Origin of the sequence: Streptomyces sp. NPDC059740 (assembly GCF_042733155.1) — a bacterium.
Taxonomy (GTDB): domain Bacteria; phylum Actinomycetota; class Actinomycetes; order Streptomycetales; family Streptomycetaceae; genus Streptomyces.
On sequence record NZ_JBHWGP010000013.1, the window covers coordinates 1 to 41,314 of the forward strand.

The following is a 41,314-nucleotide window of genomic DNA, read 5'->3' on the forward strand; positions in this document are numbered from 1 at the left end:
GGTCGCCGCGGAACTGGTCGCCCCCGAGAAGAAGGCCGGCGCCATCGCGATGATGTTCACCGGCCTGACCGTCGCCAACGTCGTCGGCGTCCCGCTGGGCACCTGGGTGGGCCAGAGCGCGGGCTGGCGCGTCACCTTCCTGCTGGTCGCCGCCCTCGGCGTCCTCGGCTTCGCCGGGGTGGCCCGCCTCGTCCCCGACGTGCCCAAACCCGAGGGGGTGCGGCTTCGCCACGAGCTCGCCGCCTTCCGCAACGCACAGGTCCTGCTGGCCATGGCCATGACCGTGCTCGGCTTCGGCGGCGTCTTCGCCGCGGTCACCTACATCGCCCCGATGATGACCGAGGTCGCCGGCTACGCGGACTCCTCCGTCACCTGGCTCATGGTGCTCTTCGGGGCCGGCATGGTGACCGGCAACCTCGTCGGCGGCCGGTTCGCCGACCGGGCGCTGATGCCGATGCTCTGCACGGCGCTCGGCACACTCGCCGTCGTCCTCGCGGTGTTCACCGTGACCGCCCACGACCGGGCTGCCGCCGCCGTCACGGTCTTCCTGATCGGCGCGCTCGGCTTCGCGACCGTCCCGCCGCTCCAGAAGCGGGTCCTCGACCAGGCGTCCGGCGCACCGACGCTCGCCTCCGCGGTGAACATCGGCGCCTTCAACCTGGGCAACGCCCTCTCGGCCTGGCTCGGCGGCGTGGTCATCGCCGCGGGGCTCGGCTACACCGCCCCGAACTGGGTCGGCGCGGTGCTCGCGGCCTCCGCACTGGTCCTGGCGCTGGTCTCCGGCGCCCTGGACCGACGCGGCACCGGCACCTCCGGGCGGGTCGTGGCCTCCCACACCCCCGCCCCCGGCCGCGACCTCGCCTCCGACCCCCGCTGAACCCGCCCGGTGGCGCCGCCCCGCGGTGCCCCGGGCCCGCAACCCCCCGACGAAAGAAACCGATCATGAGCACCGTCCCGCACGTCACCCTCAACAACGGCGTCACCATGCCCCAGCTGGGCTTCGGCGTCTTCCAGGTACCCGACGAGGAGACCACCGCCGCGGTCACCCACGCCCTGGAGAGCGGCTACCGCTCCATCGACACCGCCGCGATCTACGGCAACGAGTCCGGCGTCGGCCGGGCCCTGGCCGCCTCGGGCCTGCCCCGGCAGGACCTCTTCGTCACCACCAAGCTGTGGAACGAGGACCAGGGGTACGACACCACCCTCAGCGCCTTCGACACCAGCCTGGCCCGGCTGGGCCTGGAGTACGTCGACCTCTACCTGATCCACTGGCCGACCCCGGCCCGCGACCGCTACCTGGAGACCTGGCGGGCGCTGGAGCGGATCCTGGCCGACGGCCGGGCCCGCGCCATCGGCGTCTCCAACTTCCAGCCGCACCACCTCCAGCGCCTGCTGGACCACAGCGGGGTGGTGCCGGCCGTCAACCAGGTCGAGGCCCACCCCGGCCTCCAGCAGCGGGAGCTGCGGGAGTTCCACACCCGGCACGGCGTGGTCACCGAGGCCTGGAGCCCGCTCGCCCAGGGCGCGGTGCTCAGCTACGAGGCGGTCACCGACATCGCCGCCCGGCACGGCCAGACCCCCGCCCAGGTGGTGCTGCGCTGGCATCTCCAGCTCGGCAACGTGGTGATCCCCAAGTCGGTCACGCCGGCCCGCATCCGCGAGAACCTCGACGTGTTCGGCTTCACCCTCGACGAGTCGGAGATGGCGGCGCTGGCCGCACTCGACCGCGGTCTGCGCACCGGCCCGGACCCGGACACCCTCAACTGAGGGACGACCCGCCCGGCCTCTCCCGCCCCTCGTCCACCGGACGGGGGGCGGGGCGTCCGTCCCCCGTCCGGTGACAGCCGCGCCCCCGGCCCACGCCGCACGTGCCGGGAGCGGCTCTCACCGGGCCGGCCCGTTCTGGCGGCGCCGGTGTACGGCGGCGCGCCGCCGCGCCTGGCGCACGCACTGCCAGCAGCGCCAGTCCGCGGGGACCGGGGCGACCGTGGCGTTGCTGCAGCCTGACTCCGCGCACCTGGTCCGCTCCCGGGGCCCGTCGAAGACCGTGAGGTCGTCGGCGGGGGCCGGGGGCAGGTCGTAGCCCTGCGGACGGTCGGTGACGATGTGCTCGGAGTGGCGCAGCGGGTGGAACTCGACCCACTCACGCGGGCACTGGTCCGGGGAGCCCGCCACGTCGTCGTGGCTGGTGCAGCGCTGCTTCCACCAGCGGCTGACGGTGGTGAAGCCGGCGGCCCGAAGCGACCACACCCACATGGTGCCGCCGGTGCGCGAGAGGATGGTCTGCCCCTCGCGTCCGGGCGCGTACGGCACGTCGACGCGTTCCCAGGCGCCCTCCTCCACGGCGAAGATCGGCTCCGGGCAGCGCTCGCCGTCCTCCAGGGCGGCGACGCAGCGGACGTCCTCGATCCGGCAGGGCGCGAGGAGGAGGACGGTGGAGTAGTGCAGGGTGTGCCGGACCCGGTCGGCAGCCGCCGCGCCCGCGTCCCCGCTGCGCGCAGCGGCGGGTTGGGCCGGGGGTTGCTGCTCGGGCGGGGGCTGCGGGGTGAACTCGCCCCTGGCCACCCGGGCCCGCATCCGCACGGCGAGCCGGCGCACCACGTCGACGAGTTCCTCGGGCAGGTCGGTGTGGTCCAGGGCGGGACAGACCGTGGGGTGCGGCAGCCGGCAGTGGCCGCCGGCGCGCGCGTCCTCGCCCGGGTAGGCGATGCCCTTGTCGACGTGCCAGCGGAACCGGACGGGGACGTGGCGGCTGGGGACCTCCACGGTCAGCGGGATGCGCTGGGTGTCGTAGCGGTCGAACCACTCCACGGGAGTGCCGCAGTAGGCGCAGTGGTCGGCCCCGGTGCGGCGCAGCAGCGTGGAGGCGTTGGCCTGGTGCAGCCGCATGCTCATCGGGGTCTTCCTCCTGTGCCGGGCGCCGCCGGTGTCCGTCCCGCCACCGGGACGGGCGGGCCCGGGACCGTCGCGGCCGGGCGGGCCGTCGCCGGCGCGGGCTGCGGGTGCGGTGCCGTCCCCGGGGCGCGGAGGCCGATTCTACCGTCGGCTGCGGGCCCCGCCGTGGAGTCGGACCTGGGCGGCCCGCCGCAGCACCGGCCTCGCCGCCGGGCCGCCGCACGCGGTGGCGGGGAGCGGCCCGGGGGTCCTCCCCGCCTCCGGCTCACCAGATCTGGTCGGCCCACTCCGGGTGGTCGACGAACGGGTTGCGGTTGTGCTGGTACTGCTCGTAGATCACGTCGTTGCGGTGTTCCTCGAAGGCGTCCGGCGGGTCCTGGTCGTTCCACTTCAGCAGGACGGAGAGCCGGCCGATGTTCGGCGCCGAACCGTTGTCCACCTTGTCGTCGGGTTCCAGGTCGGGGAACCCGTCGCCGCCGTCGTAGCGGACGGCCATGTAGAGGATCATGCGGGCCACGTCGCCCTTGACGGCGTCGCGCGGCTCGAAGGAGTCGGAGTCGGAGTAGTTGCCGGGGGCCCCGGAGACGGCGCTGCCGCCCTCGTCGAAGTCCTTGTTGCCGCGCACGTCGTTGACGGTGACGTCGGCGGGGCGCAGGTGGTGGAGGTCGGTACCGGGGCCGGTCGCGGTGCCGAAGTCGCCGTGGGACTTGGCCCAGACGTGCTCGCGGTTCCAGTCCCCGACGTCGCCGCCGTGCTCGGCCTTGCTCTGGGACCGGCCGGTGTACAGCAGGATGACGTTGCCGGGGTGGGCCGGGTCCTCGTCGGTGTCCTGGAGGGCGGCCCAGACCTGGTCGTAGGTGACCGTGTCCTGATGGCTGATGATCGTGTGGAGGGCGTTCTCCAGGGCGGTGCCGGTCTTCCCCTCGGCGTCCTGGTAGTAGGTGTCGTCGTACGCGGTGACCGCGGCGTGGCTGCCGGTGGGGGCGGCGTCCGGGGCGGCGGTGGCGGGTGCCGCGGTCGCCGCGAGGGCGGTGGCGGCGGCGAGCGCCACCAGTGCCCGGCGGGCGCGCGGGTGTCGGGTGCTGTCCACGAAGGGTGTCCTCTCCCCGTGAAGGCGCACCGGCTCGCGGTGGGGCGCGTGCCGGTGTCGTCGAACGACGTTCGACTCAGGGAGCGTGACAGCAGGGGGAGTTGACGGCAACAGGGTGTCCGGAAGACGGCTGCTTCTGCGGTTTTCCCGGTGTCGTGGGGTGTGCGGCGTATCGGTGGTGGCGCGGGGCCCGGGACGGGTGGTGCCCGCCCCGGGCCCCGCGGCCGGCCGGAGGGCGTCTCAGCCGATGGGCGCACCGGTGTACTGGGCGGCGAACTCCGCCTCGGCGTGCGGGGAGGCCGCGATGCGGTCCAGGCGCGCGGTCTGGAGCCGGGTGGTGAAGGGGTCCTGCTCCGGGTCGGCGTGGAGGGTGCTGGTCATGGAGTACGAGAAGTGCTCGGCGCGCCAGACCCGGCGCAGGCAGGTGTCGGAGTAGGCGTCCAGGAGCTCGGCGGAGCCGGTCTGCTGCCGGTGGGCGAGCGCCCGGGCCAGCACCACGACGTCGGCGACCGCCAGGTTGAGGCCCTTGGCGCCGGTGGGCGGCACGATGTGGGCGGCGTCGCCGGCCAGGAAGACCCTGCCGTGGCGCATGGGCTCGGTGACGAAGCTGCGCATGGGCAGCACCGACTTGGCGGTGAGGGGCCCGCGTTCCAGCAGACGGCCGCCGTCGACGGCGACGCGGGCGTCCAGCTCGTCCCAGATGCGTCCGTCGGGCCAGTCGGCCGGGTCGGTGCCGGGCGGGACCTGGAGGTAGAGGCGGCTGACGGTGGGTGAGCGCATGCTGAGGAGGGCGAAGCCGCGGGGCGAGTGGGCGTAGACCAGTTCCTCCTGCGAGGGCGCGACGTCGGCCAGCACACCGAGCCAGGCGTAGGGGTACTCGCGCGCGTAGGTGGTGAGGGCGCCGGGCGGCAGCGCCTGCCGGGTGACGCCGTGGAAGCCGTCGCAGCCCACGAGGTAGTCGCAGGTGACGGTCTCCTCCTGCGCGCCGCGGACCAGGTGGACCGCCGGCCGGTCGGTCTCGACGCCGCTCACCGCCCGGACCCGGGTCCCGAAGTGGAGCGGCGGCCCGTCCTGGAGCTGCAGGGCTATCAGGTCCTTGACGACCTCGGTCTGGGCGTAGACCCAGACCCGGCGGCCACCGGTGAGGGCGGGGAAGTCGACCCGGTGGCCGCGGCCGGACCAGCGCAGTTCGACGCCGTCGTGGACCAGACCCTCCCGGTCCAGCCGCCGGCCGGCGCCGCTCTCGCGCAGCACGTCGACGGTGCTCTGCTCCAGGATGCCGGCGCGCTGGCGGGCCTCGACGTAGCCGCGCTCGCGGCTCTCCCACACCTCGCAGTCGACGCCCGCGCGGTGCAGCAGCCGGGCGAGCAGGAGGCCGGCTGGGCCGCCTCCGACGATGCCGACGGACGTGTGCCTCATCGTGCCTCCTCCTCGATCACCCGGTCGGCGACGGCGAACGCCGAGTTGGCTGCGGGGACGCCGCAGTAGACGGCGGTCTGCAGCAGGACCTCCCTGATCTCGTGGGCCGTCATTCCGCCGTGCAGGGCGGCCCGGACGTGCATCCGCAGTTCGTCGGTGTGGCCGCGGGCGACGAGTGCGGCGAGGGTGATGCAGCGGCGGGTGGTGTGGGACAGGCCGGGCCGGGTCCAGATCTCCCCCCAGGCGTACCGGGTGATGAAGTCCTGGAAGGGGGCGGTGAACTCGCTGGTGGCGGCCGTGGCGCGGTCGACGTGGGCGTCGCCGAGCACGGCGCGCCGCACCTGGGTCCCCGCGGCGCGCCGGGCCGTGTCGTCCTCGGGCGCCGCGCCGGCCGGGGTGGCCGGGGAGTCCGCGGCCAGGTGGCTGCGGAGGGCCGCCAGTACCGGCGCCGGGGCCTCCACCGCGGCCAGGTGGGCGGCGCCGGGGACCTCCACGAGGGTGGCGTCGGGGACGGCGTCGGCGATCTCGCGGGCGTGGGCGGGCGGCGTGACCGGGTCCTGGCGGCCCACGAGCACGAGCGTGGGGAGGGTGACGTCCGCGAGGTCGGCGCGGACGTCGAAGGTGGCCAGTGCCTCGCAGCAGGCGGCGTAGCCCTCGGGGTCGGCGGCGAGGAGGTCGGCGGCGAGTGCCTGCGCCTGCGGGGTGTCGCGGTGGGCGGGGGTGAACCAGCGTTCCCGGCTGATGTCGGCCAGGTGGGCGGTGCCCTGGGCCCGGACCCGGGCGGCGCGCTCCCGCCAGTCGGGGGCCTCGCCGAAGTGGGCGGAGGAGCAGAGCACGGCGAGGGAGGTCAGCCGCCGGGGGTGGTGGAGGGCGAGCCAGCTGCCGACCGCGCCGCCCAGGGAGACGCCCGCGTAGGCGAAGCGTTCCAGGCCGAGGGAGTCGGCGAGGTCGAGGACGAGGCGGCCGAGGTCGGCGACGCTCGCCTGCGGCGCCAGCAGACCGGCCGGGCTGCCGCCGTGACCGGGCAGGTCCCACCGCACGACACGGTGGCTGCGGGCGAGGTCGGGGAGCTGTGCGTCCCACACCCGCAGCGAGGTGCCCAGCGAGGGGCCGAGTACCAGGGCGGGGGCGTCGGCCGGACCGTCGACGCGGTGGTGGAGGCCCGGGGAGGCCGGTGGGGCGGCGGTGGGGCCGGGGCGGGCGGTCACGGCTGTGGTGCTCCTTCGGGGGGCGGGGCTCGGACGGTGGATGCCGCGGGCTGCGGGGCCCGGTCAGCGGCGGGCCAGCGCGCGGTCGACCAGTGCGGCGGCCGAGCCGGTGTAGTGGGCGGGGGAGGTGAGGTCGCGCAGTTCCCCGGGGCTGAAGGCCGCCGCGGCCTCGTCCCGGCTCGCCAGGGCGGTCGCGAGGTCGGCGCCCTCACGGGCCACCTGGCGTGAGACGTCGTCCAGGACCTCTCTGGCCTTCTCCCGGCCGATGCGGCCGGCCAGGACGGCGGCCAGGCGTTCGGAGACGACCAGTCCGCCGGTCGCGGCGAGGTTGCGTGCCATCCGGTCGGGCGCGGTGCGCAGCTCCTCAGTGAGTTCGGCGACGGCGTGGGCGGCGCCGCCGGTGCAGCGCAGCGCCTCGCGCAGCGGCTGCCACTCGGCGTGCCAGGCCCCGGCGGGGCGTTCGTCCTCGGCGACCAGGGAGCCGTGGAGGATCGCGGCGAGCGCGGGCACCTGCCGGGCCGCGGCGGCGGCGAGCGTCGCCCGGACCGGGTTGGCCTTGTGGGGCATGGCGGAGGACCCTCCGCCGCTGCCTTCGGCGACCTCGCCGATCTCGGTGCGGTTCAGCACCAGCACGTCGGCGGCGATCTTGCCCAGGGCACCCGCGGTCAGCGCCAGCGCGCCCGCCAGGTCGGCCACCGGCGTGCGCAGGGTGTGCCAGGGCAGCAGCGGTTCTGCCAGGCCCGTCCGGCGGGCGTAGGCGGCCAGCAGGGCGGGCCCGAGGTCCGGCCGGGGCGGCTGCGCGTCCCCCTCGGCGAAGGCGTGGAAGGCGGCCAGGGTCCCGCCGGCGCCGCCGAGTTGGGCCGGCAGGGTGTCCCGGACGGCGGCGAGGCGGTCGCGGGCGTCCAGCACCAGGGACCGCCAGCCGGCCGCCTTGAGGCCGAAGGTGGTCGGTACGGCGTGCTGGGTCAGGGTCCGCCCGGGCATGGGCGTGTCGCGGTGTGCGGCGGCGAGGCGGGCGAGGGCCCCGGCGGCGCGGTCCAGGTCGGCCAGGACGTGGCCCAGGGCGCGGGAGGCGACCAGCATGGTGGCGGTGTCGAGCACGTCCTGGCTGGTGGCGCCGCGGTGGACGTAGGGCGCGGCGGCCGGGTCGTGTCCGGCCACGGCGGCGGTCAGGGCGCGGACCAGGGGGATGACGGGGTTGCCGCCCCAGCGGGCGGACAGGGCCAGTTCGCGCACGTCGAGGGTGCCGGCCGCCTCGGCCGCGGCGGTGGCGACGGTCCGCGCGGCGGCGGCGGGGGCGAGGCCCGTGTCGGCCTGGGCGTGGGCGAGTGCCGCCTCGGCGTCGAGCATGGCGCGCAGGTAGGCGGTGTCCGCGGTGGCCCGTTCGACGGCGCCGCCGGCCCGGACGGGGCTGAGCAGGCCGGTGTCGGCCGCCTCGTCCGGGTCCGGCAGGTCGGCGGGACCGTGGTCAGTCGAAGGCAAGGAAGACCGTCTCCTCGTGGGGGTTCTCGGCCTGGAGGCGGATGTCGAAGCGGTGGCGGCCGTGGTCCTCCGCGGACGCGAGCAGCGTGGCACGGCGCTGCGGTTCCAGGGCGGCGAGCAGCTCGTCCTCGGGCGCGTCGGCATCGGGCGTGCCGAGGTAGACGCGGGTGTGGAGGTGGTGCAGCAGGCCGCGGGCGAAGAGGACCACCGACAGGTAGGGGACGCCGCCGGGCGGCAGGGTCCGCAGCACGTAGTGGCCGGCCGCGTCGGTGGGGACCCGGCCGAAGCCGGTGAAGTCCACCCCGTTGCGGCCGAGGTGGCCGCCGTCGACCGGGTCGCGCCGCATCGAGCCGGGGGCTCCGGTGCGGGACCCGTCGGGCGCCGGCTGCCAGAACTCCAGGATCGCGTCGGGGACGGGCGCTCCGGCGCCGTCGCGGACGTAGCCGTGGAGGGTGAGGGTGTCGGGGTGGCCGGTGGGGGCGATGTCGCCGCCGCCGGGGAAGGGCAGGGCGTAGCCGTAGAAGGGGCCCACGGTCTGGGAGGGGGTGGGGTGGAGTGTCATGTCAGCGGCCCTCCTCGACCCAGGTGGCGGCGGGGCCGTCCAGGACGACGTCCCAGCGGAAGCCGAGCGACCACTCGGGGGTGGACAGATCGTGGTCGTAGGTGGCGACCAGGCGCTGCCGGGCGGCGTCGTCGGTCACCGACTGCAGGATGGGGTCGTAGGGGAAGAGGGGGTCGCCGGGGAAGTACATCTGGCTCACCAGCCGCTGGGTGAACGCCGTCCCGAAGAGCGAGAAGTGGATGTGTGCGGGGCGCCAGGCGTTGAGGTGGTTGCGCCAGGGGTAGGCGCCGGGCTTGATGGTGTGGAAGCGGTAGGTGCCGTCGTCGTCGGTGAGGCAGCGGCCGACGCCGGTGAAGTTGGGGTCCAGCGGGGCGGGGTGGTCGTCGCGCTGGTGGGCGTAGCGCCCGGAGGCGTTGGCCTGCCATATCTCGACGAGCTGGCCGCGTACCGGGCGCCCGTCGCGGTCCACGATGCGGCCGGTGACGGTGATGCGCTCCCCCAGCGGCTCGCCGCGGTGCTGCCGGGTGAGGTCGTGGTCGAGCGGGGTGACGTCGGTGGCGCCGAAGACCGGTCCGGACAGTTCGACCGCGTCGGGGTCGTGGACGGTGACGGGTGGGCGCAGCGGGTGGCGCAGCAGGCTGCTGCGGTAGGGGGCGTAGCCGCGGTCGGGGTGGTGGACGGCCGGGTCGCCGTCGGCGCGGCGCCGGACGTAGGCCTCGCGGGCCTCGCCGATCTCCCCGGTGATGACGTCCTGGGTGAGGGGGCCGGTGGTGGCCTGCGCGGTGGCGGGAGTGGTCATGTGGGTTCTCCTGGGGGCCGGACGGGAGGGTGGGCGCGGCCGGCGGGCGCGGGCCTCGTCCGGTGGTGCGGGCCGGCGGGTTTCCGGCGGGCCCGGCCGGCGCCACCGGCACGACGGTCGGCGGTGGCACCGGGCGGGGCCGGCGGTCGGGGTGGTCCGGGTCAGCGTTCGAGGACCAGCGCGAGGCCCTGTCCGACGCCGATGCAGGCGGTGGCGACGGCGGTGCCGGAGCCGGCCGCCGCCAGTTGGTGGGCCGCGGCGGCGGTGATGCGGGCCCCGGAGGCGCCGAGCGGGTGGCCCACGGCGATGGCGCCGCCGCGGGGGTTGACGAGGTCGGGGTCGAGGTCGGGCCACTGCGTCAGGCAGCCCAGGACCTGGGCGGCGAACGCCTCGTTGAGCTCGACGGTGGTGAGGTCGCCGAAGCCGCGGCCGGCCTTGCGCAGTGCCTTGGTGACGGCTTCGACGGGGCCGAGGCCGAAGTACTGCGGTTCGATGCCGGTCACGGCGCTCGCGCTGACGCGGGCCAGGGGTTCGCGGCCGGTGGCGGCCAGCCCCTCCTCGTCGGTGACCAGCAGGGCCGCGGCGCCGTCGTTGAGGGGGGAGGAGTTGCCGGCGGTGACCGTGCCGCCCTCCTTGCGGAAGACCGGCCGCAGCGCGCCGAGCGACTCCAGGGAGGTGTTGTCGCGGATGGTCTCGTCGCGGGCCAGGTCGACGCCGGGGACGGGTACGGTCTCGCCGTCGAGCAGGCCCTCGCTCCAGGCGCGGGCCGCCTTGCGGTGGCTGGCCAGGGCGTAGGCGTCCTGCTGTTCGCGGGTGATGCCGTACTTGTCGGCGATGAGTTCGGCGCCCTCGCCGAGCGCGACGGTCCACTCCGGGCGCATCCGGGGGTTGACCATGCGCCAGCCCAGGGTGGAGGAGAAGAGCTCCTGGTTGCCGGCGGGGAAGGCCCGCTCGGGCTTGGGCAGCACCCAGGGGGCGCGGCTCATGGACTCCACTCCCCCGGCCACCACGATCGAGGCGTCGCCGACGGCCACCGCGCGGGCTGCCTGCACGACGGCTTCGAGGCCCGAGGCGCACAGCCGGTTGACGGTGGCCCCGGGCACGCTGACCGGGAGTCCGGCCAGGAGCACGGCCATGCGGGCGACGTCGCGGTTCTCCTCGCCGGCGCCGTTGGCGTTGCCGAGGACGACGTCGTCGATGCGCGCGGGGTCGAGGTCGGGGGTGCGGTCCAGGAGGGCGCGCAGCGCGTGGGCGGCGAGGTCGTCGGGGCGGGTGCCGGCCAGCGCGCCGCCGTACTTGCCGACGGGGGTGCGGACGGCGTCGACGAGGTAGACCTCGCGCAGTCGAGCGGTCATGACAGGACGCTCCCGGTGTCGTGGCGGGCGGACTCGGCGAGGCCGGCGGGGGTGAGGGCGGATTCGGGGACGAGGACGGGGGCAGCCGTGGCGCGGCGCACGTCCTCGACGGTGACGCCGGGGGCGGTCTCCACCAGCCGCAGGCCGTCCTCCCTCACATCCAGGACGGCCAGGTCGGTGATGATGCGGTCGACGCAGCCGGCGCCGGTGAGCGGCAGTTCGCAGCTCTGAAGGATCTTGGGGGTGCCGTCCTTGGCGGTGTGGCGCATGAGGACCAGGACGCGCCGCGCGCCGTGGACGAGGTCCATCGCGCCGCCCATGCCCTTGATGGTCTTGCCGGGGACGGCCCAGTTGGCGAGGTCGCCGGTCGCGGAGACCTGCATGGCGCCCAGGACGGCGACGTCGATGTGGCCGCCGCGGATCATGCCGAAGGAGAGGGCGGAGTCGAAGAAGGCCGCGCCGGGCAGGACGGTGACGGTCTCCTTGCCGGCGTTGATGAGGTCCGGGTCGACCCCGTCCTCGTCCGGGTAGGGGCCGACGCCCAGCAGGCCGTTCTCCGACTCCAGGACCACGTGGACGCCTGCGGGCAGGTGGTTGGGGATGAGTGTGGGCAGCCCGATGCCGAGGTTGACGTAGGAGCCGTCGGTGAGTTCGGCGGCGGCGCGGGCGGCCATCTCGGTCTGGTTCCAGGGCATCAGGCGTGCACCGCCTTCTCGGTGGGGGGCTGGCTGACGGTGCGGCGCTCGACGGGCTTGTGCGCGGCCTGTTCGGGCGTGAGCGCGACCACCCGCTGGACGAAGACGCCGGGCAGGTGGACCTGGTCCGGCTCGATCTCGCCGGGTTCCACCAGTTCCTCGACCTCGGCGAGGGTGACCCGGCCCGCCATGGCCGCCAGCGGGTTGAAGTTGCGGGCGGACTTGTTGAAGACGAGGTTGCCGTGGCGGTCGCCGCGGGCGGCCCGCACCAGGGCGAAGTCGGTGGTCAGGCCGCGCTCCAGGACGTAGGAGCCGCCGTCGAACTCGCGGACCTCCTTGGGCGGCGAGGCGACGAGCACGCTGCCGTCGGGGCCGTGCCGCCAGGGCATGCCGCCCTCGGCGACCAGGGTGCCGACCCCGGCGGGGGTGTAGAAGGCGGGGATGCCGCAGCCGCCGGCCCGCAGCCGCTCGGCGAGGGTGCCCTGCGGGATGAGCTCCAGCTCGATCTCCCCGGCCAGGTACTGGCGGGCGAACTCCTCGTTGGCTCCGACGTAGGAGGCGGTGACGCGGGAGATGCGGTGCGCGTCGAGGAGTCTGGCCAGGCCCGTCCCCATGGCTCCGCAGTTGTTCGAGACGACGCCGAGGTCGGTGGCCCCGCTCTCGAACAGGGCGTCGATCAGGGTCGTCGGGACGCCGCTGAGGCCGAAGCCGCCGACGGCGAGCGACGCACCGTCGGGGATGTCGGCCACGGCCTGCGCCGCCGAGGTGACCGTCTTGTCCATACCGCTGCCTCTCCGGTGCGTCCGAGGGACCGTTCCTCGCCGGTTCGGCCCCCGGACTGGTAGAGTTGTTCGCAGAGTGAACTAGAGTTCATTTCTGCTCGGGGTGAGTCTCACCCGGGCCGACCGCCCTGTCAATGCCTTCCCGCCGCGTGGGCCGCACCGCCCGCACCCCCGTTGGAGCAGCCCATGCCCCCCGTCCCGGACGATGCCGCCGCCCCCGCCGCCCCGCGCGAGACCGTGGGCCCCCTGGTCCGCGGACTGGCCGTGCTGCGCGCCCTCACCGCGGCCGGCGGCCGGTCCACCCTGGGCGACCTGGCCCGCTCGACGGCGCTGGCGCGCTCCACCGTCGACCGGGTCGCCGGCACCCTGCACCGCGTCGGCCACGTCCACCTCTCGGGCCGGGAGGTCACCCTCGCGCCGCGTCTGATGGAACTGGGCAACGCCTACCTGGTCTCCAGCGGCCTGGCCGCACTCGGCGAGCTGACCGCCGAACTCGCCGACTCCCTCGACGAGTCGGTGTCGGTGGCGGTGCCCGACGGCGACGGCGTCCGCTTCGTGCGCCAGACCACCCGCCGCCGCGCGATGTCGCTCACCTTCCGCATCGGCGACCTGCTGCCGGCCGAACGCGGGGCTCCCGGCGCACTGTTCGCAGCCGACTGGACGGCGCAGGACTGGTCCCGCTGGCAGGCGCGGCACGAGGCGGACCCGAGGGACGACGCCTTCCCCGCCGTCCCCGCGGGGCGCGGTGACGCCGGGCAGACCTATCCCGACCGCGTCGCCGCCGCCCGCACGAGCGGGTACGCGTTGGACGACCAGCTCATCGAGCCGGGACTGGTGGCGGTGGCCGTCCCGGTGCACGACGCCGAGGGACGGGCGGTGTGCGCACTGAGCGCCGTCAGCCACACCCGCCGGCACAGCGCCCACTCCCTGCGGGACGCGGCGCTGCCCCGGCTCCGGGCGACCGCGGCGCGGATGGCGGAGGTGCTGCGGGCCCCCCGCCCGGACGCCGGGGCACCGGACGCCGGGGCACGCGCCCCGTGGGCGCGGAGCGTCAAGCAGGAACTCGGCCCCACCTTCCTGGAGTCGCTGGCCCGCGGCCTCTCGGTGCTCGCCGCCTTCGACGCGGACGCCGAGGCGCTGCCGCTCACGGCGGTGGCGGAGCGCACCGGGCTGGCCCGTGCGACGGCACGCCGGGCGCTGATCACCCTGGAACACCTCGGCTACGTCACCGCCGGGGACGGCCGGTTCCGCCCCACCCCCCGCGTGCTCGATCTGGGGTTCGCCCACCTGAGCGGGCTCACCCTGGCCGACATCGCCCAACCCCACCTGGCCGCGCTGGTGGAGCGCGTGCACGAGTCGGCCTCGGTGAGCGTCCTGCGCGGCGACCAGATCCAGTACGTGGCACGGGTGCCCACCGTGCGCATCATGAGCGTCAACATCACCGTGGGGACCCGCTTCCCGGCCTACGCGACGTCCATGGGGCGGGCACTCCTGGCCGGCCTGCCCGAGGAGGAGCGCACGGCCCACCTTCCCGCGGAGGGCCTGGCACCGCTCACCCCGTACACCGTGACCGATCCGGCGCGGCTGGCCGGGCTCCTGGCCGAGGTCCGGGCACAGGGGTACGCGATGGTCGACAACGAACTGGAGGAGGGCCTGCGTTCACTGGCCGTCCCGGTCCGCGACGCCTCCGGGCGACCGGTGGCGGCCGTCAACGTCTCCACCCACTCCAGCTCGTCCACGGCCGAGGGTTCACGGGAGAGGCTGCTGCCCCACCTGCGGGCGGCCGCCGAGGCCGTGGAGTCGGATCTGCGGGTGGCCGGCCGGTGCACCCGCGTCGCCACCGGATAGCCGGCGCCCCGGCTGCCCGGACCGCAGGAGAGCCCCGCCGAAGAGGACCACCGGCAACAATTGTCATGTACAGTCTTGGCCGATCGGTCGCCGCCCGGGGGCGGTGGCCGTCGTGCGTGGTCTCCCGGACCCGGCACGAGGACCGTCCCCGCAGCTCACGGCACTCCCCCACGCCGTCCCGAGCACCTCGTCGGGACCTCCACCACCGGAGGAAGCATGCTCGCTCGAAGAGCCCTCGCACCCGCCGCCCTCGCCCTGGCCTCGCTGGCGTTCCTGGCCCCGACCGCGGACGCGAGCGGCACGAAGATGTCCCAGTCCGCCGCGGCGAGCAAGCTGAGCGCCGCGGGCGTCACCCACAGCTCCAGCGGCAACTGCACGACGCGCTCGAACTCGACCTGCACCTCCTACGAGCAGATCAACTCCGGCACGGTCGACGCGATGATCACGCTGAAGCGGGCGAGCGGCTGCGCGATCAACATCACCGGCGGCACCGAGGTCGGTCACGCCTCCGGCACCTACAGCCACTACAACGGCTACAAGGTGGACACCTCGCACAACTCCTGCCTGGACGCCTACGTGAAGAACAGCTTCACCTACATCGGCTACCGGGGCGACGGGTACCCGCAGTGGAAGGCCGCCTCCGGCAACCTCTACTGCGACGAGGGCAACCACTGGGACATCACCGTCTACTGACCCCCGCAGGCGCAGAAACCCCCGGCGCGGGCCGGCCAGGAGCCGCCGTGACGGCCCGCGTCCATGACGAGAGCGCGTCCGCCGAGTCGCCCGTCCGGTGACGACCGCACCCGGGCCCGGACCCACCACCGCTCCGCCCCGGCACAGCGGGACGGAGCGGTGTTCAGGCGCTCGTGCCGGCCGGTGGGTTGCTGCCGAGCTGGCGGGCAGCCACCCCCAGGTGGTCCCCCACTCTGCTGACCAGCAGCGTCATTTCGTAGGCGACCTGCCCGACATCCGCCTCGGGGCCGGCCAGCACGCACAGGCAACTGCCGTTCCCCGCAGCCGTCACGAAGAGCAGTCCGGCGTCGTACTCGATCATCGTCTGCCGCACTCCGCCGGCACGGAAGTGCCGTCCGGCCCCCTTCGCCAGGCTGTGCAGCCCCGAGGCGACGGCGGCGAGGTGCTCGGCGTCCTCCCGCCGCAGCGCGTCACTCGCCCCCGTGACCAGGCCGTCGTTGGACAGGACCAGCGCGTGCCGCACCCGGTCCACCCGCTTGGTCAGATCGGCCAGCAACCAGTCGAGTGCGCTGTTGTCCGCCATGCCGGTCTCCTCCCCGTCTCCCCGTCAGTCACTTCACGGGCCGACCGGGTCGACCCGCCTGCCAGCCTTGCCCACCTTCCGCGCCGGGGCAAGCACCCCGACACGAGCGCGACGCCCCTCACACCCCTGACCGGCCGTCAGGACCGGGAAGGTGCACACACCACGTACTTGACCCGCATCGCGGAACGGGGTCTGCTGGGCCTCCGGCCCGGTGCACAACGGCAGCGGCTCGTCGCCCTGCCCCCCACCGCCCGGCCCCGGCCCGGCGGCGCTCGCAGGGCCGGCGGACCCTCACTTCGACCAGGAGGCAGCAGGTGCGCGCAGACTCGCAGGCCCCGGACGGCGGCGCCGGGCGGCCCGGCCAGGCCCGCACCCCGGCCGAGGTCCGGGCGTTCTTCGGCCCCCGAGCCGCCACCTGGGAGGACCGCTTCCCCGACGACGGCCCCGCCTACGCCGCCGCCGTCGCAGGCCTCGGGCTCCGCCCCGGCGACCGGGTCCTGGACGCCGGCTGCGGCACCGGACGCGCCCTGCCGCCCCTGCGGGAGGCCGTCGGCCCCACCGGCACGGTCCTCGGCATCGACGTCACCCCCGAGATGCTCGACGAGGTGGCCGCGCACGACCGGCACCACCTGGCCCTTCCGGTACTGGGCGATGTGACCCGGCTGCCGCTGCGCCCCGGCGTCCTCGACGCCGTCTTCGCCGCCGGGCTGCTCACCCATCTGCCGGACCCGCTCCGTCAGCTGACCGAGCTGGCCCGGGTGGTGCGGCCCGGCGGCATGCTGGCGCTGTTCCACCCGCTGGGCCGGGCCGCGCTGGCCGCCCGCAAGGGTTATCCGCTGACCGACGAGGACCTGCGGGCCGAGCCCCGCCTCACGGCCGCCCTGGCCGCGACCGGTTGGGACCTGCGGTCCTACGTCGACGAGGACGCCCGGTTCCTGGCCGTCGCGGTCCGCCGGCCCGACGCCGCCGACGGGCCCCGGCCCGCCCCGGAAGAGGCCTGAGCAGAGGGGCACCGCAGGGTGTCCGGTGCCGGGACGCCCGGCCCGGCGGGTCCCGGCACCGGGACGTGGGAGCGCCTCGTCCCCCGCCCCCACGGCAGGCGGTCCGGGGCGAGGCGGTCGGAACGCGGCGTCCGCAGCCCCGCCCAGACCCGGCAAAGGTGCGGGCCGCGGCCCACCGGCGCAGGCTGGGGGCGGCGGAACGCCCGGCCCGCGGCGGTCCGCAGCAGCGCCGAGCCCCCACGGGTTCGGCGGGTCGCGGCAGAGAGGGTGGAGAGCATGGAGCACGCCCCCGTCATCGTCCATCCGCCCACGGCGGGCGGCGGACGCCGGGTCACCGTCCGAGGGCGGATCGTCGGCACGGCGTACGGACGGGGGGACGTCGCGGAGTTCCTGCGGCGGGCCGGGCTCGCGGCGGACCCCGAGGACGTGCCGCTGGAGGACCCGGCAGTCGTCGAGTGGCGCGGCGGCGACCTGGAACGCTGGACTCCGGAAAAGCCCTGACGCCCCCTCCTCCCCGGCCCCCGCGTCTCCCTCACCGCCGTCCCCACCGGTGACAGCGCCGACTCGAGCCACTAAGGTGCGCCGAAGATCAGCGGAGGGATGGCCCAGATGCCCACGAACGCCGACGCCGCACCGGAGGCCGAGGCCGAGGACCAGTTGTACGTCCTCACGGCGGTACTGCTCACCCCGGGCCGGTTCCCCAGCGTGCTCGGCGACGACTACCCGGAGGTCTGCGCGACGCTGGGCCTGGAGCCGTACGCCGAGGGGTACGGGCTGCTGCTCGGGCAGGACGGCCAGGGTGCCCGGTGGACCGTCGTCACCGAGGACGTCACCGCCGTCGCCTGCGCCGTCTCCGCCTGGGACTGCGGTATGGAGCACGAACTCTCACCGGACGCGAGCAGCGTCGTCGCGGTGCTCGGGGGCTGGCCGCTGGCCCTGGCCGTGGCGGCGCCCGGCGTCCCCGCGCCGCACGACCCGCAGCCGGTGGAGGGCGAGCATCCCCCGCTCCGGCCGCCGGACGCCACCGGCTGGGGCGCGGCACAGCGCCGGCTGGGTGCCGACGAGATCGCCCTGGCCTGGGCGGCGTGGCGGGAGCAGGTCGACGACGAGGACACCTTCGTCTCCCCGGGGGCCGCGCCGCATCCTGGTGTGCGGCGGGTGCTGGACGAGGCGGCGGCCTATCTCACCGAACCGCCCCCGCCCGGCAGGATCCGCTCGACCTACGCCGGGGACGAGGTGCGCGCCCTGCGCGTCGACGGGCCGGGGTGGAGCATGATCGCACGCACCGACGACATCGCCTTCGTGCTGCTGGACGACGCACCGGGTGAGGTGCTGCCGGTGGGCCGCGGCCCGGAGCTGCCCGGGCTGCTGACGGGGCTGGACGCACTGGCCGCCCGTCCCGTGTGACACCTGCCCGACCGCGCCGGCCCCTGCCCGGCGGGCGCCGCCCTTGGCGCTGCCCGGTGTGACGCGGCGAGCCGGTCGGCCGAGGGAGCCGCCGGCCGCGCCGAGCCGGTCAGCGGCGCAGCTCCCGGCGGCTGACCCGGCGCAGCCGTCGCCGCTGCGAGGAGTCCAGCGTCAGATAGGCGACGGCCGGCACGCCCACCATGACCAGTACCGCCGCCCAGAACGGCAGCAGCAACAGCAGCACCAGGCCCACCGCGACGCCGCCTACGGCGACCTTGGCTTGAAGTGACATCGTCCACGCCCTTTCCGCGGCATGCGCCGCGCACTGTCCTGACTAGGTACAACGCCCGGCAGCGTCACGACGTTCCCCGTGGCCCCGCGCCCGCGACCGGAGCGGGCCGTCACCACGCCGGACCCGCCGACGACGGCACCACCTCACCGGATACGATCCCACCCCGCGGCCCGGCCGGGTATCGGGGCGATCCCCTAGGGCCCCTCGGTGCGCGGCACGAGCACGAGCACGAGCACCGACGGGAAGGCCCCCGACCATGGCAGCTGGAAACCCACCCCTGAGCGCAGCCCTCGCCGAGCGACCGCTGGTCCTGGACGGCGGGCTCTCCAACCAGCTGGAGGCAGCAGGGCACGACCTGAGCGACGAGCTGTGGTCGGCCCGGCTCCTGCTGGAGGCGCCCGAGGCCCTCGTGGCGGCCCACCGCGCCTACCTCGCCGCCGGCGCCGACGTCGTCACCACCGCCGGCTACCAGGCCACCTATGAGGGCTTCGCCCGCCGGGGTCTGGGGCGACGGGAGACGGACGAGGCGCTGCGGGTCAGCGTGGAGCTGGCCCGCACCGCCGCCGACCAGGAGGACCGGGCCCCGGGACGGAGCGGCCCGCGGTACGTCGCCGCGTCCGTGGGGCCCTACGGGGCCATGCTCGCCGACGGTTCGGAGTACCGGGGCCGGTACGGGCTGGGCGAGGCGGAGCTGGAGCGCTTCCACCGGCCGCGGCTGGAGGTGCTGGCCGAGGCGGCGCCGGACGTCCTGGCGCTGGAGACCGTGCCGGACGCCTCCGAGGGCCGGGCCCTGCTGCGTGCGGTGGCCGGCCTGGGCGTGCCCGCCTGGCTGTCGTACAGCGTCGACGGCGACCGGACGCGGGCCGGGCAGCCGCTGGCGGAGGCCTTCGCGCCGGCCGCGGAGGTGGACGAGGTGATCGCCGTGGGCGTCAACTGCTGTGCTCCGCAGGACGTGGCGGCGGCCGTGGAGATCGCGGCCCGGGTGACCGGCAAGCCCGTGGTGGTCTACCCCAACAGCGGGGAGCACTGGGACGCCGGCGCCCGCGCCTGGCACGGGCCGCAGGGCTTCGACACCACGGCGGTGCCTGGCTGGGTCGCTGCCGGGGCGCGGCTGGTGGGCGGCTGCTGCCGGATCGGTCCGGCCACCGTGCGGCAGGTCGCCGCGGCCCTCGACGGCACGGGGCCGGGGCGCTGACGCACGGCGCGCCGCCACACCGGGGTGTGGCGGCGCGCTCATCCCATGTCCCCGACGCGATCATTCGCCGGGCGCACCGCCGTGGACGGGACGCGGCCCGTGAAGGCCGGCGCCTCATCCGCGGGTGCCGGCCCCGAACAAGGCCGACACCCGAGCGGAGCGTCTTACTGCGCCTACCACTGCGGGGACGCCCTACACCTGGTTCGGCCGGCTTTTCCCGCCGGTGGGGCACCACACCGCCTCCCACCTGCCCACGGACGTCCGTAAGAGGTGGCGGATCGGGTGCGCTTCGGCCCTGCGCACTCCGCTCAGTGGGCCAGCGGGGCGGTGAGCTTGCCCGTCATGTCCTTGTCGTGGGTCAGGCTGCAGTTCAGGGAGCGGATGTCGAGGTCGTAGCCCTTCAGGCTCGGGTACTGCACGTAGGTGCCCTCGGCTGTCCCGTGCGGCTGACGGACCGAGGCGGTGTCCAGGTCCTTCTTGCACAGGGCCTGCGCCTTGTTCTTGATGGCGTCCTCACTCGTCAGCCCGGCGGGGAGTTCGTGGACGGCGACCACCTCCGCGTCGTGCGACTCGTCGCAGCGGCGCCCCTCGTCGTTGGCCGAGGACTCGTCGGCGAGGTTGTAGCAGTCGCCCTTGCGCAGTTCGTAGAAGGGCACGGGGCCGTCGGTGTGGTCGCCGGAGCCGGTCCGGTCGGCGGAGGGACTCGTGTCGGTGGTCGGCTCGTCGGTGGGGTCGTCCGCGGTCGGGGACGGGGAGGCGGTGGCCGTGCCGCCCGAGGCCGCCTGGTCGTCGGAGCTCCCGCCGCTGTTGACGGCGACGAACACCCCGATGAGGACGGCCAGGACGACGACGCCACCGCCGACTATGGCGGCTATCTTCTTGCCGTTGCCGTTCCCGCCGGGTGGTGGCGGCGGAGGCGGCCAGGCGCCGTTGCCCGGGCCGGCCGCTCCGCCCGGCCCCGGTGCGCCCGGGTAGCCGTAACCGCCGGGCTGGCCGTAACCGCCGGGCTGGCCCGGGTAGTCGCCCGCAGGAGCCCCGTACCCGCCGTAGCCCCCGGGAGCGCCACCGCCGGGAGGGCCGTATCCACCGGGGTTCTGGTGCGGCGGCTGGTTGTTCTGAGGGGGAGGGGGGTATGTCATGCGAGGCATGATCCCCTCTGCCGGGGGTCGCTGGCGAGTCGGTGACCGAGCTGCAACCCGGATCCCCGTCCTCACGCCGCCCCTCACCCTGTCAACTGCGCTTCGGTGTGCGGATTTTTGGTCATCGCGCCCACCCTCCCGGGCCGTGCGGGGCGCGGCCGTGAGGCCTCGCCGCACCGGCACGAGTGCGGGCCGTCGGCCCGCGCCGGGCACGAGGACGGACGGCCTCCCGGCGAGGGAAACCGGTTCCGGCCACCTGGCGGAGGACTTCACCCCGGCCGCCCGCCGGCTGCCGGTCGCTGACTGATCGATGACGATCAGAAGTGACCGAACTTTCCCGTCTCTTCGTCGGGCCGGGGGAGGCGGGCCTCCAAGGGAGGCTCTCCCCGGCGCCGGGCCGGACGGCGGCGGGCCACCCGGGCGGCAGCAGACCGACCTGGAACACGGCTGCGCACCCCCACCCCACCTGCCGGTCTCCGCCGCGGCCGGACTCCGGGCCACCCGCCCGCCGGGCCCGTGCGGCTCTCCGCGCCCGGCGCACGCGCCGCTTTTCGGCGGACGCCCGGAGCGTCCGCGTCAGATGACCGGCGCACGGGATTCCCCCGTGCGCCCTCCTGCCCCCGACCGGCCGGATCTCCAGGGTCGGGAGCCACGGCCTTGCCGGTAGGAATGCGGGGACCGACAACCACACGGGGGCTTTGAGGGGGACCGTGGTGATACGCGTACTGCTCGTGCACGAACTGGGCCTCTACCGGGACGCCCTGGTGGAGGTACTCGCACGGGAGAGGGACCTCCGGGTCGAGGCAGCGACGGCGGCGGGGGCCCCGGAAGCCCTCGTCCGTCTGCGGCCCGACGTGGTGGTGGTGGACGCCGACAGCGCCACCGAGGGGGTGGCCGGTCCGCACCACACAGGGTTCGCGACGGCCACGTCCTCCCCCGCCGCCGACACGGCGCGCGTCGGCCTGCCCCCCGGTTCCGGGCCGGCGCAGCTGGTCCTGGGCTCCTCTGAGCGTCCCGGCCCCCTGCGGCTGGCCTACGAGGCGGGCGCGCGCGGATTCGTGGGGAAGGGCTCCTCCCCCCGCGTCCTCGCGGAGGGCATCCGGCAGGTGGCGCAGGGGCGACGCCACGTCGACCCGGCTCTGGGATTCGGTTTCCTCCAGGCTGCGGACATGCCGCTGACCGGCCGTGAGGTGAAGGTGCTGTCGCTGCTCGCACAGGGCGCGACCGTGCCCGAGATCGCCGCCCTCCTGCACCTGTCGGCCGGCACCGTCCGCAACTACGTGTCGGCGATCACCCGCAAGACCGGGGCCCGCAACCGTATCGACGCCATCCGCATCTCCCGGGGTGCCGGCTGGCTGTGACCGTCCCACGCTGTCCCCGCCGCCGGTGACAGGACGCGCCCCCGGCGGCGCCGGGCGGGCTGCGGGAGCGCGGGGCAGCCCGGAAGCCGAGGCCATCGTGGTGTACCGCGGAGACGGGGAGCACGCTGCGGGGACGCGGCGAAACGCACGTGCGGCCCCGGAGTTCCGGGGCCGCACGCGGGCACTTCAGCTCCGCTCACCGCGCAAGCGGTGGGCGGGAGGGAGAGGCCCCGGCACCGCGGGTGCCGACGGGCCGCTCCCCACCGGGCTCACAGACAGAGCAGCACGCTGGCGACGCTGGCGCACAGCAGCAGGCTGGCGAAGCTGCCGGCGACGTCGTCACCGCCGCCGTGCTCGGGGGTGTCCATGGCCTGGAGGTCGAGGAGAGCCATCTCCGTGTCCTTTCGATCGGTCGTTCGGGGACGTGGTACCGCCTCCGGCTTGCGGAGGCACGGCGAGGCGCGGCGCGCCAGGCCGGTCTGTGGGGTCGTCGCGCCGGGCGGACGACGGGCCGTCACCGCGCAGGTGACAGCGGGGGTGGTGGCAGGAACGGCAGCTGCGGCGGGTGGGCGGGCGCCTCGGCCAGCGCCGCCCCGAGGGCCAGCAGGACACCGGACGTGCCGGTCGCCAGGTCCATCGACAGCCGCAGGAGCTGCTCGCCGGGGAAGACCAGGTGCCCGTCCACCAGCAGGGCGTGCCGGCCCAGGGCCCGCACCTGCGTACGCAGCGCGGACGCCGGTGGGGCCGCGCCGTCACCGCTGCCGGAGGGGTGCGCGGCGTGGGACCGCGGGCCGCCGGGGGCCGTGGTACGGGCCAGGTGCAGGAGTGTGCCGGCACGGCCGCGCAGCAGACCGGGCTGCGCGTAGTACAGCGCGGTGCAGGCCGGCAGCAGCGCGGTGCGGGCAGCCTCCAGGGCCGGGTCCGCGCGGTGGGCCAGGTAGTCGTCGATGACCATGCCCAGTCCCGCGCTCCCCCCGCCGAGGTAGGGCAGGCTGCGCCGTCCCTCCACCACCAGGAGCGTGCCGTCGCGGTCGGTCACGCACCGGCCGAGGTCGGCGTGGAGCGCCTGGCCCGCGAGGTCGAGGAGAGTGGTGTCCCCGGTGCTCTCATGCAGCCTGAGGAACATCAGGGCGAGGCCGGTGGCGCCCTTCATCAGCCCGGCCCGGGGCAGTCCCGCCGCCAGCCGGTCGGCGGCGATGGCGGCTGCCTCCAGGGCGTGCGCACGCAGGCCCGCCTCGCCGTGGGTCCGTCCCAGGTGGTCCAGCGTGAGGGCCAGCCCGGCCAGGCCGCCGTGCAGGTCGGGGGTGAGCCGTCGCCAGTTCTCGGCGAGGACGCGGGAGAGCAGCTCGGCAGCGCGCTCCCGGTGCCCGAGGCGGTCCAGGACCAGGGCGACGCCCGTCAGCCCGTCGTAGAGACCCAGCGGCGTGCCGTGGGGCGGGGCCTCGGTCCGCCGCAGGAGCCACTCCTCTCCCTCCGGGTGGCGCGCGGCACCGACCTCCGCCAGGGCCAGGAGCACCCCCGCCGCACCGTGCGCCACTCCGAGGCCGCCCCCTTCGCCGAACTGCGCGATGTCACCGGGGAAGAGGCGGTCCGCCCGGTCCGGGGTGGCCGAGGCGAGGACGGCAGCGGTCATCGCGTCGCGGGCGCGCGGCCAGTCGGTGAGGTCGAGGGGCAGGTAGCGGTCCGCCGGTCGCCGGGCGGAGGCCCGCGGACCCCCGCCGGGGACCGCGGGCGGGGCGGCGCGGTCGGGGTGCGGCGGGTCCGGCACGGTGGCGGCGTGGGCTGCGGCAGGCGGGAGCGCGGACGGTGCGACTGCGGCGGGGGCCAGGGGGTGCCCGGCCACGATCGTGTCCACCGCCTCCCGCCAGAAGGCGGCCGGCACCTCGGGGAACTCCTCGGCGGCCACCTCGGCGAGATGGCCGGCCTTGGCCCGGTCCAGGGCCAGCAGGCTGGTCATCGGCAGGAAGACGGCGAGCCGCAGGCAGGCCAGTGCGTAGTGGTCGACGGCGAAGCCGCGCCGGTCGGCGGGGGCGACGAACCCGGGGTGGGCCAGGGCCTGGCGCACGCCCTCGGACACGTCGGCCGCCGCCTCGAAGTCCAGCAGGGTGACGTCTCGTTCGTCGGGGGCGACCATGATGTTGAACAGGTGGAGGTCGTTGACGACCAGGCCCCGGCCGTGCACCGCGGCCACCTTCTCCTCCACCGCCGTGTACAGGTGCAGCGCCCAGCGCGCGTACCCGGCACGCTCCGCCGCCGTCGGCGGGCGGGTCCTCATCAGCGGATGCCGGTCGGCGAAGAAGGAGTTGAGGGTGCGGCCCGGCACGTGGTCCATGACGAGGAAGCGGTGCTCGCCGAGGACGAACCAGTCGCGGTACTCCGGTGCGGCCCCCAGCCCCGACAGCCGCTCCAGCGCGGCGCGTTCCCGGCCGAGCCGGGCCACGGCGTCCGCCCCGTCGGCGGCCAGACCCGCGTGCGGGCGGGCCTCCTTGAGCACCACCTTCGCGCCGCTGCGCAGGTCCGTCCCGGCGTAGACCCCACCCCCGTTGGAGAAGTGGAGCGCCGCGTCCACCCGGTAGGGCACCTCGGTCATCGTCACCGCGTCGCGGGCTTCCAGCTCGGGCCGCAGGAAGTCGGGGAGCGGCGCCCAGGAGGGGGGACGGAAGGCGGGTTGCCGCGGATCGGGGACGAGGGTTCCGCCGGGGTCCGCCAGCGCCGGCACCAGGGCTCCCCGCTCGTCGACGCAGTACCGGGGGCTGAACCCGCCGTAGCGCACGTAGAGCGGTCCCTCCCGCCAGCGCAGGTCGCTGAGGATGTACGGTCCGGGTTCGCCCGCCAGCTGCGCGCCGAGTTCGCGCAGCACCGTGTGGAGGGCCTCCTCGTCCACGGGGTAGAGGGTCGCGAACTTGCCGCTGGCGCCGCGGTCGGCGTACTTGGAGTTCTTCAGGTGCAGTGCCCGCGGCCCCGGGACGAACTTGAAGGCGGTGCCGGCGGCGACGCAGTGGTCCCACACCTGCCCGGCCACCTTCTCGGCGTTGTCCAGGCAGGCCGACACGTGGACCTTCCAGCCCTGGGCGGGCAGCGCCGCCACGGCGCCTTCCCGCTTTGGGCCCGCGGCGGGCCGCAGTTGGTACCAGTCCGGACCGAGCTGGGCCCGCCAGCCCTCGGGCACGGGCCGGCTCACCGCCTCGAAGAGCCCCCCTGCCACCGGGGCGTCCGGGGAGGGCGTCCCCGGACCGTCCGCACGGTGGCGGTCGGGTCTCTCGTAGAAGCGTCGGTCGGCGAGGCAGTACACCTCGTATCGCTGGTCCATCGGCCCCCCTCGGTGACGGCTCACTGAGAGTTCCACCGCACACTCCCCTGCGAACAGTCACGTCTGTCACCGATGGCCGTGAGGAACGCACGGGCGGGTCCGGGCCGCGGGAGGCGGCGGGCCGCAACTGCCGCGGCCGGACCGGGAGGCAGGCCTCCGGGGCGGCGAACAGCGCTGCGAACGGGCGCCGTAGACTGCGGGAGTCAAGATCGAGGCCGCCGGTCGGACGCGGACGTCCGCGCCGGTCGGTTGCGGCACGCTCGCGGCACCGGAGAGAGATGCGCATCCTGTTCACGGCCCAGGCCGCCTACTCGCACCTGGCACCGGTGGTCCTCCCGGTGGCCCGGGCGGCCCGCGCGGCGGGCCACGAGGTGGCGATCGCCACCGGTGGCGAGGTCGCCCCCCTGGTGGCGAAGGAGGGGCTGCCCGCCTTCACCCTCCCCCACCTCACGCCGATCCCCGTCGCCATGCGGGCCCCGGAGATCACGGCGGCCGGCCTCACCCCGCCGTCCCTGGACCGGGCAGGGCGGGAGACGATCGACCTGGACCCGGCGCTCTTCGCCGCGTGCTTCGCCGGACTGCTGGCCGGCCGCGCCGCGCGCGACCTGCTGGAGGTCGCCGAGGAGTGGAAGCCGGACCTGGTGCTGCGCGAGTCGACCGAGTTCGGCGGGTATCTGGCAGCCGAACGGCTGGGACTCCGCCACGGCGTGCTCGACATCTCCCCCATGGCGCCCCACGGCCACCCGGCCGTGCTCGCCGAGATCAACCGGCAGCGTGGTGCCCTGGACCTGCCCCCCGTGGACGACCCCTGGCACCCGCTGCGGTCCTTCCGGGCGGCGGTGGTCCCCGAGGCCGTCTACCCCGAGGCCGGTCGCCTGTCCACGGGGCGCTACTACCGGGTCCCGCAACGCCAGGACGCCCCGCTGGAGCCCGAGTTCGCGGACCTGCCCGCCGACCGTCCGCTGGTCCTGGCCACCCTCGGCTCCAACGCCGGCCACCTGCCGGGCACCGGCGTCACCGCGATGCTCGACACCATCGTGCGCACGCTCGGCGCGCTCCCCGTCACGGGCGTGGTGGCCCTGGGAGCCGGCCAGGACCCGCAGGCGTGGGCCGGCGCCCGCCCCGGCAACGTGCACCTGACCTCGTTCGTCCAGCAGGAGGCGCTGCTGCCGGCCTGCGACGCCTTCGTCACCCACACCGGTTTCAACGGCACCCGCGAGGCCCTGGACGCGGGCGTGCCGATGGTGGCCCTGCCGCTCTTCGCCGAGCAGGCCGCGAACGCGGAACGCCTGGTGGAACTCGGCGTCGCCCGCCGGCTGCGCGCCGAGGACGTCACCGAGCAGTCCCTGGCCGGAGCCGTCTCCGCGGTGCTGGAGGACCCCGGGTTCCGCTTCCGCGCACGTGGCCTGCAGCGCCGCTTCCGGGCCCTGCCCGAACTGGCGCAGGTCGTGGCGGATCTCGCCGCGCTCTGAGGCCGCGCGGAGCAGCCCTCGGGGAGACGCCCTCGCCCGAGGGCTGGTTTGCGGTCGCCGGAACGCGCCGCCGGTTCGCGGGCGCCGAGGACCTGTTCCGGCCCTGCCGGGGACCTCGGGTGACCCGGGTACTACGAGGCGTTGACCGTGGAGGAGAACGAGGTCACCGCGAGCCCTGCACCGTTCACCCAGGGCTCGAAGCCGGCCTGCACGCTGGTGAGGTACCAGTCGTCGGTGGCCAGGCCGTGGTCGATCGCCGACCGGGCGAAGTCCTTCACGTCGAAGGACCAGCTGCCGATGGCCGAGGGCGCCACGAAGGAGATGACGTCGTTGCCGCCGTTGTTGCCGGCCCACACGTCCCAACTGCGGCCGCCGACCGTGGCGGTGCCGGTCTTGGACCCGACGGGCTGCACGCCGCCCGTGTGGTGGAACCAGATCATGATCTCGGTCTTGTTGACGCCGTCGGTCCGGGGAGTGGGGTCCAGCCAGATGTCGTAGGCGGCGTCGTAGGTGGCACCGTCCACGTAGCGGTAGCTGATGCTGCTGGGGGCCGAGGCGATGGAGCCGAGCCGGGCGGGCAGGGCGGTACCGGGTGAGCAGTTGGTGTAGTGGCACCCGTTGAAGATGGACGGGTAGGACTTCGGTCCGCCGGTGGTGGGGACCGAGCCGTCGGCCTGGGTGATCTCGAAGCCGTCGTCGGTGGCGTTGACGCACTGCGGTTGGGTCGTGCCCCAGCGGTTGTTCTGCACCACGTAGCCGGCGCTGACGGGGGTGGAGGCGAACTCGTCGCACAGTTGCGTGTCGGCCGCCGCGGGCCCCGCGGCGGCGGTCACCGCGGTGAGAGAGCCGGCCGTCAGCAGCAGTGCCGCCGCGAGGCCGCGCAGGGATCGGAAAGTGCGGACGTTGGAGGTCATGATGTCCCTCGAAGACAGACGGTGGGGGGATTCGGGAGCGCTCCCAAGGCCGTGCTAACGGGGAACTGTAGGGGGGATGCGAACCGCCAACAAGACGCCGGGAGCGATGAGTTGCCCCGGGCGCCCCCCTTCGCCCACCGTTCCCTCCGCTCCTCGCGGGCGGCCCGCCGCCCTCACCCCTCGCCGCTCCCCGCGTTCGGCAGGACTCGGCGCCGACGCCTTCATCGACTGCGCCAGGGACCGGCCTGAGGAGATCGCCCGCGACCCCGTCCTCGTCCTCGTCCTCGTCCTCGTCCTCGTCCTGGACACCGTCGGGGGCCGCGGCAGCAGGCGCTTCCTGCTCGCCCTCAAACGGGGCGGGTCTGCCTTCCCGGTGTACTTCGGCGAGTTCGACGACGAGGAGAACGCGAAGCTGGGCGTCACCGTCACGGCCACCCAGGTCCGCTCGAACGGCGCGCAACTCGCCGGCCTGGCACGCCTGCTCGACGCGGGCACGGTCCGCGTCGCCGTCGACAGCACGTTCCCTCTCGCGCAGGCGCGGGCGGCGCACGAACGCGCCGCCTGGGGACACATCCGAGGAAAGATCGTGCTCACGGTCGGCTGAGGGCGGTCAGGGCCGGTGGCTCAGCGGCCGGCACCGTGCTGTTCGAGGAACTGTGCCACCTCGCCCCGGCGGGCCAGGGAGGACTGGGCGCCGGCCCGGGTGGTGCTGAGCGCCGCGGCCGCGGCGGCCCACAGCACGGCCTGCTCCAGGGTCCGGCCCTCGTCCAGGGCGACGGCCAGGGCCCCGCAGAAGCAGTCGCCGGCGGCGGTGGTGTCCACCGGGCGCACCGGGAAGGCGGGGACGTGGCGGTGCGCCGAGCCCTCCAGGACCAGGGCGCCGTCACCGCCGAGGGTCACCACGACCGCCGCCGCGCCCCGCAGCCGGCGGGCCGCCGCGGTGACCTCCTCGACGGTGCGCGGCACCTCGCAGCCGGCCAGGGCGGCGAGCTCGGTGCGGTTGGGCACCAGGATGTCGACCTGGGGCGGCGGGACGGCCCCCGCCACGGCCGGCGCCGGGTTGTACAGGACCGTTCCGCCGGCCAGCCGGGCCGCCGCGTGGTTCGCCTCGTCGGGCACCTCCTGCTGGAGGACGGTGACGCCGGCGTTGCGGAGCTGGTCAGCGGCGCTCTCGCAGTCGGCTTCCGACAGCCGGGAGTTGGCCCCGGGGCTGACGATGATGGTGTTTTCGCCCTCGGGGCTGACGGCGATCATCGCGCGGCCGGTGGGCACGCCGGGGGTGACCGCCAGGTGGCGGGTGTCCACCCCCTGGACGCGCACCGCCTCTGTCATCGCACGGCCGGCCTCGTCGTCGCCGACACGCCCGACGAACCCGACCCGGCCGCCCAGCCGGGCTGCGGCGACGGCCTGGTTGGCGCCCTTGCCGCCGGGATGCTCGGCGATGTCACCGCCGAGTACGGTCTCACCCGGCACCGGGTGGTGGGGGACCCCCGCGACGAGGTCCAGGTTGAGGCTTCCGACGACGGAGATCACTGCGTTTCCTTAGCGGGGTCGTGCGCGCCGGAGTCCGCTTCGGAACCCGCGCGGGGGGTGTGCTGGGTCGGGAGGGCCGCGTCGGCCACCGGGGGATGCACGGTGGAGGCGCGGACGACGAGTTCGGGGGTGAGGCGTACGGAGCGGCGGGCCCCGCCCGCCTGGCCCGACAGCTGCCGGTCCAGCAACGCCGCTGCTTCTGCCGCGAGTTCACGGACGGGCTGGCGGACGGTGGTCAGCGCCGGGACCGTGAGCCGGGCCATGGGAATGTCGTCGAAGCCGGTGACGGCGACGTCCCCGGGGACGTCGGCGCCGCGTTCCCGCAGTCGCTGGATGACGCCGATGGCGATGAGGTCGTTGGCGCAGACCACGGCGTCGTGGCGGAGCGGCCGGAGCCGGTCCACCGCGGCCCTGCCCCACTCCACGGAGAAGTCGCCGAGCTCCACCGCGCCCGGGTCGGCCTGCGGGAAGTGGGCGAGGCCGGCGGTGTAGGCGGCGGCGCGTTCCGCGGCGGCCGAGTCGTTGCCCGCCGCGCCCACGAAGGCCGGCCGCCGCCGGCCGGTGGCCGCCAGGTGTTCCATGACCATCGCGATGCCGACGCCGTGGTCGACTGCCACCGAGTCGGCGACCTGCGGGCCGCAACCGCGGTCCAGGAGGACCAACGGCACGCGGGCCGCGGCGTCGGCGACGGTGGCGCGGCTGCGGTGCTCGTCGACCGGGATGACGAGCAGCGCGTCCACGCGGCGGCCGAGCAGGTCGGCGACCCGGGCGGCCTCGGCCTCGGAGTCGTCGTCGCAGTCGGCGAGCAGTGCGGCGCGGCCGCCTGCCAGCAGGGCACGCGTCAACTCCCGTACCAGCGCCGGATAGTAGGGGTTCGCGATCTGCGGCAGCACCAGCCCCACGGTGCCCGTGGAACGGCTGCGCAGGGAGCGTGCGACCTGGTTGGGCACGTAGCCCAGACTCTCGGCCGCCGCCCGCACCCGACCCGCCGTCTCGGAGCCGACGGGGCGGTTGCCCGAGAGGACCCGGGAGACGGTGGACACCGAGCAGCCGGACAGCCGGGCCACCTCCCTGAGCGTCACATCGGTCACCTGGCTGCCTCCTTGCCGCCGCCCGGAGGCGGTTGACCCCCGACTGCGGGCAAACGTTACCACCACGCATTGGCTGCCAGAACGGGCGACAATCTGGGTCTGATCAGGCGATACGTGTGACGTACACCGCAGAGCATTGACAACCGCGCGCCACCGTCCGCAGAGTCGTCGGAGAACGTTTGCCCACGGTGTCGTGGTCCTGCGCCGCAAGGCGCTCTCCCTGGCTGTCGACGGGCGCGTTGTGCGCCGGGTACCGGCCGGCGCCCCTCCCGCAGACGCCGGCGGCGTCGGCGGGAGCACTCCCCCACCCGTCCCGGCCGAACAAAAGGGGCTCACGTTGAGCAGGAAGATCATTCTTGACTGCGATCCAGGTCACGACGATGCGATCGCGATGCTGCTGGCCCACGGGAATCCCGACGTCGAGCTCGTCGCCGTGACCACCGTGGTGGGCAACCAGACCCTGGAGAAGGTGACCCGCAACGCCCTGTCGGTGGCGCGCATCGCCGGCATCACGGGGGTGCCGTTCGCCGCGGGCTGCCCTCGGCCGCTGGTGCGGACCGTGCAGACCGCGCTGGAGATCCACGGGGAGAGCGGCCTGGACGGCCCCCAGCTTCCCGAGCCCGCCTTCGCGCTCGACGAGCGGCACGCGGTGGACCTCATCATCGACACCGTGATGTCCCACGAGCCCGGCGAGATCACCATCGTGCCCACCGCGGGCCTGACCAACATCGCCATGGCCGTGCGCAAGGAGCCCCGGATCGCCGAGCGGGTCCGCGAGGTCGTGCTGATGGGCGGCGGCTACCACGAGGGCAACTGGAGCCCGGTGGCCGAGTTCAACATCGTCATCGACCCCGAGGCCGCGCACATCGTCTTCAACGAGCGGTGGCCCGTCACCATGGTGGGCCTGGACCTCACCCACCAGGCGCTGGCCACCCCCGAGGTCACCGAGCGGATCGCCGCGCTCGGCACCGGCCCGGCCAGGTTCGTGGGCGAGCTGCTGGAGTTCTTCGGGAAGACCTACCTGGAGGAGCAGGGCTTCGCGCACCCGCCGGTGCACGACCCGTGCGCGGTGGCGTACGTGATCGACCCGGACGTGATGACGGTCCGCCGCGCCCCGGTCGACATCGAACTGAGCGGCGGCCTGACCCTCGGCATGACCGTCACGGACCTGCGTCGCCCCGCCCCGGACGACTGCACCACGCAGGTCGCCGTGAAGCTGGACCACGGCCGCTTCTGGGACCTGGTCGTGGACGCCCTGGAGCGGATCGGGGACGTGTCGGCATGAGCGCCACCACGGCCGAGGGCTTCACCACCGGGCCGGCCCAGGGCTCCGGGCGGCCGGTCCGGATCGGTGCGCTGATGACGGCGCTGCTGGTGGCGTGCTTCGCCTTCCAGCTCAACGCCAGCATGCTCAGCCCCGCGCTGGCGAACATGGCGGCCACACTCCACACCTCCGCCGCCGGCATCGGCGTCACGCAGACCGCCTTCTTCACCTCGGCGGCGGTCTTCTCGCTCTTCCTGCCGCGGCTGGGCGACGTGGTGGGTCGCCGCAAGGTGCTGGCGGGCATGCTCGCCCTCATGGTCGTGGGCTGTGTCGTGTCCGCCCTGGCCACGAACGTGCCGATGCTCTTCGTCGGCCGCATCCTGCAGGGCGTGTGCGGCCCGACCGTGCCGCTGTGTCTGATCATGCTGCGCCGCGAGGTCGTCGAGCCCAAGCGGTACGGGACTCTGCTCGGGGTGATCACGGCCGTCAACGGTGGTATCGCCGGTGTCGACTCGGTGGCCGGCGGCTTCCTCACCGACCGCTTCGGCTTCGCGGCCGTGTTCTGGACGATGGCGGCGGTGGCGGCGATCGGTTCGGTGCTCGTGGCCGGCCTGACCCGCGAGTCGAAGGCCGGGGCCGGCCGCATGGACTGGCCCGGTGCCCTGCTGCTGGCCGTCTCGGTCGGCACGATGCTGCTGGCGCTGGACGAGGCGGGCAAGCTGGCCGCTGCGAACTGGGGCCTCTTCGCCGCGTACGTGGTGGTCTCGGCTGCCGCCTTCGCGCTGTTCTGGCGGACCGAGGGCCGGGTGGCGCACCCCCTGGTGGCCACCTTCCACCTGCGGCGGCGCTCCACCTGGCCGCTGCTGCTGGTGACCCTGCTGACGATGACCGGCGTGTTCGCGGTCATGAACGGGCTGGTCCCGGCTTTCGCCCAGGATGCCGCAGCCGGGACCGGGATGTCGGCTCAGGCCTCGGCCTGGTGGACGCTCACGCCCTACGCGCTGGCCGGGCTGGCGATGGGCCCGCTCGCCGGCCGGCTGGCCGCTACGTTCGGTTACGGCCGGGTGCTGCGCTGGGGGCTGGTGGGCGCTGTCGTCTCCGTGGCCTTCGTGGCCTTCACCCTGCCCCTCCAGGGCCGGGTCTGGCTGCTGGTGGGAGCGGTGCTGCTGGGCGTCACGTACGCCGGCGTCGCCAACATCGTGCTCAACGGGCTGGGCATCGTCCTCTCGCCCTCGGAGAACCCGGGATTCCTGCCGGGTCTGAATGCCGGCGCCTTCAACCTGGGGTCCGGGCTCAGCTTCGCGGTGCTCGACGCGGTGCAGACCGCCACGCATCCGGCCGCGGGGTCGGTGAGCGGTTACGTCTCCGCCATGATCGCGGGAATCGTGCTGATCGCCGTGGCCTTCGGGGTGTCCTTCCTGATCCCGAAGCCCTCGGCCGCCGAGGCCCGCGCCTGAGGAGCCCGTCCCGCAGCTCCGCCCGTGCAGTGCACAGGCGGAGCTGCGGCGTTTCCGGGTCGCGGGTGCGGGCCGGTGGGCTCTGCCGCCCGGTGCGCCCGCCCGGTCACCGCCGGGCCCGGGTCACCCCACCAGTCCGGCGGTGAGGTGGTCTCCGGCGATGCCGGCCTTCTCGGGCTGGTAGTACTCCCGGATGCCCTCCGCCCAGGTGGCCACCGGGATGCGGTCGCCCGATACGGGGCCGAAGGCCTCGAAGAGCGTCTCGATGTTGGGGCGTGCGAAACCGATGGCCGTCATCAGGGCGACGAAGACGGGGCGTGGCACGAAGCCGTCGCCGTTCACGTCCCCGTAGGCGGCAAGCGCCTCGGCGAACTCGTCGACCGTCTCCTCGAAGCGTTCCGGCGCCAGCACGATCGCGGTGAACTCCTCCCGGCTGACCTTGCCGTCGCCGTTGGCGTCCAACTCGGTGACGAGGGTGGTCCAGTACCGGCGGAAGGCCCCCAGCAGCGCGCTCTTGGCAGCCTCGTCGGCCCCGGGCTCCGTGGCGAGCACCCGGCTCCCCATCAGTTCGAAGTCCCCGCGCTCCAGGTAGCCGTTCCCGTCCGCGTCGAACAGGGAGAACACCAGCTGGACCCGGTCGGTCGCCTCGGACGTACGCATGACGCATGCACCTCTTCTTCCCGGTGTGCCGGCGCCTCCCGGTGAGGAGGGCCGGGGCGGGCCGCGACCGGCCCGGCTGAGAGCAACCGGAGCCCGTGCCCGGTGGCCACTTCACTATCCGGGCAGGGCGGACGCCGTGGTGCGGGAAGCGGTGCTCAGGCACACGATCGGGCGGAACTCGCCCGCGCAGGCATGAACCGCCGGATCTCCGGAAAGCCGGGGCGTGCCCGCGGGGGACGGGGCCGGCGCGCGACGCCGCGCGACCTGCCCCGTCCCCCGCGGGCGAGCGCTCGCCCCGGCCCCCGTCACCGCGGAGTGGCTCGCTCAGACCCCCAGCAGGTGGTCCATCGCGAGCTGGTCGAGGCGCTCGAAGGCCATGCCGCGGGCGCCCGCCGCCTCGACGTCGAACTCCTCGAAGGCGGTGCGGTCGGCGAGCAGACCCGCCAGGCCGTCGGCAGCGGTGGGCTGACCGAGTTCGTCCACGCGGGCCGCGCGCAGCGCCTCCTGGACAGCCGGGTCGGCGCGGAAGGCCGCGGCCCGGTCGCGCAGGATGAGGTAGTTGCGCATACAGCCCGCGGCGGACGCCCACACGCCCTCGAAGTCCTCGGTCCGCGGCGGCTTGAAGTCGAAGTGGCGCGGGCCCTGGTAACCGCCGCGCTCCAGGAGGTCCACCAGCCAGAAGGCGCCGCGGACGTCACCCGCCCCGAAGCGCAGGTCCTGGTCGTACTTGATGCCGGTCTGGCCGTTGAGGTCGAGGTGGAAGAGCTTGCCCGACCACATCGCCTGCGCGATGCCGTGCGGGAAGTTCAGGCCGGCCATCTGCTCGTGGCCGACCTCCGGGTTGACGCCGTAGAGCTCGGGCCGCTCCAGGCGCTCGATGAAGGCCAGGGCGTGGCCGACGGTCGGCAGCAGGATGTCGCCGCGCGGCTCGTTCGGCTTGGGCTCGATGGCGAACCGGATGTCGTAGCCCTGCTCGGTGACGTACTCGCCCAGCAGGTCGAAGGCCTCCTTCATCCGGTCCAGGGCCAGCCGGACGTCCTTGGCCCCACCGGACTCGGAGCCCTCCCGGCCGCCCCAGGCCACGTACGTCTGCGCGCCGAGCTCCACGGCGAGGTCCACGTTGCGGATGACCTTGCGCAGCGCGTAGCGGCGCACCGCGCGGTCGTTGGAGGTGAAGCCGCCGTCCTTGAAGACGGGGTGGGTGAAGAGGTTGGTGGTGGCCATCGGCACGGTCATGCCGGTGGCGTCCAGGGCCTGCCGGAAGCGCTTGAGGACGGCCTCCCGCTCGGTCTCGGAGGAGCCGAACGGGATCAGGTCGTCGTCGTGGAAGGTGATGCCCCAGGCGCCGAGCTCGGCCAGCTTGTTGACGGCCTCGACGGGGTCGAGCACGGCGCGGGTGGCGTCACCGAACGGGTCGCGGCCCTGCCAGCCGACCGTCCACAGGCCGAAGCTGAACTTGTCCTCGGGTACGGGCTGGTAGTTCACGGAAGGGGCTCCTCGTGGGTCGTCGTCCTGTGCGCTGCACCATTTAGTCATGGCACTTTACAAAATGGTGCGGGGACAAACTAATATGCGGAGGCGCCCGGACGGAAGCCCCGGCGCACCAGGACCACCGGACGACCCCAGGGAGCCGCAAGGTGAGCGCACAGGCAGGACCACTCGTCGTCGGCGTGGACAGCTCGACCCAGTCGACGAAGGCACTAGTCGTCGACGCGGGCACCGGGGCGGTGGTGGCCCGCGGGCAGTCCTCCCACACCGTCTCCCCCGGACCGGGCCGGGAGAGCGACCCCGCGCAGTGGTGGGACGCGCTCGCCGAGGCGCTCGGACAGTGCGGCGACGCGGCCCGCCGGGCCGGTGCGGTGGCGGTCGGCGGACAGCAGCACGGGCTGGTCACCCTCGACAGCGCGGGAAAGCCGGTGCGCCCGGCGCTGCTCTGGAACGACGTGCGCTCCGCCGCGCAGGCCGAGCGGCTGGTGGCGGAGCTGGGCGGCCCGCAGGTGTGGGCCCAGCGGTTCGGCAGCGTGCCCACGGCCTCCTTCACCGCGCCCAAGTGGGCCTGGTTGCGGGAGACCGAGCCCGAGGCGGCCCGGGCGACCGCGGCCGTGCGCCTGCCCCACGACTACCTCACCGAACGCCTCACCGGAGAGGCCGTCACCGATCGCGGAGACGCCTCCGGCACCGGTTGGTGGGCCACCGCCACGGAGGCCTACGACGAGGAGGTGCTGGAGCACCTGGGCCTCTCCCCCGAGGCGCTGCCGCGGGTGGCCCGGCCCGGCGAGGCCGCCGGCACCGTCCTCGACGACTCACTTCCCCTGCCGAAGGGGGCGTTGGTGGCACCCGGCACCGGGGACAACATGGCGGCGGCGCTCGGCCTCGGCCTGCGTCCCGGCCGGCCGGTGATCAGCCTGGGCACCTCCGGCACGGCCTACGCCGTGACGAAGCGCCGCCCCGCCGACCCCAGCGGCATCGTGGCGGGTTTCGCCGACGCGCGCGGCGACTGGCTGCCGCTGGCCTGCACCCTCAACTGCACCCTCGCCGTGGACCGGATGGCCGCACTGCTGGGGCTGGACCGCGAGGCGGTCGAGCCCGGCGGCACCGCCGTCGTCCTCCCCTTCCTGGACGGCGAGCGCACCCCCAACCTGCCCTGGGCCTCGGGCACGGTGCTCGGTCTGCGCCACGACACCACGCCCGGCCAGATCCTCCAGGCCGCCTACGACGGTGCCGCCTTCACCCTGCTGCACGCGCTGGAGCAGGTACTGGACGCGGAGGGCGGCGAGGGGGGCTCCGGCGCCGCGGCGGACGAGGCGCTGCTGCTCATCGGCGGCGGGGCCCGGGGGCGGGCCTGGCAGGAGACGCTCCGCCGGCTCTCGGGGCGGTTTGTGGTGGTCCCGGTCGCGCAGGAGCTGGTGGCGCTGGGCGCGGCCGCGCAGGCCGCCGGCCTGCTGCTGGGCGAGGACCCGGCCGCGGTGTCGCGCCGGTGGGGGACGGCGCAGGGGCCGGGGCTGGAGCCCGTGGAGCGTGACATGGCGGCCTGGGAGAGGATCGGTGAGTCGCTGCGGGCGGTCACCGGCCTCCCGCGGTTGTAGCCCGCCCGACGAAGCCCCGCACCAGGAGACCGGATGCCCAGTCCCACCGCCGACACGCAGCGCGACCTGCGCCGCCGCAACCTCTCCCGGGTGCTGCGCTCGGTGATCGCGCAGGGACCGGTGTCCCGGGCGACGGTGGCCGGGCGGGTGGGCCTGACCCGGGCGGCGGTCTCCACGCTGGTGGAGGAGTTGCGGCAGGCCGGCCTGGTGGTGGAGGCGGGCCGGGCGGCCCCCAGCGGGCGCGGCCGGCCGGGCAACGAACTGGTCGTCACGCCGGACGGGCCGGTGGGCCTGGGCGCGGAGATCGGCGTCGACCATCTCGCCGTGGTGGCCGTGGACCTCGGCGGGCGCGTCAGGTGGCGCCGGGAGGTGGAGGCGGCCAACCGCGACAGCCGGCCGGCGCCCGTCCTGGCGCGCCTGGCCGCCCTGGTCGGCGAGGCGACCACCGCCGTCTCGGAGCTGGGGCTGCACCCGGTGGGGCTCGCCGTCGCCGTCCCCGGGCTGGTGGCGCGGGACACCTCCACGGTGGTGCACGCCCCCAACCTCACCTGGCGGGACGTGGACGTGGCGGCGGCGCTCTCCCCGACCGTGGCGGGACGCGGCGGGGTGGTCGTCGACAACGAGGCCAACTTCGGCGCCCTGGCGGAGCTGGGCGGCCCCGCCGGGGAGGGCGGCCCCGCCGGCGGCGACTTCCTCCATGTGTCGGCGGAGGTCGGCATCGGCGGCGCGGTCGTGGTGGGCGGTGAACTCCTGCGCGGTACGCGGGGGTTCGCGGGAGAGCTGGGCCACGTACCGGTGTGGCCGGACGGGCGGCCGTGCCGGTGCGGCAGGCGGGGGTGCCTGGAGGGGTACGCGGGTGAGCAGGCGGTGCTGCGGGCCGCCGGGATCACCGCCGAAGCCGCGGCCGTACAGGCCCCCGGCCCGCGGGGACGCACCGCGCTGCTGGCCCGCCGGGCCGAGGAGGGTGACGTCCGGGTGCTGCGCGCGCTGCGCCACGCCGGTCAGGCGCTGGGGATCGCGCTGAGTTCGGCGGTGAACCTGCTCGATCCGCGGACGGTGGTGCTCGGTGGGGCACTGGCGCACCTGGCACCCTGGCTGCTGCCTTCCCTGGAACGGGAGTTGCACCGGCGGTCGGGGGTCGCGGCGGGGCCCGGGGAGGACGGACCTGCCGTCGGCGTCGCGGTGTCGCGGTGGGGAGCGGACGGGCCGTTGATCGGGGCGGCCCGGCGGGCGGTCGAGACGGTGCTCACCGATCCCCTCGGCTCGTTCGCCACGCCGGACCATGCTTCCGCGTCCGCCAGGGAATCTGTCTAACCTTTCCAGAACTCGGGTGATCAATCCACACGTTGGAGTGATTGCGCACATAAAAACACCGCCGATACCTTCTCCTCTCAGGCGACGCCCACCGGATTCACCGGGACGTCGCCGGCACAATGTCCGAAGAGATGGGTGGCCCCCGATAATGACGGTATCGGAACAGTCCGCGTCCGGCGTCGACGGCGGATACGGTGGTTCGGCCGGAGCAGACGGCGCCGCAGGACGCACGAGCCTCGGCACCTCGGCCGCCAGGAACCTGGCGACCACCACCAAGACCGTCCCCCAGATGCAGGGCGTCACCTCGCGGTGGCTGCTGCGGCTGTTGCCCTGGGTGCAGGTCTCCGGCGGCACCTATCGCGTCAACCGACGGCTGACGTACGCGGTGGGCGACGGCCGGATCGACTTCGCGGTGACCGGTACCGACGTCCGCGTCATCCCCGAGGAACTCCGCGAACTGCCCCGGCTGCGCGACTTCGAGGACGCCGAGGTGCTGGGCGCCCTGGCCGAACGCTTCACGCAGCGCGAGTACCTGCCGGGTGACGTGATCGTGGAGGCGGGGACGCCGGACGACCGGCTGGTACTGATCGTCCACGGCCGGGTCGACCGGATCGGGGAGGGCAAGTACGGCAACCAGACCGTGCTGGAGGCCCTGGCCGGCGGTGACCACCTGGGCGACGCCTCGCTCGCGGAGGCCGAATCGACCGCGCAGTACACCTACCGCGCCGTCACCCGCGTGACTGTGGTGACCCTGTGGCGGGAGTCCCTGCAGGAGGTCACCGGGCGCTCCGAGGCGCTGCGGACACACCTGGCCCGCCACGACGGCACCCCGGGCGCCGAGCACGACGCCGACGGCGAGGCGGCCGTCCGCGTCTCGGCCGGCCACCACGGCGAGCACACGCTGCCCGGCACCTTCGTGGACTACGAGCTCTCCCCCCGCGAGTACGAACTGAGCGTGGCGCAGACGGTCCTGCGCACCCACACCCGTGTCGGCGATCTCTACAGCGACCCGATGAACCAGGTGGAGGAGCAACTGCGGCTGACCATCGAGGCGCTCCGGGAGCGCCAGGAGCACGAGATGGTCAACAACCGCGAGTTCGGCCTGCTGCACAACGCCGACCTGCGGCAGCGCATCCGCACCCGCAGCGGTCCGCCCACCCCCGACGACCTCGACGAGCTGCTGGCGACCGTGTGGAAGGACCCGGCCTTCCTCCTCGCCCACCCCAAGGCCATCGCCGCCATCGGCCGGGAGTGCAGCCGACGCGGCCTGTACCCCACGGCGGTGGACTTCAACGGGCACTCGCTGCCGTCCTGGCGGGGCGTGCCGATCTTCCCCTGCAACAAGATTCCCGTCTCGGCGGAGGGCACCAGTTCGGTACTGGTCATGCGTACGGGCGAGGAACGCCAGGGTGTGGTCGGCCTGCACCAGACAGGTATTCCGGACGAATACCAGCCCGGCCTGTCGGTGCGCTTCATGGGGGTGGACGAGACAGCGGTCCTGAAATACCTGGTGTCCACCTACTACTCGACTGCGGTTCTCGTGCCCGACGCCCTCGGAATTCTCGAGGACGTCGAAATCCACCACTGAGCCCCGGCCGGAAGCGCCTGCACGACAGGGCCGTTCCACGGGTCCGTGGCGTCCCTCGGGCGCGACCGCCAGGACGCCGCGGGCACCGGCCCGCCCACCGGGCCCCGCCCGGGCCGCCAGCGCCTCTCCGCCCGCCGCCCCGGGCGGGGAGGTACCGGGCCCGGCGTCCCGGCCGTGCCCCGTGGCGCCGCACCGCCCTTCTCTTCTCCCCCACCACGCACCTCCGCGTGGCGTACGCACAGCAACAGGTGAGGAACCCCATGACCACATCGGTGAACCCGGAGCAGGACACCGAAGCCTCCGCGCCGACCAGCCTGTCCACCGCCGCGGCGCGCAATCTGGCCACCACCACCAAGACCGTCCCCCAGATGCAGGGGATCTCCTCCCGGTGGCTGCTGCGCGTCCTGCCCTGGGTCCAGGTCTCCGGTGGCACGTACCGCGTCAACCGCCGCCTGAGGCACACCCTCGGCGACGGCCGGGTGGAGTTCACCTCCACGGGCTCCGAGGTCAGTGTCATCCCGGCCGAGCTCCGCGAGGTCGGCCCGCTGCGCGGTCTGGCCGACGAGGAGACCCTGCGTGCGCTGGCCGACCGCTTCCAGCAGCAGCAGTTCGCCCCCGGTGACGTCCTGGTGGAGCGCGACCGCCCCACCGACCGGCTCGTCCTCATCGCCCACGGCCGGCTGGAGAAGGTGGGCGCCGGCAAGTACGGCGACGAGACGGTCCTCGGCGTGCTGGCCGACGGCGACCACCTCGGCAGTGCCGCCCTGCTGTCGGACGAGGCGCGCTGGGAGGTGACGGTGCGTGCGGTGACCCGGGTGACGGCGCTGACGCTCTCCCGCGAGGACCTCGCCGAGGTCATGGAGCGCTCGGAGCCGCTGCGCACCCAGATCGAGCAGTTCAACGAGGCGCTGGTGCCCGCCCAGAACCGGCACGGTGAGGCCGCGATCGAGGTGGCCTCCGGCCATGTCGGCGAGCAGCTCCTGCCGGGCACGTTCGTGGACTACGAGACCACGCCGCGGGAGTACGAGCTGAGCGTGGCGCAGACCGTGCTGCGGGTCCACTCCCGCGTGGCCGACCTCTACAACGACCCCATGAACCAGCTCGACCAGCAGTTGCGGCTGACGATCGAGGCGCTCCGGGAACGCCAGGAGCACGAGATGGTCAACAACCCCGAGTTCGGACTGCTGCACAACGTGGACCTCAAGCAGCGCCTCCACACCCGCAGCGGTCCCCCGACCCCGGACGACCTGGACGAGCTGCTGGCCCGGCGCCGCAAGACGCAGGTGCTCCTCGCCCACCCGCTGACGATCGCCGCGATCGGCCGCGAGTGGAACGCCCGGGGCCTCTACCCCTCGCCGGTGGAGTTCGCCGGCTCCGAGGTGCGCGCCTGGCGCGGGGTCCCGCTGCTGCCCTGCAACAAGATCCCGATCAACCGCGACCAGACCAGTTCCGTCCTGGCGCTGCGCCTTGGCGAGGAGAACCAGGGCGTGGTCGGCCTCCACCAGACCGGTATCCCGGACGAGTACCAGCCGGGGCTGTCCGTCCGTTTCATGGGCATCAACGACCAGGCCGTCATCAACTACCTGGTCAGCGCGTACTACTCGGCGGCGGTCCTGGTGCCGGACGCGCTGGGCGTGCTGGAGGACGTCGAGATCGGCCACTGAGCACACGGGTGGAGGCCTGCGGCGGGGCGTGTCCACCGCTGCGGCTGAGACCGACGGGCCGTGGGGGGGGGGGGGGGGGGGGGGGGGGGGGGGGGCCGCCCCCCCCCCCCCCCCCCGGGGGCGGCCCCCGGACGGGCGCCGGGGGCGCGGCGCGG

The 41,314-nt window shown here is 74.7% G+C and carries 35 protein-coding genes and 2 pseudogenes; 17 read left to right on the forward strand and 20 right to left on the reverse strand.

Annotation, left to right across the window (positions count from 1 at the left end):
• The coding region (locus tag ACFV3R_RS17470; protein ID WP_385582879.1) for an MFS transporter at window positions 1-877 on the forward strand (877 nt) is incomplete at its 5' end.
• A gap of 65 nt (window positions 878-942) precedes the next feature.
• Window positions 943-1,767 (forward strand): aldo/keto reductase, encoded by an 825-nt coding sequence (locus tag ACFV3R_RS17475; protein WP_385582882.1) that lies wholly within the window; start codon window positions 943-945, stop codon window positions 1,765-1,767.
• A gap of 117 nt (window positions 1,768-1,884) precedes the next feature.
• Here the strand turns inward: ACFV3R_RS17475 and ACFV3R_RS17480 are convergent, their stop codons facing one another.
• The 10 genes from ACFV3R_RS17480 to ACFV3R_RS17525 form a co-directional block, all read right to left on the reverse strand.
• Entirely contained in the window at window positions 1,885-2,895 is a 1,011-nt protein-coding gene (locus ACFV3R_RS17480; protein ID WP_385582886.1) for a DUF6083 domain-containing protein, read from the reverse strand.
• A gap of 265 nt (window positions 2,896-3,160) precedes the next feature.
• The gene (locus ACFV3R_RS17485) at window positions 3,161-3,985 is read right to left on the reverse strand and encodes an endonuclease I family protein (RefSeq protein ID WP_385582888.1); all 825 of its coding nucleotides are present in this window, start codon (window positions 3,983-3,985) and stop codon (window positions 3,161-3,163) included.
• Window positions 3,986-4,225: 240 nt separating this feature from the next.
• Window positions 4,226-5,404 (reverse strand): 4-hydroxybenzoate 3-monooxygenase, encoded by a 1,179-nt coding sequence (locus tag ACFV3R_RS17490; protein WP_385582891.1) that lies wholly within the window; start codon window positions 5,402-5,404, stop codon window positions 4,226-4,228.
• Window positions 5,401-6,612, reverse strand: coding sequence for a 3-oxoadipate enol-lactonase (gene pcaD / locus ACFV3R_RS17495; RefSeq protein WP_385582894.1), 1,212 nt, complete (start codon window positions 6,610-6,612; stop codon window positions 5,401-5,403). Before pcaD ends, ACFV3R_RS17490 begins: the two co-directional genes overlap by 4 nt.
• A gap of 63 nt (window positions 6,613-6,675) precedes the next feature.
• Window positions 6,676-8,094, reverse strand: coding sequence for a 3-carboxy-cis,cis-muconate cycloisomerase (gene pcaB, locus ACFV3R_RS17500; protein ID WP_385582897.1), 1,419 nt, complete (start codon window positions 8,092-8,094; stop codon window positions 6,676-6,678).
• Entirely contained in the window at window positions 8,081-8,656 is a 576-nt protein-coding gene (gene pcaG, locus ACFV3R_RS17505) for a protocatechuate 3,4-dioxygenase subunit alpha (protein ID WP_385582900.1), read from the reverse strand. The genes pcaB and pcaG overlap by 14 nt, the downstream gene beginning before the upstream one ends.
• A 1-nt stretch (window position 8,657) precedes the next feature.
• Complete coding sequence (gene pcaH, locus ACFV3R_RS17510; protein WP_385582904.1) at window positions 8,658-9,455, reverse strand: protocatechuate 3,4-dioxygenase subunit beta; 798 nt, start codon at window positions 9,453-9,455, stop codon at window positions 8,658-8,660.
• 161 nt (window positions 9,456-9,616) lie between these two features.
• Window positions 9,617-10,810 carry a thiolase family protein gene (locus ACFV3R_RS17515; protein WP_385582908.1) on the reverse strand — a complete coding sequence of 398 codons (1,194 nt, stop codon included), beginning with the start codon at window positions 10,808-10,810 and terminating at the stop codon, window positions 9,617-9,619.
• The gene (locus tag ACFV3R_RS17520) at window positions 10,807-11,505 is read right to left on the reverse strand and encodes a CoA transferase subunit B (RefSeq protein WP_385582911.1); all 699 of its coding nucleotides are present in this window, start codon (window positions 11,503-11,505) and stop codon (window positions 10,807-10,809) included. Before ACFV3R_RS17520 ends, ACFV3R_RS17515 begins: the two co-directional genes overlap by 4 nt.
• Window positions 11,505-12,287, reverse strand: a complete 783-nt coding sequence (locus ACFV3R_RS17525; RefSeq protein WP_385582914.1) for a CoA transferase subunit A — start codon at window positions 12,285-12,287, stop codon at window positions 11,505-11,507. Before ACFV3R_RS17525 ends, ACFV3R_RS17520 begins: the two co-directional genes overlap by 1 nt.
• A gap of 186 nt (window positions 12,288-12,473) precedes the next feature.
• On the opposite strand from ACFV3R_RS17525, the gene ACFV3R_RS17530 reads away from it, so the two are divergent.
• Together ACFV3R_RS17530 and ACFV3R_RS17535 are read left to right on the forward strand one after the other, a co-directional pair.
• Window positions 12,474-14,135 (forward strand): IclR family transcriptional regulator C-terminal domain-containing protein, encoded by a 1,662-nt coding sequence (locus ACFV3R_RS17530; protein ID WP_385582917.1) that lies wholly within the window; start codon window positions 12,474-12,476, stop codon window positions 14,133-14,135.
• Window positions 14,136-14,351: 216 nt separating this feature from the next.
• Window positions 14,352-14,828, forward strand: coding sequence for a hypothetical protein (locus tag ACFV3R_RS17535; protein ID WP_385582921.1), 477 nt, complete (start codon window positions 14,352-14,354; stop codon window positions 14,826-14,828).
• A 163-nt stretch (window positions 14,829-14,991) separates the two neighbouring features.
• On the opposite strand, the gene ACFV3R_RS17540 is transcribed toward ACFV3R_RS17535, so the two are convergent.
• Window positions 14,992-15,411 (reverse strand): roadblock/LC7 domain-containing protein, encoded by a 420-nt coding sequence (locus ACFV3R_RS17540; RefSeq protein WP_385582924.1) that lies wholly within the window; start codon window positions 15,409-15,411, stop codon window positions 14,992-14,994.
• Between the two features lie 314 nt (window positions 15,412-15,725).
• Here ACFV3R_RS17540 and ACFV3R_RS17545 point away from each other — a divergent pair, with 314 nt between their 5' ends.
• The 3 genes from ACFV3R_RS17545 to ACFV3R_RS17555 all read left to right on the forward strand — a co-directional run bounded on the left by ACFV3R_RS17545 (window position 15,726) and on the right by ACFV3R_RS17555 (window position 17,819).
• A complete protein-coding gene (locus tag ACFV3R_RS17545; RefSeq protein WP_385582927.1) occupies window positions 15,726-16,412 on the forward strand; it encodes a class I SAM-dependent methyltransferase in 687 nt (228 codons plus the stop codon).
• A gap of 276 nt (window positions 16,413-16,688) precedes the next feature.
• Window positions 16,689-16,913: a hypothetical protein gene (locus ACFV3R_RS17550; protein WP_385582930.1), complete on the forward strand. Its 225-nt coding sequence runs from the start codon at window positions 16,689-16,691 to the stop codon at window positions 16,911-16,913.
• Window positions 16,914-17,021: 108 nt separating this feature from the next.
• Window positions 17,022-17,819, forward strand: coding sequence for a hypothetical protein (locus ACFV3R_RS17555; protein WP_385582933.1), 798 nt, complete (start codon window positions 17,022-17,024; stop codon window positions 17,817-17,819).
• A 109-nt stretch (window positions 17,820-17,928) separates the two neighbouring features.
• Here the strand turns inward: ACFV3R_RS17555 and ACFV3R_RS17560 are convergent, their stop codons facing one another.
• Window positions 17,929-18,111 (reverse strand): hypothetical protein, encoded by a 183-nt coding sequence (locus tag ACFV3R_RS17560; RefSeq protein WP_385582936.1) that lies wholly within the window; start codon window positions 18,109-18,111, stop codon window positions 17,929-17,931.
• A gap of 256 nt (window positions 18,112-18,367) precedes the next feature.
• On the opposite strand from ACFV3R_RS17560, the gene mmuM reads away from it, so the two are divergent.
• Entirely contained in the window at window positions 18,368-19,306 is a 939-nt protein-coding gene (gene mmuM, locus ACFV3R_RS17565) for a homocysteine S-methyltransferase (RefSeq protein ID WP_385582940.1), read from the forward strand.
• A 308-nt stretch (window positions 19,307-19,614) separates the two neighbouring features.
• On the opposite strand, the gene ACFV3R_RS17570 is transcribed toward mmuM, so the two are convergent.
• A complete protein-coding gene (locus ACFV3R_RS17570) occupies window positions 19,615-20,445 on the reverse strand; it encodes a hypothetical protein (protein WP_385582944.1) in 831 nt (276 codons plus the stop codon).
• Between the two features lie 710 nt (window positions 20,446-21,155).
• Here ACFV3R_RS17570 and ACFV3R_RS17575 point away from each other — a divergent pair.
• Window positions 21,156-21,806, forward strand: a complete 651-nt coding sequence (locus tag ACFV3R_RS17575; protein ID WP_385582947.1) for a LuxR C-terminal-related transcriptional regulator — start codon at window positions 21,156-21,158, stop codon at window positions 21,804-21,806.
• A 269-nt stretch (window positions 21,807-22,075) separates the two neighbouring features.
• On the opposite strand, the gene ACFV3R_RS17580 is transcribed toward ACFV3R_RS17575, so the two are convergent.
• Window positions 22,076-22,198: a SapB/AmfS family lanthipeptide gene (locus tag ACFV3R_RS17580; protein ID WP_385582950.1), complete on the reverse strand. Its 123-nt coding sequence runs from the start codon at window positions 22,196-22,198 to the stop codon at window positions 22,076-22,078.
• A gap of 122 nt (window positions 22,199-22,320) precedes the next feature.
• A complete protein-coding gene (gene lanKC / locus ACFV3R_RS17585) occupies window positions 22,321-25,116 on the reverse strand; it encodes a class III lanthionine synthetase LanKC (protein ID WP_385582953.1) in 2,796 nt (931 codons plus the stop codon).
• A 278-nt stretch (window positions 25,117-25,394) separates the two neighbouring features.
• Here lanKC and ACFV3R_RS17590 point away from each other — a divergent pair, with 278 nt between their 5' ends.
• Window positions 25,395-26,588, forward strand: coding sequence for a glycosyltransferase (locus ACFV3R_RS17590; RefSeq protein ID WP_385582957.1), 1,194 nt, complete (start codon window positions 25,395-25,397; stop codon window positions 26,586-26,588).
• A gap of 140 nt (window positions 26,589-26,728) precedes the next feature.
• Here the strand turns inward: ACFV3R_RS17590 and ACFV3R_RS17595 are convergent.
• Window positions 26,729-27,502, reverse strand: a pseudogene (locus ACFV3R_RS17595) (glycosyl hydrolase family 5); the annotation flags it as partial.
• A 205-nt stretch (window positions 27,503-27,707) separates the two neighbouring features.
• Here ACFV3R_RS17595 and ACFV3R_RS17600 point away from each other — a divergent pair.
• Window positions 27,708-28,106, forward strand: a pseudogene (locus tag ACFV3R_RS17600) (zinc-binding dehydrogenase); the annotation flags it as partial.
• 20 nt (window positions 28,107-28,126) lie between these two features.
• Here ACFV3R_RS17600 and rbsK read toward each other — a convergent pair.
• Entirely contained in the window at window positions 28,127-29,035 is a 909-nt protein-coding gene (rbsK, locus tag ACFV3R_RS17605; protein WP_385582960.1) for a ribokinase, read from the reverse strand.
• Window positions 29,032-30,126, reverse strand: a complete 1,095-nt coding sequence (locus ACFV3R_RS17610) for a LacI family DNA-binding transcriptional regulator (RefSeq protein WP_385582963.1) — start codon at window positions 30,124-30,126, stop codon at window positions 29,032-29,034. The genes rbsK and ACFV3R_RS17610 overlap by 4 nt, the downstream gene beginning before the upstream one ends.
• 337 nt (window positions 30,127-30,463) lie before the next feature.
• On the opposite strand from ACFV3R_RS17610, the gene ACFV3R_RS17615 reads away from it, so the two are divergent.
• Entirely contained in the window at window positions 30,464-31,411 is a 948-nt protein-coding gene (locus tag ACFV3R_RS17615) for a nucleoside hydrolase (protein ID WP_385582966.1), read from the forward strand.
• Complete coding sequence (locus ACFV3R_RS17620) at window positions 31,408-32,847, forward strand: MFS transporter (RefSeq protein ID WP_385582969.1); 1,440 nt, start codon at window positions 31,408-31,410, stop codon at window positions 32,845-32,847. Before ACFV3R_RS17615 ends, ACFV3R_RS17620 begins: the two co-directional genes overlap by 4 nt.
• A 123-nt stretch (window positions 32,848-32,970) precedes the next feature.
• Here ACFV3R_RS17620 and ACFV3R_RS17625 read toward each other — a convergent pair whose 3' ends face one another.
• Entirely contained in the window at window positions 32,971-33,507 is a 537-nt protein-coding gene (locus ACFV3R_RS17625; protein WP_385582972.1) for an EF-hand domain-containing protein, read from the reverse strand.
• A 324-nt stretch (window positions 33,508-33,831) separates the two neighbouring features.
• The gene (xylA, locus tag ACFV3R_RS17630; protein ID WP_385582975.1) at window positions 33,832-34,992 is read right to left on the reverse strand and encodes a xylose isomerase; all 1,161 of its coding nucleotides are present in this window, start codon (window positions 34,990-34,992) and stop codon (window positions 33,832-33,834) included.
• A 152-nt stretch (window positions 34,993-35,144) separates the two neighbouring features.
• Between xylA and xylB the strand changes: the two genes are divergently transcribed.
• The 4 genes from xylB (at window position 35,145) to ACFV3R_RS17650 (ending at window position 41,159) form a co-directional block, all read left to right on the forward strand.
• Window positions 35,145-36,593 (forward strand): xylulokinase, encoded by a 1,449-nt coding sequence (xylB, locus tag ACFV3R_RS17635; RefSeq protein ID WP_385582979.1) that lies wholly within the window; start codon window positions 35,145-35,147, stop codon window positions 36,591-36,593.
• Between the two features lie 33 nt (window positions 36,594-36,626).
• Window positions 36,627-37,907, forward strand: coding sequence for an ROK family protein (locus ACFV3R_RS17640; protein WP_385582982.1), 1,281 nt, complete (start codon window positions 36,627-36,629; stop codon window positions 37,905-37,907).
• Between the two features lie 148 nt (window positions 37,908-38,055).
• Window positions 38,056-39,495 (forward strand): family 2B encapsulin nanocompartment shell protein, encoded by a 1,440-nt coding sequence (locus ACFV3R_RS17645; RefSeq protein ID WP_385582985.1) that lies wholly within the window; start codon window positions 38,056-38,058, stop codon window positions 39,493-39,495.
• A 260-nt stretch (window positions 39,496-39,755) separates the two neighbouring features.
• A complete protein-coding gene (locus ACFV3R_RS17650) occupies window positions 39,756-41,159 on the forward strand; it encodes a family 2B encapsulin nanocompartment shell protein (protein WP_385582987.1) in 1,404 nt (467 codons plus the stop codon).
• Window positions 41,160-41,314 lie beyond the last annotated feature (155 nt).

Bases quoted from the DNA above. Each gene is read 5' to 3' on its own strand.
- ACFV3R_RS17580 (WP_385582950.1), bottom strand. From the start codon at position 22,198: ATGGCTCTCCTCGACCTCCAGGCCATGGACACCCCCGAGCACGGCGGC.
- ACFV3R_RS17525 (WP_385582914.1), bottom strand. From the start codon at position 12,287: ATGGACAAGACGGTCACCTCGGCGGCGCAGGCCGTGGCCGACATCCCC.
- ACFV3R_RS17640 (WP_385582982.1), top strand. From the start codon at position 36,627: ATGCCCAGTCCCACCGCCGACACGCAGCGCGACCTGCGCCGCCGCAAC.
- pcaG (WP_385582900.1), bottom strand. From the start codon at position 8,656: ATGACACTCCACCCCACCCCCTCCCAGACCGTGGGCCCCTTCTACGGC.
- ACFV3R_RS17530 (WP_385582917.1), top strand. From the start codon at position 12,474: ATGCCCCCCGTCCCGGACGATGCCGCCGCCCCCGCCGCCCCGCGCGAG.
- ACFV3R_RS17490 (WP_385582891.1), bottom strand. From the start codon at position 5,404: ATGAGGCACACGTCCGTCGGCATCGTCGGAGGCGGCCCAGCCGGCCTC.
- ACFV3R_RS17535 (WP_385582921.1), top strand. From the start codon at position 14,352: ATGCTCGCTCGAAGAGCCCTCGCACCCGCCGCCCTCGCCCTGGCCTCG.
- ACFV3R_RS17475 (WP_385582882.1), top strand. From the start codon at position 943: ATGAGCACCGTCCCGCACGTCACCCTCAACAACGGCGTCACCATGCCC.
- mmuM (WP_385582940.1), top strand. From the start codon at position 18,368: ATGGCAGCTGGAAACCCACCCCTGAGCGCAGCCCTCGCCGAGCGACCG.
- ACFV3R_RS17645 (WP_385582985.1), top strand. From the start codon at position 38,056: ATGACGGTATCGGAACAGTCCGCGTCCGGCGTCGACGGCGGATACGGT.
- ACFV3R_RS17650 (WP_385582987.1), top strand. From the start codon at position 39,756: ATGACCACATCGGTGAACCCGGAGCAGGACACCGAAGCCTCCGCGCCG.
- ACFV3R_RS17515 (WP_385582908.1), bottom strand. From the start codon at position 10,810: ATGACCGCTCGACTGCGCGAGGTCTACCTCGTCGACGCCGTCCGCACC.
- ACFV3R_RS17555 (WP_385582933.1), top strand. From the start codon at position 17,022: ATGCCCACGAACGCCGACGCCGCACCGGAGGCCGAGGCCGAGGACCAG.
- lanKC (WP_385582953.1), bottom strand. From the start codon at position 25,116: ATGGACCAGCGATACGAGGTGTACTGCCTCGCCGACCGACGCTTCTAC.
- ACFV3R_RS17570 (WP_385582944.1), bottom strand. From the start codon at position 20,445: ATGACATACCCCCCTCCCCCTCAGAACAACCAGCCGCCGCACCAGAAC.
- ACFV3R_RS17590 (WP_385582957.1), top strand. From the start codon at position 25,395: ATGCGCATCCTGTTCACGGCCCAGGCCGCCTACTCGCACCTGGCACCG.
- ACFV3R_RS17520 (WP_385582911.1), bottom strand. From the start codon at position 11,505: ATGCCCTGGAACCAGACCGAGATGGCCGCCCGCGCCGCCGCCGAACTC.
- ACFV3R_RS17540 (WP_385582924.1), bottom strand. From the start codon at position 15,411: ATGGCGGACAACAGCGCACTCGACTGGTTGCTGGCCGATCTGACCAAG.
- ACFV3R_RS17480 (WP_385582886.1), bottom strand. From the start codon at position 2,895: ATGAGCATGCGGCTGCACCAGGCCAACGCCTCCACGCTGCTGCGCCGC.
- ACFV3R_RS17550 (WP_385582930.1), top strand. From the start codon at position 16,689: ATGGAGCACGCCCCCGTCATCGTCCATCCGCCCACGGCGGGCGGCGGA.
- ACFV3R_RS17560 (WP_385582936.1), bottom strand. From the start codon at position 18,111: ATGTCACTTCAAGCCAAGGTCGCCGTAGGCGGCGTCGCGGTGGGCCTG.
- pcaH (WP_385582904.1), bottom strand. From the start codon at position 9,455: ATGACCACTCCCGCCACCGCGCAGGCCACCACCGGCCCCCTCACCCAG.
- ACFV3R_RS17625 (WP_385582972.1), bottom strand. From the start codon at position 33,507: ATGCGTACGTCCGAGGCGACCGACCGGGTCCAGCTGGTGTTCTCCCTG.
- ACFV3R_RS17620 (WP_385582969.1), top strand. From the start codon at position 31,408: ATGAGCGCCACCACGGCCGAGGGCTTCACCACCGGGCCGGCCCAGGGC.